48 protein-coding genes and 3 pseudogenes are annotated in these 53,336 nt (G+C 62.6%); 15 read left to right on the top strand and 36 right to left on the bottom strand.

Features of this window, described 5'->3' with window-relative positions; translation table 11 throughout:
- The 5 genes and pseudogenes from ACI3K3_RS17690 to istA (ACI3K3_RS17670) form a co-directional block, all read right to left on the bottom strand.
- On the bottom strand, positions 1 to 431 hold a 431-nt coding region (locus tag ACI3K3_RS17690; protein ID WP_404916016.1), incomplete at its 3' end, for an ATP-binding protein.
- A 10-nt stretch (positions 432 to 441) separates the two neighbouring features.
- Positions 442 to 789 (bottom strand): hypothetical protein, encoded by a 348-nt coding sequence (locus tag ACI3K3_RS17685; protein WP_404916014.1) that lies wholly within the window; start codon positions 787 to 789, stop codon positions 442 to 444.
- A gap of 24 nt (positions 790 to 813) precedes the next feature.
- Positions 814 to 996 (bottom strand): annotated as a pseudogene (locus ACI3K3_RS17680) (Mu transposase domain-containing protein); the annotation flags it as partial.
- Between the two features lie 98 nt (positions 997 to 1,094).
- A complete protein-coding gene (istB, locus tag ACI3K3_RS17675; RefSeq protein ID WP_404916012.1) occupies positions 1,095 to 1,874 on the bottom strand; it encodes an IS21-like element helper ATPase IstB in 780 nt (259 codons plus the stop codon).
- Positions 1,864 to 3,099: pseudogene (gene istA, locus ACI3K3_RS17670) on the bottom strand (IS21 family transposase); the annotation flags it as partial. The gene istB (ACI3K3_RS17675) and the pseudogene istA (ACI3K3_RS17670), both read right to left, overlap by 11 nt.
- A gap of 79 nt (positions 3,100 to 3,178) precedes the next feature.
- Between istA (ACI3K3_RS17670) and istA (ACI3K3_RS17665) the strand changes: the two are divergent.
- Complete coding sequence (istA, locus tag ACI3K3_RS17665) at positions 3,179 to 4,435, top strand: IS21 family transposase (RefSeq protein ID WP_404916010.1); 1,257 nt, start codon at positions 3,179 to 3,181, stop codon at positions 4,433 to 4,435.
- On the top strand, positions 4,432 to 5,289 hold the full coding sequence (gene istB / locus ACI3K3_RS17660; RefSeq protein ID WP_404916008.1) for an IS21-like element helper ATPase IstB: 858 nt from the start codon (positions 4,432 to 4,434) through the stop codon (positions 5,287 to 5,289). Before istA (ACI3K3_RS17665) ends, istB (ACI3K3_RS17660) begins: the two co-directional genes overlap by 4 nt.
- A 75-nt stretch (positions 5,290 to 5,364) precedes the next feature.
- On the opposite strand, the pseudogene ACI3K3_RS17655 reads toward istB (ACI3K3_RS17660), so the two are convergent.
- The 3 genes and pseudogenes from ACI3K3_RS17655 to ACI3K3_RS17645 form a co-directional block, all read right to left on the bottom strand.
- A pseudogene (locus ACI3K3_RS17655) lies at positions 5,365 to 5,721 on the bottom strand (IS21 family transposase); the annotation flags it as partial.
- A gap of 878 nt (positions 5,722 to 6,599) precedes the next feature.
- The gene (locus tag ACI3K3_RS17650; protein WP_404916006.1) at positions 6,600 to 6,875 is read right to left on the bottom strand and encodes an HU family DNA-binding protein; all 276 of its coding nucleotides are present in this window, start codon (positions 6,873 to 6,875) and stop codon (positions 6,600 to 6,602) included.
- Positions 6,876 to 6,918: 43 nt separating this feature from the next.
- The gene (locus ACI3K3_RS17645; RefSeq protein ID WP_404916004.1) at positions 6,919 to 7,839 is read right to left on the bottom strand and encodes a HEPN domain-containing protein; all 921 of its coding nucleotides are present in this window, start codon (positions 7,837 to 7,839) and stop codon (positions 6,919 to 6,921) included.
- Positions 7,840 to 8,095: 256 nt separating this feature from the next.
- Here ACI3K3_RS17645 and ACI3K3_RS17640 point away from each other — a divergent pair, with 256 nt between their 5' ends.
- On the top strand, positions 8,096 to 9,193 hold the full coding sequence (locus ACI3K3_RS17640) for a hypothetical protein (protein ID WP_404916002.1): 1,098 nt from the start codon (positions 8,096 to 8,098) through the stop codon (positions 9,191 to 9,193).
- Here ACI3K3_RS17640 and ACI3K3_RS17635 read toward each other — a convergent pair.
- Complete coding sequence (locus ACI3K3_RS17635) at positions 9,190 to 12,951, bottom strand: conjugal transfer protein TraG N-terminal domain-containing protein (protein ID WP_404916000.1); 3,762 nt, start codon at positions 12,949 to 12,951, stop codon at positions 9,190 to 9,192. The genes ACI3K3_RS17640 and ACI3K3_RS17635 overlap by 4 nt on opposite strands.
- 5 nt (positions 12,952 to 12,956) lie before the next feature.
- The gene (locus ACI3K3_RS17630; protein ID WP_404915998.1) at positions 12,957 to 14,372 is read right to left on the bottom strand and encodes a conjugal transfer protein TraH; all 1,416 of its coding nucleotides are present in this window, start codon (positions 14,370 to 14,372) and stop codon (positions 12,957 to 12,959) included.
- Between the two features lie 98 nt (positions 14,373 to 14,470).
- On the opposite strand from ACI3K3_RS17630, the gene ACI3K3_RS17625 reads away from it, so the two are divergent.
- The gene (locus ACI3K3_RS17625) at positions 14,471 to 15,637 is read left to right on the top strand and encodes an ATP-binding protein (protein ID WP_404915996.1); all 1,167 of its coding nucleotides are present in this window, start codon (positions 14,471 to 14,473) and stop codon (positions 15,635 to 15,637) included.
- Positions 15,638 to 15,660: 23 nt separating this feature from the next.
- Here ACI3K3_RS17625 and ACI3K3_RS17620 read toward each other — a convergent pair whose 3' ends face one another.
- The 19 genes from ACI3K3_RS17620 to ACI3K3_RS17530 all read right to left on the bottom strand — a co-directional run bounded on the left by ACI3K3_RS17620 (position 15,661) and on the right by ACI3K3_RS17530 (position 31,892).
- Positions 15,661 to 16,251 carry a hypothetical protein gene (locus ACI3K3_RS17620; RefSeq protein ID WP_404915994.1) on the bottom strand — a complete coding sequence of 197 codons (591 nt, stop codon included), beginning with the start codon at positions 16,249 to 16,251 and terminating at the stop codon, positions 15,661 to 15,663.
- Positions 16,248 to 17,138, bottom strand: coding sequence for a conjugal transfer protein TraF (locus tag ACI3K3_RS17615; RefSeq protein WP_404915992.1), 891 nt, complete (start codon positions 17,136 to 17,138; stop codon positions 16,248 to 16,250). Before ACI3K3_RS17615 ends, ACI3K3_RS17620 begins: the two co-directional genes overlap by 4 nt.
- A complete protein-coding gene (locus ACI3K3_RS17610) occupies positions 17,135 to 17,593 on the bottom strand; it encodes a S26 family signal peptidase (RefSeq protein WP_404915990.1) in 459 nt (152 codons plus the stop codon). Before ACI3K3_RS17610 ends, ACI3K3_RS17615 begins: the two co-directional genes overlap by 4 nt.
- Before the next feature lie 130 nt (positions 17,594 to 17,723).
- Positions 17,724 to 18,329, bottom strand: a complete 606-nt coding sequence (locus ACI3K3_RS17605; RefSeq protein WP_404915988.1) for a type-F conjugative transfer system pilin assembly protein TrbC — start codon at positions 18,327 to 18,329, stop codon at positions 17,724 to 17,726.
- A 232-nt stretch (positions 18,330 to 18,561) separates the two neighbouring features.
- Positions 18,562 to 19,632, bottom strand: a complete 1,071-nt coding sequence (gene traN, locus ACI3K3_RS17600; protein ID WP_404915986.1) for a conjugal transfer protein TraN — start codon at positions 19,630 to 19,632, stop codon at positions 18,562 to 18,564.
- Between the two features lie 53 nt (positions 19,633 to 19,685).
- Entirely contained in the window at positions 19,686 to 21,542 is a 1,857-nt protein-coding gene (locus tag ACI3K3_RS17595) for a hypothetical protein (RefSeq protein WP_404916022.1), read from the bottom strand.
- Between the two features lie 263 nt (positions 21,543 to 21,805).
- On the bottom strand, positions 21,806 to 22,822 hold the full coding sequence (locus ACI3K3_RS17590) for a TraU family protein (protein ID WP_404915984.1): 1,017 nt from the start codon (positions 22,820 to 22,822) through the stop codon (positions 21,806 to 21,808).
- On the bottom strand, positions 22,819 to 23,481 hold the full coding sequence (locus tag ACI3K3_RS17585; RefSeq protein WP_404915982.1) for a conjugal transfer protein TraW: 663 nt from the start codon (positions 23,479 to 23,481) through the stop codon (positions 22,819 to 22,821). Before ACI3K3_RS17585 ends, ACI3K3_RS17590 begins: the two co-directional genes overlap by 4 nt.
- Positions 23,471 to 23,725 carry a hypothetical protein gene (locus tag ACI3K3_RS17580; protein WP_404915980.1) on the bottom strand — a complete coding sequence of 85 codons (255 nt, stop codon included), beginning with the start codon at positions 23,723 to 23,725 and terminating at the stop codon, positions 23,471 to 23,473. Before ACI3K3_RS17580 ends, ACI3K3_RS17585 begins: the two co-directional genes overlap by 11 nt.
- Positions 23,722 to 24,057, bottom strand: a complete 336-nt coding sequence (locus ACI3K3_RS17575; RefSeq protein ID WP_404915978.1) for a hypothetical protein — start codon at positions 24,055 to 24,057, stop codon at positions 23,722 to 23,724. Before ACI3K3_RS17575 ends, ACI3K3_RS17580 begins: the two co-directional genes overlap by 4 nt.
- Positions 24,054 to 26,543: a TraC family protein gene (locus ACI3K3_RS17570; protein WP_404915976.1), complete on the bottom strand. Its 2,490-nt coding sequence runs from the start codon at positions 26,541 to 26,543 to the stop codon at positions 24,054 to 24,056. Before ACI3K3_RS17570 ends, ACI3K3_RS17575 begins: the two co-directional genes overlap by 4 nt.
- On the bottom strand, positions 26,540 to 27,139 hold the full coding sequence (locus ACI3K3_RS17565; RefSeq protein WP_404915974.1) for a TraV family lipoprotein: 600 nt from the start codon (positions 27,137 to 27,139) through the stop codon (positions 26,540 to 26,542). The genes ACI3K3_RS17570 and ACI3K3_RS17565 overlap by 4 nt, the downstream gene beginning before the upstream one ends.
- A 35-nt stretch (positions 27,140 to 27,174) precedes the next feature.
- Complete coding sequence (locus ACI3K3_RS17560) at positions 27,175 to 28,494, bottom strand: TraB/VirB10 family protein (protein ID WP_404915972.1); 1,320 nt, start codon at positions 28,492 to 28,494, stop codon at positions 27,175 to 27,177.
- Positions 28,491 to 29,306 carry a type-F conjugative transfer system secretin TraK gene (locus ACI3K3_RS17555; protein ID WP_404915970.1) on the bottom strand — a complete coding sequence of 272 codons (816 nt, stop codon included), beginning with the start codon at positions 29,304 to 29,306 and terminating at the stop codon, positions 28,491 to 28,493. The genes ACI3K3_RS17560 and ACI3K3_RS17555 overlap by 4 nt, the downstream gene beginning before the upstream one ends.
- Positions 29,290 to 29,889 carry a TraE/TraK family type IV conjugative transfer system protein gene (locus tag ACI3K3_RS17550; protein WP_404915968.1) on the bottom strand — a complete coding sequence of 200 codons (600 nt, stop codon included), beginning with the start codon at positions 29,887 to 29,889 and terminating at the stop codon, positions 29,290 to 29,292. The genes ACI3K3_RS17555 and ACI3K3_RS17550 overlap by 17 nt, the downstream gene beginning before the upstream one ends.
- Positions 29,890 to 29,931: 42 nt before the next feature.
- On the bottom strand, positions 29,932 to 30,198 hold the full coding sequence (locus ACI3K3_RS17545; RefSeq protein WP_404915966.1) for a type IV conjugative transfer system protein TraL: 267 nt from the start codon (positions 30,196 to 30,198) through the stop codon (positions 29,932 to 29,934).
- 113 nt (positions 30,199 to 30,311) lie between these two features.
- Positions 30,312 to 30,629, bottom strand: a complete 318-nt coding sequence (locus tag ACI3K3_RS17540) for a hypothetical protein (RefSeq protein WP_404915964.1) — start codon at positions 30,627 to 30,629, stop codon at positions 30,312 to 30,314.
- A 185-nt stretch (positions 30,630 to 30,814) separates the two neighbouring features.
- Positions 30,815 to 31,639 carry a DsbC family protein gene (locus ACI3K3_RS17535; protein ID WP_404915963.1) on the bottom strand — a complete coding sequence of 275 codons (825 nt, stop codon included), beginning with the start codon at positions 31,637 to 31,639 and terminating at the stop codon, positions 30,815 to 30,817.
- On the bottom strand, positions 31,623 to 31,892 hold the full coding sequence (locus ACI3K3_RS17530) for a hypothetical protein (protein ID WP_404915961.1): 270 nt from the start codon (positions 31,890 to 31,892) through the stop codon (positions 31,623 to 31,625). Before ACI3K3_RS17530 ends, ACI3K3_RS17535 begins: the two co-directional genes overlap by 17 nt.
- A gap of 331 nt (positions 31,893 to 32,223) precedes the next feature.
- Here ACI3K3_RS17530 and ACI3K3_RS17525 point away from each other — a divergent pair, with 331 nt between their 5' ends.
- The 6 genes from ACI3K3_RS17525 (at position 32,224) to ACI3K3_RS17500 (ending at position 36,689) form a co-directional block, all read left to right on the top strand.
- A complete protein-coding gene (locus ACI3K3_RS17525) occupies positions 32,224 to 32,631 on the top strand; it encodes a hypothetical protein (protein ID WP_404915959.1) in 408 nt (135 codons plus the stop codon).
- A gap of 158 nt (positions 32,632 to 32,789) precedes the next feature.
- Positions 32,790 to 33,221 carry a transcriptional regulator gene (locus tag ACI3K3_RS17520; protein ID WP_404915957.1) on the top strand — a complete coding sequence of 144 codons (432 nt, stop codon included), beginning with the start codon at positions 32,790 to 32,792 and terminating at the stop codon, positions 33,219 to 33,221.
- Positions 33,221 to 33,826, top strand: a complete 606-nt coding sequence (locus tag ACI3K3_RS17515) for a GntR family transcriptional regulator (RefSeq protein WP_404915955.1) — start codon at positions 33,221 to 33,223, stop codon at positions 33,824 to 33,826. The genes ACI3K3_RS17520 and ACI3K3_RS17515 overlap by 1 nt, the downstream gene beginning before the upstream one ends.
- A 209-nt stretch (positions 33,827 to 34,035) precedes the next feature.
- Positions 34,036 to 34,170 carry a benenodin family lasso peptide gene (locus ACI3K3_RS17510; RefSeq protein WP_404915953.1) on the top strand — a complete coding sequence of 45 codons (135 nt, stop codon included), beginning with the start codon at positions 34,036 to 34,038 and terminating at the stop codon, positions 34,168 to 34,170.
- Positions 34,171 to 34,236: 66 nt separating this feature from the next.
- The gene (locus ACI3K3_RS17505; RefSeq protein WP_404915951.1) at positions 34,237 to 34,902 is read left to right on the top strand and encodes a lasso peptide biosynthesis B2 protein; all 666 of its coding nucleotides are present in this window, start codon (positions 34,237 to 34,239) and stop codon (positions 34,900 to 34,902) included.
- Complete coding sequence (locus ACI3K3_RS17500) at positions 34,899 to 36,689, top strand: asparagine synthase-related protein (RefSeq protein WP_404915949.1); 1,791 nt, start codon at positions 34,899 to 34,901, stop codon at positions 36,687 to 36,689. The genes ACI3K3_RS17505 and ACI3K3_RS17500 overlap by 4 nt, the downstream gene beginning before the upstream one ends.
- Here the strand turns inward: ACI3K3_RS17500 and ACI3K3_RS17495 are convergent.
- The 7 genes from ACI3K3_RS17495 to ACI3K3_RS17465 form a co-directional block, all read right to left on the bottom strand.
- Complete coding sequence (locus ACI3K3_RS17495; protein WP_404915947.1) at positions 36,639 to 38,846, bottom strand: Atxe2 family lasso peptide isopeptidase; 2,208 nt, start codon at positions 38,844 to 38,846, stop codon at positions 36,639 to 36,641. The genes ACI3K3_RS17500 and ACI3K3_RS17495 overlap by 51 nt on opposite strands.
- Before the next feature lie 12 nt (positions 38,847 to 38,858).
- Entirely contained in the window at positions 38,859 to 41,456 is a 2,598-nt protein-coding gene (locus tag ACI3K3_RS17490) for a TonB-dependent receptor domain-containing protein (RefSeq protein ID WP_404916020.1), read from the bottom strand.
- A 105-nt stretch (positions 41,457 to 41,561) separates the two neighbouring features.
- The gene (locus ACI3K3_RS17485) at positions 41,562 to 42,623 is read right to left on the bottom strand and encodes a FecR family protein (protein ID WP_404915945.1); all 1,062 of its coding nucleotides are present in this window, start codon (positions 42,621 to 42,623) and stop codon (positions 41,562 to 41,564) included.
- A complete protein-coding gene (locus ACI3K3_RS17480) occupies positions 42,613 to 43,158 on the bottom strand; it encodes an RNA polymerase sigma factor (protein ID WP_404916018.1) in 546 nt (181 codons plus the stop codon). The genes ACI3K3_RS17485 and ACI3K3_RS17480 overlap by 11 nt, the downstream gene beginning before the upstream one ends.
- A 241-nt stretch (positions 43,159 to 43,399) precedes the next feature.
- Positions 43,400 to 43,834, bottom strand: a complete 435-nt coding sequence (locus ACI3K3_RS17475; RefSeq protein WP_404915943.1) for a MarR family winged helix-turn-helix transcriptional regulator — start codon at positions 43,832 to 43,834, stop codon at positions 43,400 to 43,402.
- A gap of 838 nt (positions 43,835 to 44,672) precedes the next feature.
- Positions 44,673 to 45,596 carry a nucleotidyl transferase AbiEii/AbiGii toxin family protein gene (locus ACI3K3_RS17470; RefSeq protein WP_404915941.1) on the bottom strand — a complete coding sequence of 308 codons (924 nt, stop codon included), beginning with the start codon at positions 45,594 to 45,596 and terminating at the stop codon, positions 44,673 to 44,675.
- Positions 45,589 to 46,359, bottom strand: a complete 771-nt coding sequence (locus ACI3K3_RS17465) for a type IV toxin-antitoxin system AbiEi family antitoxin domain-containing protein (protein ID WP_404915939.1) — start codon at positions 46,357 to 46,359, stop codon at positions 45,589 to 45,591. The genes ACI3K3_RS17470 and ACI3K3_RS17465 overlap by 8 nt, the downstream gene beginning before the upstream one ends.
- A gap of 1,202 nt (positions 46,360 to 47,561) precedes the next feature.
- Here ACI3K3_RS17465 and ACI3K3_RS17460 point away from each other — a divergent pair.
- The 5 genes from ACI3K3_RS17460 (at position 47,562) to ACI3K3_RS17440 (ending at position 53,208) form a co-directional block, all read left to right on the top strand.
- A complete protein-coding gene (locus ACI3K3_RS17460) occupies positions 47,562 to 47,894 on the top strand; it encodes a toprim domain-containing protein (RefSeq protein WP_404915937.1) in 333 nt (110 codons plus the stop codon).
- Between the two features lie 40 nt (positions 47,895 to 47,934).
- On the top strand, positions 47,935 to 49,980 hold the full coding sequence (locus ACI3K3_RS17455) for a ParB/RepB/Spo0J family partition protein (protein WP_404915935.1): 2,046 nt from the start codon (positions 47,935 to 47,937) through the stop codon (positions 49,978 to 49,980).
- Between the two features lie 207 nt (positions 49,981 to 50,187).
- On the top strand, positions 50,188 to 51,756 hold the full coding sequence (locus ACI3K3_RS17450; RefSeq protein WP_404915933.1) for a hypothetical protein: 1,569 nt from the start codon (positions 50,188 to 50,190) through the stop codon (positions 51,754 to 51,756).
- 120 nt (positions 51,757 to 51,876) lie between these two features.
- Complete coding sequence (locus tag ACI3K3_RS17445; RefSeq protein ID WP_404915931.1) at positions 51,877 to 52,665, top strand: M28 family peptidase; 789 nt, start codon at positions 51,877 to 51,879, stop codon at positions 52,663 to 52,665.
- Between the two features lie 228 nt (positions 52,666 to 52,893).
- Positions 52,894 to 53,208, top strand: a complete 315-nt coding sequence (locus ACI3K3_RS17440) for a hypothetical protein (protein ID WP_404915929.1) — start codon at positions 52,894 to 52,896, stop codon at positions 53,206 to 53,208.
- The last annotated feature ends 128 nt before the right edge of the window (positions 53,209 to 53,336 follow it).

The raw sequence follows: 53,336 nt of genomic DNA, 5'->3' as shown, positions 1-53,336 counted from the left end.
AGCGTGAGCTCGTCGATCAGCCGCGGCAACCGGGTGTAGAGGACGAAGCGGTTATCACGGCAGGCCTTGTGGCCGATTGCACAGGCCAACCAACTTTTGCCGATGCCGGTCGGGCCGATGATGGCCAGGTTCTCGTGTCTGGAGATCCATTCCCCGGCCAGCAGCGTTTCGAAGAGCCGGCGATCAAGGCTGCGGCGTGTTCGGTAATCAACATCCTCAGGTAGGGCGCGGTGCCGCAGTTTTGCGTGACGCAGGCGCAGAGCGAGGCGTCTGTCATTTCGGTAGGTGGCCTCATGGTCGAGCAGCAGCGCCAGCCATTCGGCGTGGCTGAGGCCGGCTGCATCGTCGTTGCTTTCCATCTCGGCGAAGGCCTTGGCCATGCCTGCGAGGCCGAGTTGGCCCAGAAGGTCCAGAGTGGGATGCTTCAGCATTCTTGCTCCTTCAGTTGTAGTAGCTTGAGCCGCGGATGTTGGAGTGGATGATCGGCTCTTGCTCGGGGGATTGGGGAACGGGCACCTGGTCGAGGCCCTTCTCGAGGATCGATTTGACCGACGGATAATTGCGCGCCTGGATTTCCAGCGCGCGCAGCGCCGCGGCCTCAAGCCGCTGGGCACCGAAGCGTCTCTCGAGCCCGATGATGCCCAAGCATGACCGGTAGCCCTGTTCCGGATGGGGTTTTGCCTCGATGACCTTCTCGACCAGCAAGGACAGCATCGGCCCGATCCGGCTTGCCTCTTCGCGGATCTTGGCCGGCGTCCATTCGCCGTAGCGCCGATGGCTGGAGGGCATGTGCTCGGGGACTGTGGTGTGTCTGCCATTCCCGCTGCCGCGCATGTGCACGGCGATACGCTCGCCTCCCAGGAAGATTTCAACTGTGCTGGCCGTGAACCGGGTTTCGACCTCCCGGCGCGCGAAGCGGTGCGGGACGGAGTAGTGATGCCGCTCGATCGCGATATGATAATCGAGCCCGACGCGGCAGCGGCGCCATTCGGCATGAACCCACGGTGTTGATTGCCATTGAGAAGTGACCCGGGGTTTCCATTGAGAACTGACCCGGGTGGGCGTGGTTTATGTGCTGCCGTTGAGCGGCAGGTTCAAGATGCTGGCTTCTCCTTTCTAGGTTTGGGTGCAGCGGTGCTGGCGCGGAAGCGGAAGCTGTCGTTCCCAGTTTCCAGGATGTGGCAGTGGTGGGTAAGCCGATCTAGCAGCGCGGTGGTCATCTTGGCATCGCCGAACACGCCGGACCATTCGCTGAAGCTCAGGTTGGTGGTGATGACGACGCTGGTGCGCTCGTACAGCTTGCTGAGCAGATGGAAGAGCATGGCGCCGCCCGATGAACTGAAGGGCAGGTAGCCCAGTTCATCCAGGATGAGCAGGTCGAGGCGTAGCAGGCGTTCTGTTAACTGGCCGGATTTGTTCGAGGTCTTTTCCTGCTCAAGCGCATTGACCAGATCGACCGTGGAGAAGAAGCGGACCTTCTTGCGGTGATGCTCGACAGCCTGCACACCCAAGGCGGTGGCGATATGGCTCTTGCCGGTTCCGGGTCCGCCAATCAGCACGACGTTGTCTGCGTTTTCCATGAAGTCGCCCTGGTGAAGCTGGCGCACGAGGGCTTCGTTGATCTCGCTGGCGGCAAAGTCGAAGCCAGCGAGATCCTTGTAGGCCGGGAAGCGGGCCGCCTTGATCTGATAGGCAATGGACCTGACCTCCCGTTCGGCCATCTCTGCCTTCAGGAGCCCAGCCAGCATCGGCAAGGCAGCATCGAAGGCAGGCGCACCCTGCTCGATCAGTTCGTCGGCGGCCTGAGCCATGCCAAACATCTTGAGGCTGCGCAGCATGACGACGACCGCAGCACTGGCGGGGTCATGACGCATGGCGGATCTCCCTGAGCATGTCATAGCGAACGACATTGGCCTCCGGCTCCTGCGTCAGGCGCAGGGCCTGGGGCGCATCGATCGGCGAAGCTGGGGGCGCCTTGCCGTCAACGAGGCGATGCAACACGTTGAGAACGTGGGTCTTGGTGGCGACACCGGCCTCCAGAGCCAACTCGGCCGCACTCAGCACCGCCTGCTCGTCATGATGCAGAACGAGAGACAGGATCTCGACCATCTCTCTGTCGCCGCCTGGGCGCTTGAGCAGATGACTTTGCAATTGCCGGAAGGCTTCAGGCATCTCGAGAAAGGGTGCGCCATTGCGCAAGGCACCGGGCTTGCGCTGGATTACCGCCAGATAATGCCGCCAGTCATAGATTGTCCGTCCCGGCTTGTGATGGGAGCGGTCGATGAGCCGGGCATGTTCGCACACGACCTGGCCTTCGGCCACAATGACAAGACGATCCGGGTAGATCCGCAGGCTGACCGGCCGGTTCGCGAACGAAGCAGGCACGGAATAGCGGTTGCGGTCGAAGGCGATGAGGCAGGTCGGCGACACGCGCTTGATCTGCTCGACAAAGCCATCGAAGGGCCGGCCCAGCGGCATCAGGCAGGAAACTTCCTCGGCATGCACATCAGCCACGGTGCCGGGCATGACACCATGCTGGATCTCGCCCCATTGCGCGATGCACTGTTCTTCTAGCCAAGCGTTCAACTCAGCCAGATCGCGGAAGCTGGGCATCGGTTGCCACAACCGGCGCCGAGCGTCCTGGACGTTCTTCTCGACTTGCCCTTTCTCCCAGCCTGAAGCCGGATTGCAGAAGTCGGTCTCGAACAGATAATGGCTGGCCATGGCGGCAAACCTCGCGTTGACCTGCCGTGCCTTCCCGGCCCCGATCTTGTCGACAGCGGTCCTCATATTGTCGAAGATCCCGCGCTGGGGCACGCCGCCCAGCACCCGGAACGCCTGCGTCAGCGCGTCGAACAGCATCTCATGGGTCTGGAGCAGATAGGCTCGTACGATGAAGGCGCGGCTATGTGCCAGCTTGGTATGGGCAACCTGCAGCTTCGTGGGCTTGCCGCCCAACACGGCGTAATCCTCGCTCCAGTCGAACTGGAACGCCTCGCCAGGCTGGAAAACCAGAGGCACGAATGTCCCGCGTGTCAGTGGGCGTGTAATTCTCCGCAAATGTGGGCTTTGAAAATTCCCTGATTGTTGGACCTGGTTGCCCAATGAGCCGGGGTTAACCCCGGCTCATTGGGCAACGCCAAAATCGGCACGATGATCTCCTGAGGGAGGCCCGCCGATGATCCGACTTGGAGAAGCCATGATGATATTGGAGTTGCACCGGCAGGGGCTGTCGGTAACCGCCATCGCCCGTCGAACGGGCCGCGATCCCAAGACCATTCGCAAATACATCGAGCGCGGCATCGAGGTGCCCGCTTACGGCCCTCGTAAATTGGGGCGACCATGCAAGATCGCTCCTTACATGGAATTCCTGCGTGAGCGGATTACCGCGTTTCCCGATCTGACGGCCTCGCGGCTCACCCGCGAGATCAGGGAGATGGGCTATGTCGGCGCCTATACCGCAGTTAAGCGCTACCTCGCAGCAATCCGGCCAGAACATGATCCCAAGCCCTACGAGGTTCGCTTTGAGACCAAGGCCGGCGTCCAGGCACAGGTCGACTTCGCCCGGTTCGTCGTCGAATTTACCGACGAACCGGGGGCGGCACGCATCGTCTGGCTATTCGGCCTCGTGCTCGGCTACTCACGGTTCCTGTTTGCCCGCTATGTGTTGCACCAGGATCTGCAAACGCTGCTGCGCTGTCATATGCAGGCGTTCGAGGCGCTGGACGGCGTACCGATCGAGATCCTTTACGACCGGATGAAGACTGCGGTGACCGGCGAGGATGACCAGGGTCACATCGTCTACAACACCTCGCTGCTGGCGTTGGCGAAGCATTATCGGTTCCAGCCCAGGGCCTGCCGCCCCTATCGCGCCAAAACGAAGGGCAAGGTTGAGCGGCCCTTCCGCTATATCCGCGAGGATTTTTTCCTGGGCCGCAGCTTCCGCAACATGGAGGACCTCAACGCCCAGCTCATCGACTGGCTCGACAACGTTGCGAATGTGCGGGTGCACGGGACGACCCAGCGCGTGGTGGCGGAGGCCTTCGCTGAGGAGCAAGAAGAGCTGCAACGCGTACCCGAACACCGCTTCAACGCCGTCTTGAAGCTCGAGCGGCGGGTCAGCCACGACGGCCTCGTGGCCGTCGGTGGTAACTATTACAGCGTTCCTGACCGAACTCGCCGCATCGTTGAGATCGAGCAGTTACCGGACCTGGTCCGCATCATCGACCGCGGCATCGTCGTTGCCGAGCACCCCATGCTCGAGGGGCGCCGGCAATATCGCATCGATCAACGCCATCGCACCGGACGGCCGCAGCCGCGAACGCAGGAACGGCCCACGACCATGATCGGCCGGGTCGGCGACCACGTGCCGCTGCGCTCACTGGCAGTCTATGAGGCCATCGGCGCGAGCCTGGCGATGGAGGGCCGGCCATGAACGGTGCGGCACCATCCTCGCGCGTCGACTCCATCCGACGGAATTTGGTCATGCTCAAGATGCCGCGCGCACTCGAGATTCTCGATGCCACTCTGCGGCGTATCGAGCAGGGTCAGATCGACGGCATCGAGGCGATCGATGAACTCCTGGGCGAAGAGCTCTCACTGCGCGAGAACCGGCGGATCAAGGCGGCCCTGCGCATGGCCCGGTTACCGGTCGTCAAGACCTTGGCTGGCTACGACTTCTCGTTCCAGCCCTCGCTCGACCGCAATCGCATCCTCGCGCTCGCTGGCCTCGACTTCATTGAACGGGCCGAGGTCGTCCACCTGCTCGGTCCGCCTGGTACTGGCAAGAGCCACATCGCGACCGCACTGGCGGTCGAGGCCGTGCGCGCCGGCAAGGCGGTCTACTTCATCCCTCTGGCAGATCTGATCGCCCAGCTTGCGAAGGCCGAGCGCGAAGGCACGCTTAGGGAGAAGATCCGCTTCTTGACCAGGGCATCGCTGTTGGTCGTCGACGAGATCGGATACCTGCCGGTCACGCCCGGTGGCGCCAACCTGTTCTTCCAGCTCGTCAATGCACGCTACGAAAAGGGTGCCATGATCCTCACCTCCAACCGCGGCTTCGCCGAATGGGGAGAGGTCTTCGGGGATCCCGTCGTCGCCACGGCCCTGCTCGACAGGCTGCTGCACCACGCCGTCGTCATCCAGATCGAGGGGGCCAGCTACCGTATGCGCGAGCACGCCGCGCTCGTGCCCGAAAACGTGCGCAACGGCGCCGCGTTCAATTCGCCACCGCCGAAACGCCGGGGCCGACCGCCGATGAAAGGAAAAGCAGATCTCGAATACGGCTGATCGCCGCTCCGCCCAAAGCAACAGCATAGGGAATTTTGGGCGCCCATATCCGGGGAAAGATCGGTGCCCGTTGACACCGCGCCCGCTGGTCTGTTGTTCATACTGAAGCTCGGTCCGCCAGCGCCGGGCAAAAGCTGCAACCCGGTTATAAGAGCCATCATATCCCAGCTTTACCAGATCGGCGTGCAACTGCTTGGCGGTCAGCTTCTGTTTGCGGGATTTCTTGGATTCCACCCGCAGCCAAGCGGTTAGCTTGTCCGCGAAGGGATCGAGTTTGCTGGGCCGCAACGGAACCTTGAAGCTGGGCTCCACCGCATCGGAACGCAGATATTTACGGATGGTGTTGCGGGATAGGCCGGTCCGGCGCTTGATCTCCCGAATGGGGATCTTCTGCCGGAAATGCCACCGGCGGATCACACTGAGTAAGTCCATGTCGATCACTCCACGACCCTCCGACTGGCAGCCGGAAGGGAGGAAAACATGGGTCAATTCTCAGCGGAAACTTATAGCCTTCCCGGGTCACTTCTCAGTGGCAATCAACAGAAAGGTATCGTGACGACGTAACCCATGTTCTAGAGCATCTCAGATCAGCGACAGCTAAGCTCGGACACTGAATGCTGAACCTGCCTGCAAAAAGCAGCTAATAGTCGGCCTAGGGAATACCGAAAAGATATTTGGCGCCCGCAATATCGGCGGCAGCGGTCATTATCACTTCCATCATGAATGTCCGCATTCCTTGGCTCACTATCCGAAACCGGACCGACCGGAATGTCCCACGCCAAGTCGTTCAGGTTCAGTTGCAATTCGGTGAACCTACGGAAACTATCAAGGTTCCGGTATGACTTGGTCTACGACCGCTATGTCGAAGGGTTTCGGGCGCCGGCAGGCGTACGAAAGTCTTCGGCGTTTACGACACCTCGCCTTTGCGCGTTGTTATACAGCTTCGATCAATATACGCCATTTCCGAAGCGAATGCGAAAATGGGAGGCACGCCGAACCCCGACGGTGGCGATCATGCTGCCGAACGGCCGAATATTCCACGCCATGTCGTTCAGGTTCACCAGCAACTCGGTGAACCGAGGGCAGCTAACAGAAAGCCGAGATCAGGTGGTTTTTGTCCGCTATGTCGGCGCACCACGATGTAGTACGCAAGGCACACACCGTCTCGTAGTCGCTCGCGGTAGTTTTTTGGGGTCGGTCGCGGAGCTGCAAACTTCGGCTCTGTCGATGAAGTAACCGTCGCGACGCCTAGTATTTCATAAAGCCCTGAAAGAACGAGCGCCGCGATCAGTGATCGCGGCGCCAATCTGTCAGCCGTTCAGCTTGTCCTTGATCGCCTTTGCGGGTGCGAAAGTGAGCTTCTTTGAAGCCCCGATCTGAATGGTTTCGCCCGTCGAAGGATTGCGGCCTTCGCGGGCCGGGGAGTCTTTCACTTTGAACTTACCGAAACCGTTCAGCGAAATCTCTTCACCTGCCGCGGCAGCATCGGCGATCGCACCGAACACGGCGTCGATGACCTTCTTTGCGTCGGACTTAGTCATACCAGTTTCGGCTGTAAGCTTGTCGGCAAGGTCGGCATTATTCACTGTCGCATTCTCCTAATACAATTATGTAATCTGCGGATATTAACTAAAGTTTGGCGCGTAGTTCGGCTATCTTATCCAGACAAACCCGGTGGACTGTTTGGCCCAACTCCTCTATGTGTGTCACTAACCAGTCGAGTTGCTCGAGGGTAATGGTATATTCATCGGAGTACCGACCCTTCACGTACGCCTCTTTCAACTTCTCGAAGCCAGCACGATCCCGCTTCGTCGCTCGGGGCCAAGGGTGGATCAGCGCTCCAGAAATTTTTTCAGCCTGAGTGCGAAGGAAGGCGATGTTATGCGACCGGGGTGTGTAAAATGTACACACGAGCAGAACACACTGATAGAGGCGCTCTACCGTTTGGTGCAGATCGTAGGCAGAATCGTTATAGAACTCAGCGCCGTTTTGTATTTCGTATCGTGCAACTTGAAACCGTCGCATTGCAGCGGGAAACCCCTTTTCGAAGTAGCGTTCGGCCGTGGAGAGAGCTGCTTCAGGGGTCTTCGGACGCGGTTTAGCAAGTTCGGATTCGTCAGCCTGATAAATGGCTATTCCGTCACGAGCGATATCCAAGAAAAAGTAACGGCCGTGAGAGAGACCATCATTCGTTTCCTGGAGTGTATGAACAATGAGGTTTGTCGGAGTGTTGAGGTAGCCGGATATTTCTCGTTCTCGGCTTAGGCGTTCGTCGGCTTTTTCCCAGTAATCGACCCAGTCGGTCAATTCGGGCTGATTGACGATCACTAAAATGTCGAAATCGGATTGATAGCCTTTGCCGGTCGTGGGCTCGTTCACCCAATCTCCACGTGCGAACGATCCAAAAAGAATGATCTTAAGAATCCGACCCATCTTTCGCTGCCCAGTCGGCCGGCCTAGGGCATCGTTTAACTCCTCAAAAATGATCCGGACGAGGCGCTCGAGTTCGCGCTGCTTTCTGGCTGGGAGGTGATCAAGGCTGGTCTTCATTGGCTACGCATCAAACTCAAGGATCAGGCAACAAGGCATGGCCGGGCTAGCCAGTATGTGCAAGGCCCCGCTGGCAAATTCAGCCTTCGAGTATCCGTGCGTCGCTCGAAATCTGTTCGGCATATATTTGCAATGTATCATGGATTTGGTTGCACGAAAAGAACAATGTGAGAACGGAAGGGGAGGTGTTGTCAGATTGAGTGGGTAGGGTACAATTCTCCTGTTTGATAGCGGGCTACCTAGCGGGAGCGCACTTATGGACGGGCAGACACACAGGGATGGAGCGTGGTCGGGCCACGTCAACCAGTTGCAGGTTGCTCGGGTCTATCTCGAACTTCGGGACGGTACCTCTCATCCAGGCCTGTTCGTTTATTCATTAAGCGAAGCTCTTCGGCTGATCGTTGAGTACGGTCTGGCAGCACCTCGCGCATTCATCACTCTAGATGACGAGATCGTCCTTGAGGTCTGCGATGGAGATCTTGAATTTCCAGATAGCGCGGAGCTCATTTTCAACGAGTATCGGGCTCGCTTTCCCTCATGGCTTGAATCATGGTGCGAGCCGGAAAATCTCGGAAATTGGCTTAGGTGCCGTTGTGCTAGACTGGCGGATGTTGCCAAAGCCCATGCTGAGGCGAGTGGTTTCGACGGATCAGTGCCTGATTCCTATGATCATCCGTTGAACAGACTCGAACGGGAGGTGCAGTCCGTGGCGGCGAAGCACGGGGTCAACCTCTTTGCTTTCGGCTTCCAAGTACCAAGTGTTGTGTGTGCCGAGCTGGAGCGGATTGCTTCTGACGTTTCAGCCGAGGAGGACAATGTCGTTTCTGGCGATTGTGAAACGAACCCGGTTTTGCAGGATCTGGCAAAATTTGCCACGGAAGTTTCATCCGATTCCGTCTCGGATCCTCAACTAGGAGGACGCTCTTCTGAGACCTTCGCCTTGCAACGAGTGATCAGCTCGAGGTCGGTCAGGTACATGCTGTGGTTTGCCCTGACCAAGCCCATTCGGTCGGTTCTAATTGCTTCGCTTTGCATTGCAGCTGCCGGTTTGATCTATGGTAACGACCTGCAGGACAGTCTCATGAAGCTGGCTACGGTCATAATGTATAGCGCGATGATTGTTTTCGCCATGGTTCTGTATCGGGTGTTAGACGCATTGGGGCGCGGACCATCGAACTCAGGCTTCGATCGAAACCAGGCGATTTCTCCTGACGATCTCGACCAGCACGTTCTCCGAGGTGACCGAATACCGAGGTCGATGGATGCGAGTGATCCAGCTTCTGGAAGTCTTTGGATCGGGAACCATGCCCGAGACGAACTAATCAACGACCATATGGACCATCGGCATCGTTAGTCTTTTCGGGTGCGATATGTAGGGTCAACGTCTCCCCACCCGTAATCTCGGTCGGTCGAGAGCCGACCGGAGTTCAAGATCTTACGCTGTTCGATAGAACTCATTGGAGCGTTCACGTCGACGATTGACCTGCCAAAAGCTGCCTCATCGAGATACCGATTTCGCAGGCCGTCTTTTCCTAGCATCTGCTCAGAAAGGATTTCGCTAAACGCTGCCGCTGGATTGTTCGTTTTTGAAGCGGCCATTTCTGCTTCTGCAATCACGGAGCGAACATCGTAGTTGACGATGTCCATAGTGCTACCAGCAACTGTGCTGCTGCCACCGCTTTCGCGGCTTTCCAAGCCGAGGCCGTAACGAGAGTGCCCGTCGTAGTCGCGCTTTGAACTCGATGACGGAGCCGAGCTTCCGTCAGCTTGTGCCGGTTTACCTTGGGAAACCGAAGACGCGCCTCCGCCGATGCTTCCGCTGGCGTAGGTGCTGAAAATGTTCTGTTTTTCGGCGCTCCGAGTTAAAGAACGTTGCCACCCCGTCTGCACCATTACGGCTTGCAGGTCGCGCTGCAGGGTGTCGGCGACCTGCGGTTTGAGGCGCCATTCGCCTTTCCGGTCCATTTCGAAGCCGCCGCGCAGCCAGTTGGCCAGCATTTCCTTTCCTTCTGCGCCGCCGCCCATGAAGTGCTCGATCGTGTCTGGGCCAGCCTGCTTACCGGCCTCGAAGCGCGTGCTGGTGTCGGAGCGGGCAGACTGCGCGAAGCTCGTGGCACTGGATACGAGCATATCGTTGTCGGCAAGGCTGAGCCGCGCTGTTCCGCCCTTGGTGATCGCGCCGAACTGGCTTTCGTTGATGAGCCCGGCATCGCGGAATGCGGCTGCATTTCTGGGCGTCAGGTTCATGCTGAAATCGCCGTTCTGGTCCATGGCGATCTGCCGCTTGGTGAGGCGGATGCCGTTTGCCGCGAGCAGGCCTTGCATACGCGACAGGCGTTCGTTCTCGACGATGTTCGTGAGACGGCGATTTCGGGCCCTGTCGGCGATGCCGGCTGCGCCGCCTTCATCCATGTCCACACGATTTCCAACCGTTTGGCCGAGCGCTGTAATGAAGCTGTCCAGCCGCGCCGCCTCGCGTACGGAGGCGTTTGCGGCATAGGCGCCCTGGGCAAAGCCCTCGTTGTCGGCCTGGCGGCGCTGTTCGCCGATGCGGGCCGAGCTACGGGTGCCGTCGTGGCCGACCTCGCGCTGTGCATCCAGCTTGCCGGCGCGTTCAGCAAAGTCGTATCCTGCGGCTTCCTTGGTGCGGCCATATACGCTCGTGCCTTGGCGCGCGGCCTCTGCGCTCGCCCCGTCGGCGGTTCCGAGCTGGACAGCAGCGTAGTAGCTTTCCAGCGCGTGGAGGACCTGCGCTTCACTTCGCCCGGTGGAATGACCGAGCTGGGTAATCGCGGTGCTCCGGGCTTCGCCGGAGAGCGCATTCATGAAGCCGATCCGGCGTGCCGTTTCCGTCACGCCGAGGCCGAGCATGCCGGCGGCCTGGCGCTGACCATGGTTCGATCCGGTGCGCCATGCCTGCTCCGTCGCGACATTGCCGCGCTCGGTTTCGGCGACGCGGTTACCGGCCTGATCTCGGCGACCCTCCATAGCACCGACCTGGATCTGCGCGCCCGTCAGATCGTTGGCGAGTATCTGATGCTGATCGTAGGCGTTGGCGATGAGCTTGGCGAACGTTGGGTCCGCATGGGCCTCGGCAATGACGCCGGTGGCTTTGAGCTGCGCGTCCTGCGGGGAATAACCGCTTCGCTCAAAATGCCGGGTCGCGGCCTGCACCATCATGCCGTAGGCGCGCTGATCGCCGAAAGCGCGCCACTGCACGAGGTTCTGGGAAAAGCCGGCGAAGGCCTGCTCACCGGCCTTGCCTTCGCCGAAATAGCCGGTGCCGATCGCGCGCAGCGCGTCCTTTTCGGCGAACTGATGAATGGCGCCTGTGGCTGCGTTGGCTTCGACCGCCCGGGCGGTGGCGGGATCGGAAAGGTCCTTGCCGGAGAGAGCAGGGGCCAGGCTGCCCAGTTGCCGCGCGCCGTCGATCCCGCCTAGCGCGAAAGCCGTCGAACCCCGCGCGCCCGGGCTCTCGCCGAGGACGTGACCCGCCTCACCGAAGGCGCGGTTGGTCTGGAAACTCGCTCGCTCGCCGAAGTCCCCGAAGCTCGAGGCGGCGCTGCGGCGCGCGCCGGTTCCCAGCGCCGAGGCCTGGGCTTCGAGCGCGGAAGCCTGCCCTTCCGCAGTGGCCATCGGTGCCGCGGCGGCCGTCCCCTGACCGGCGATGCCAAGCGAGCCCGAAGTGAAGGCCGAGAAAACATTGCCGCTGAAGCGGAAGACGGTGAAAATGAAGGCCCCTGCAAGGCCTGCAGCCGCCGTCCGAAACGTGCCGAAGATGGCCAGCGCCTTCATGGCTGCCGAGGGCGCCATTAGCCAGGCATTGGCGGCAAGATTGTTGGTGCGCAGTTCCGCGAGGCTCGCCATCGCCCGGCCGAGCGTCAGCTGGTAGATGCCCGCGTCGATCACGCCCCAGAGCGCGACGAAAACGAACATGCCGAGCGCGAAGCTCGCCACCCTGAGGTTGATAGGCGTCAGTACGAAGAGCAGGGCGACGGGGATCATGAACAGCACGATGCCGAACACGGCAGCCCTGATCGTCGGCATCCATTCGTTGGCGACCGACATCGTGGCGAGACCATTCGATCCGACCGCCCTGTTGGCCATGGCGCGTGCGGCGCCCGCCGGCGAGTCTTCGAACAGGACGTCGCCCACGCTGTGTGAGAGCAGCGTATGCGTGAACAGCGCCTGGGCAGTCAGCGGGCGATCGAGCATCATCTGGCCAAGATTGCCCAGCTGCTGCCTGCAGCGAGCGAGCTGCTGGGCATCGGCGGTGTCGTAGCCGGTCTGCGCGCAGACCTGCTTGCTGTAGGTGTCAAACAGTGCGGGATCGGAAAGCCTACCCGCGATGTGATCCCAGGCCTGCGTACAGCTGACTGTGCTGCCGCCCTTGTTGCTCTCGGTATAGATCGTCGAGAAGGTTGCGGGGCCGGCCATCGCCGCGAACGAGGCGGGCAGGTCGGTGCTGGTTCGCAGCAGCTGATCGTCATCGATCCCATAGGCCGGCGAGACCCGCGCCACAGGGTAACACTGCCGCACGTAGTCCTTGATCGTTGCATCGAGGAAAGTGTCGGTCATCGGTCCGCGCGGGCTGACGGCATTGAGGAACAGGTCGAAGCTGTGACCGCCCGATCCGAATTCCAGCTTGGCATTGGGATCGAGCGTATTGTCGTCGATCGTCTCCACGAGGGCGCGTTCCATCATGTTGCTGGCGCCGCCGACCAGGACCAGGAGGTTGGGCACCCCGCCTACAGCCTGGTAGGCGTTGCGTACCCGGTCATAGACGTGGACGGTTCCGGTCGAGGCGATGAGGCCGACGAAGACGCCGACCCCGAACAGGATCTGAAATCCGAAGGCCACCAGGCCCATTCCGGACCCGCGGACGCTGGCGATCACGGCGCCGAGCGCGATGCCGGCCGTCGCGATGATAAGGACCAGGGTTTCGTAGCGCGGATCGCCGAAGATCATCGAGACGAGGCGGAATGCATCCACCGTCTCGGCAAAGCCGTCATAGGTATGAAAGCTTGCGTTGATCGCTGCGGCAGGCGTGGCGGTCAGGCTCTGTACCAAGGCGGCGAGGGCGGCGGCGCGCTGGACGAAGGTTCGGTGCATCGCTGCTACTCGCGGCGGGCGGCAGCGCCCGCTGCATCGCGTGCATCGCGGTCACGCTCGCGCAGCAGACCCCCATAGTTCGCCGACAGGTTGGCAGCCGAGAGCGCAGCCATGTAGCTCTGGCGCATCTGAGCGCGCTGTCGGAGCGCCTCTTCCCGCAGATCGCGCAGCTGTTCGATGCCTTTGGCGAGAATGCGCGTCTGGCAGAAATTGGCGCTGGCGCTGTCCGCCGCGCCAGCTGCCGTTGCTCCGCGCTCGGCATTATTGACGGCGAAGTCGATCGTGCGCGTGAGATCGTTGAGCATCTGGTAGGCGAGCGAGAGCGCGACGAGCTCGTCGGTGTCGGCGATCACGGAACCGACGACGCCCTGGCGAACGCCCCATTCCAGCATCCGGTAGACCGGCAAAGTCCGCACGTTGGCGACGAACTGCTTTTCGTCGGGTGATAATGCGGACCGGGTGCGGACTTTCGTGGCAATGGCCTCCATGCGGCCGCGCGCCATCGCAAGAGCGCCGCGTCCGCGGCCGTCCGGACTGCAGTCAGCACTCGTCGGTGGCACATTGAGCGCCCGCTTCTGCACAGTCCCTGTCAGGAAATCCTGCGGGCTATCGGTATCCTGGCGTGGGCACTGCGGGATCGGTGTGAAGAGCGGCAATTTGTCGTTGGTGTCCCAGCGCATGTAAACGTCGCCGACACGCGCCCGCATGACGCTCGCCCAGTCACCGGCGCCGATGCGCGAAGCGGCATGGCCAAGGAGTGAGCCGGTGCGGAAGATTTCGGTAACCTCGGCAGGACAGTTGGCGAGCGCGTCCTTCAGATCCTCGGTCGGATTGTTGGCATTGGCCTCGATCTTCTCGCGGCTCTGCTGGTAGCTCTTAGCAAAGCCCTGCTTGACCGAGCGGTATCCGGTCATTTCCTCGATGATCCCGGACATGTTGTCATCGCCCTTGGCGATCTGCACCATCCGGTTGGCAAGCCGGCAATCGTTGACCTGGATCGAGTTCAGGAAGTTGGTCGCGGCTTCCATCTTGCTGATGATGTTTCCCATCTTCTCGTCGAGGGTCTCGAGCAGATACTGGAAAGCCACGGCGGGGGCGGCCTGGAGGATGCTCTCGAGCTTCTGCACCAGGTACTCCGGATCGAGGAACGACATACCGCCCAGGAACATGTCGATGCCGCCGCAGCCTGCGCGAACCTTGGGCAGGCTCATCGACATGAGGTAGTCGTTATGGACGTCTACGCGGCCCGACATGCCGCCGGCGGTCAGATAGCCCCGCGTCTGATCCTCGAAGCTGCCCGGCGAAGAATAAGTGACGTTGTCGAACCAGCTTTCTGCCCAACTCTGCGCCCGTGCCGGAGCAGCGACGGACAGACATTCAAGCAGGACAAATCCGGATCCGATCAGGCGCGGGATTGGCATGACAAACCTCGTGTGGGATAAGGCGGCAAGCGAAGTGACGCTAAATCTTCAGGAAATTTAACCTTGCAAATTTGGATCGATATTCCGAATATGCGAGGATGATAGAAAGGCAGGTTACAGCCGAACTCGTCGAGCGATTGGACAGTGCTCCAGCCGTCGCCCTCCTTGGCCCGCGCCAGGTCGGCAAGACCACGCTTGCTCAAACCATCGGCGAGGAGCGGGACGCGCTCTACCTGGATCTCGAGTCCGAGGCTGACCGCGCCAAGCTCGCGGAGCCCGAACTCTATCTCGCGCAGCACGAGGACAAGCTCGTCATTCTCGACGAGGTCCACAGGCTGCCGGAGATCTTCCAGCCGCTGCGCGGGCTGATCGACAAGGGACGCCGCAAGGGCCTGAGGACCGGCCGCTTCCTGCTGCTTGGATCCGCATCGATCGACCTCCTCGCCCAGTCGGGCGAAAGCCTCGCCGGGCGCATCAGCTACCTTGAGATGGGGCCCCTCGGCATTGTAGAGGCACCGAAGCAGGATGGCGACAAGCTCTGGCTGCGGGGTGGGTTTCCCGACAGCTTCCTGGCCCGCAGCGATCATCTGAGCATGCGGTGGCGGCGAGATTTCATTCGCACTTATCTCGAGCGTGACATCCCGATGTTCGGGCCGCGCATTCCCGCCGAGACGCTGCGCCGGTTCTGGACGATGCTGGCGCACCACCAATCCAGCCTCCTCAATGCCTCGGAATTCGCAAGGAGCCTTGGTGTCGATTCCAAGACGGTTGCGAGCTATCTCGATCTGATGGTCGACCTGCTCCTGGTCCGCCGTCTCGAGCCCTGGCACAGCAATGCCTCGAAGCGCCTCGTCAAATCCCCGCGCATCTATGTGCGGGACAGCGGTCTGGTTCACGCGCTGCTGGGGATCGTGACATCGGAGGACCTGCTCGGCCACCCGGTCGCCGGCGCGAGCTGGGAAGGGTTTGCGCTCGAAAGCCTGATCATGGCGGCGCCTGAAGGAACGGCTGCAAATTTCTATCGTAGCGCCGCAGGTGCCGAAATCGATCTTCTGCTCACACTGCCCGGCGGTGAACTCTGGGCCATCGAGTTCAAGCGCAGCCTCGCCCCCAAGGTCGAACGCGGGTTCCATCACGCGGCGGATGACCTTGCCCCTGCGCGCAAGATCATCGTCTATCCGGGGACTGAGGCATATCCTTCGGGTCACGGGCTCGAAGTGATGCCGCTGCGTGACGCCGCGCGCCTGCTTGCCGGCCAGGCATAAGGCTAACGCATGCGTTCCCGGCGTCATGGCCGCGGTTTCCGGTTCGGGGGTGGACCGGCGACAATGCCGGTAAACTTTGCCATCGCGCGTACAGCCACCGCGGGCCTGACCCCCGTCAGCATCTTCGAGGAGAGGTAGAGGTTGCGCGCAAGGTTCGCGGTGTGATCGGTACCGATCGCAATCGGGACCGTTCGGGCCTGATCTGCTCGGGGGCGCACCCAGGCCACCGGATATCCGACCCACGGCAGACCCATTCGGCCCGAGAGGACAGCAGCTTGCTCGGGACCGAGCGCGCGAACCTGCCAGCCGTACCTGCGCGCGAGACCACTCAATTTCGACCAGAGGTCGCCGCAGGGAACGCATCCGGGCGACGTCGTCATCTCAATCACGAAAGCGGGACCATGGCCGGCAAGGGTCGGGGCGAAGTCGTCCGGAAAGTCGCGCGTTACGGGAACCCTTGAAAGCCATGCCGCCATCGCCTGCTGATCGGAGACCGGGTGGATGGCCGCGCTGCGCGGATCGGCGGCGGCACTGGCCTGAGTTGCCGCCGAGATGTAGAGGGCGGTTGCGGCGCCGGATACGACAGCAGCAAGCCGCTGTGTTCCGCCTGTCATGGCACGTCCCCGCCCAGACTTGTCGAAGCGATGTTGGTAAGGCCGCGGCCGGAACTGCCCGCCGCGACGGGGCCGTTACCAAGGGCATCGAAGAACCCTGCATCCTCGCCGGGGCCGGTCATGAACTGCTCCGGCCGGATATCGCCTCGTAGCAGACGCACCGCCTGATAGGTCATCTGGGCAAGAGTGGGATAGGCTTCGACACCCGTCGCCACGATCATCCTCTGCTGGCTGCCGCGGCGGATCACCATGGTGGTCGGTGTCACTTCGACCCCAAAGCGTGACCCGGCCTCGGGGCGTTCGTCGAGATCGATCCGCGTGACCTGCCAGCCGGTCTCATCCTGGAAGCGCTGGATGATCGGCCACTGCACGCGGCAATATCCGCAAGAAACCCGCGAGAACATGACCAGCGCGAACTCGTTCGCCTTAGCGCGCAAATAGGCGTTTCGGATTGTGTCCTTCTGTGCGGCAAGCTGCGCGCGGGCATCGCCGACCATCGGGTTTGCCGATTTCGCATTGAGCTCCGGGTTCTGGAGCATGGCGATCTGCGTGAGCCCCGCAAAGGCGCGTGCCTTGCGCCGCGCGAAGTCCTCAAGACGCCAGAAGTCCGCGACCGCCTCAACGGTCAGCACTGTCGCTGCATAGTCGCGCTGATCCTCGATCAGCTTGCGAATCCGGGGCGGGGTCCAGGCCGCGAGTTCGGCCATCGGCGGGATGCGCGGTTTTGGGAGCGGCTCCTCCGCCGCTGGGCTTTCCGGTTCGGGAGCCTGGTACCACCAGTAGCCGCGCCGGCCTTCGGGCGGAGCGGTCTTGGCGCCTGGGGACGGCTGCGCGGCACTGGACAGCACTGCGGCCGCCGCAATGGCCTGGAGGAGGGTGCCGCTCACAGTAACCGCTCCATGCGCGTGAGGCGTTTGACGGGAAGCAGGCCGAAGTAGCGGCTGTCGAACCCGCGTGGATGCCGCGAGCCGACATAGGCCATCCCGGGCGGAATGATCCCGCTCCACTGCATATGCTGAAGCGCCATGCCGTTATGGGCGCGCGGCAGGCTTACGCCGAGGAGGCGGCCGTTGCAGTAGTACCAGCCGTCGTGCTCATGCGCGGAAAGGGGAGAAGCTCGTTCGACCGTCGCCAGATTGTCGCCCGGCAGGCACAAGGCATGCTTCGTCACCGAAACCGGGATGGGCCCAGCGACAGGATGGCTGAGGGTGAAGCGAACGTAGTCGCCGCGCCCGATGGAGCCTGCTTGTTCGGTCAGCACCCAGGCTTCGATGGACGGAGACACGACGAGAGTGATGCGCGGCATCGTGATCCCGGCGGCGAACGCGGTGGGGCAGGCCACCAGGAGCGCAAGGCAGAGCCTGCGCCGGCTTACTGGTCCGTGGTGCGCTTGTGGCCTCAGGGCCTGGGCGGCCTGCCGCGGTAGATGCGTGATTGCACCTATCAGCTGCGACGTCAGGCGGCGCATACGGTCAGGGATTTCCGAGCAGGGCTTGTGCACCGCGTACCTCCTCCTTGCCGCCGAGGCGGGCATATTCCGCGAGTAAGCCGGACAGGGCGCTGTCGCCGTAGACGAGCGGAGCACTTCCGCGCGCGAGCGGCGCCTCATCATTACCGCGCTCACAGTAGGGGAGGGTGGGATCGCCCGGCACCATGGCGATTGCCGGCACACGGGTGACCGCGAACTGGCGAAACAGGATCGGGTCGACGACGATCTGGACCGAGCGCATACGGCAGGCCGGACCCTCGCACCCGGGATCGATGCGCAGGACCTCGGCGCTGAGCTTCGCCAGAGGGGTGATCTTCTTCATCCCGCCGGGAACGCCGCGAAAGGCGATCACCCCGTGGACCCGTTCGAGCTGCGCGGCATAGCTGCGCAATGTCGTAGAGGGCATCGAGGAGGAGGCGAACAGGACCGGGACCCACCCTTTCGGCGCAGCCGGGACGGCCTTGGCGAGCGCCTGTTCCTCTCCGGGCTCCAGCCCCAGTGCCTGGCGCAAGGCGCGGGCCTGCCTGGCACGCTCGGCAGCGAGACCGGCCTGGGCTGCGGCATTGGCGGCCCGGGCGCGCCCTTCCATAGCCGGACTCGCGGATCGATGCTTCAGGGCTTCGAATGCGCGGCGCCGTTCCGGCGGCGTGGACGCTCGCGGCAGCTGCGGAGAAGGCGCTCCCTCCGGAAGGCCCCTCGCATTTTCCAGGGCCCGCTCGAGCCGGTCCATGGCCGCCGCGCCCTCGGCGCCGATGGCGCGGCGTCCGGGCTCGGGCTTCGCTGCAGCGGATTGGAGGCCGATCAGGCCGGCGAGGAGAGCCTTACTGATTGACGGCCTTGAGGTAAGCATCGACCCGGTCCTCCATGTCTATCTGGATCTCCGATTGCGCGCGGGCCTCGATGTCCGCGTAATACTCGGAGAGGTCCATTCTGCTGAAATCGAGCGCCTGGAACTCCTCCGGCGTGAAGCCGCGGCACATCGGCTGTTTCGCCGTACCCCACAGATCTGCGTTGAAGGCTTTAAGCTGGGGGCGACCCTGCTCCTGGATGATCCGGCCGAGCTTGGTGTTGAAGCAGCAGGACCCGCGCGCCTTTTGCAGGCAGACGCCGAGTACGCTCGAGGTGCAATAGGTGCCGATCTCGTGGCACATGCCCGACGCCCGCAGCATGGCGGCTTCCATGTCCTGCTGGTCGCAGCCCGAGAGCAGGAACTCCATCATGAAGTTGATGGCAAGGCTCACGGCGATCGACGTCGGATCTAGCCCGACGATCAGGGCGTTGGCGCCCGCGCTGGCCGCCTGGCTCGCAGTCGCGCCTGCCTTGAAGGCGGTGTAGGCGGCTTTCATGCCGGTGAAGACGCCCTTGGCGACGGCGATCTTCGTGCCGATCGACGAGATCGACGAACCCATGCCGTCCTTGACGATCTTGCCCTTGTCCTTGCAGCAGTTGGCGAATGTCGTCGAGAGTCCGGGAGGGCGGCAGCGCATGCCGCGGCCTGAAAAGATCCGTACCTCGCCCATGCAATTGCCGTCAGCATCGATGCCGCCGTTGGCCTGCGGACCCGCATCGTCGATCGGCGGCTCTTCGATGATGGGATTGGCTAAGAGGTCGATGCAGGTGTTCGGCGAGCAGGCAGGTGTCCCGCCGCTTGAACGGGTGTGGCAGGCGAATTGCGCGCCGATGGGGCAGGTGTATCCGCCGGCGCCGTCGGCCACGCACTCTGCCGCCTGGATGGGGCAGAGTTGCTGGCCATCGGTCGCAGCGATACAGCCGGCCTGCTCGCCGGGGTCGGCAGCGTCGCCACTGCCGTTAAGGTCTACCGCGCAAATATGCTGCGCGTGCGCTGGCCCCGGCGCCATAAAGGCAAGGAAGAAGCCAGCGAGCAGGCCCATAACCGCTTGGCCGGTAACCGCTTGCGCAGTCCGAAGTGTAATGGGCTGCTCTCTCACGGCGCCACCTCGGTGCAAACGAGATCGGCTCCGGCGAGACGCACGGTCTGCATCATGGCGGCCGCTTCCGGAAAATCATCGAGGCATCCACATGCCGAGACGATGTCCTCGCCGGGGCCTGCCGGACACCGGTTATCGTCGGTGCAGGCGTGGAAGTGGATTTCTTCGCCGACCGGCAGATTCTGACGATCGGCGACGATGCCGTCTACTGCCACGCCGTCATTGGCGGCGGCTTTCCGGGTCTTGCAGATCGGTTCGCAGGCTGCGACCGATCCGCGGCCCGGAAGCGAGAAGGGACGTGTGCTCTCGGAGAAGCTTCCATTGCTCTGGCGAACCCGATCAGCGAGCAGGGTTTCGGTCGAATGGTCGATGATATAGGTGCCGCGGCTCGTATCCGGCATCGGCGCCTGTGCCGAAGTGCAGCGATAGGTTCGCTCCTTCTGAAAGTAGTCGCGGGTCAGCTCGGTGGGGCAGGCGGCGCCACCCAGCTGGCGGGTTTGAACCAGCGGCTTAAGACCCGTGGCCACCCCCTTAATAAAGGTCTGGACGCCGTCCACTGTCTCGCTGTCGAGCCGGCACTGCGTGTCGGCTGCCATGGCGGCGCAGCCGTCGGCGAGCTGCTCGACCGTCTTGCAGCTGTCGTCGACATCGACATGAATTTGCGCGAACGCCTCGCCCTCGTCAGCCACGGCAACGCGCAGCCAGACCTCATGAGGGCCGGCGGTCAGCCGCGAGGTGATATCGAGGTTCGGATTTTGCGTGTAGGTCTTCTTCTGCTCGCATTTTCCCGGCGGCAATCCTGAAGACGTCCATGTCTGCGGGCCTGAGGCCACCACATCGCCGTCGATCCGGATCTGTGCCCAGTCGTCTGCGAACCACCGCGCAAGGCGAGCATTCACGATGCGATCCGGATCGCGGACGTTCAGCGTCATGCGAAAGTCGATGAGCTTGCAGCCGTTTGCCGACAGGCTGTTGTCGGAAGGCGAGCCCATCAGGAAGTCGAGCGAGGTGCCGCTACTGGCCGCCGAATAACCGCCGGAAGTCCGGCTGATGATGTTCGCAGGCTCGGCGCTGAGCACGCTGACCGTGCGCTCGGCCGAACACCTGCGATACTGAAGCGAAGTGCCAGCGGCGACTTGCGAACCGGCAAGTGCCTGGAAGACCGAATTGCCCGACGAAGCTGCATAGGCATCGGAGGCCATCGCGGCGGGATTTGCCCGGTAGGCAGGCTGCGCAAGGCGGGGGCCGGCGCTGCAGGCGGTGGACTGCGCTCCGACATACCGGATCGAGGGGCCGTCTATGACGGCCTCGGTCACGCCGTAGCGCGGATCGGACGTGGTCAGCGCGCCGATCATGCCGCCGCCGAGATCGCGCAGCACGCCGCTCATGTTGGACCAGGCAAGACCCGCCCCGCAGCTCCCGTTGATGCAGTAGCACCCGGCAAGTTCGCCGAGCGCCGCCGATTGCAGCGTCAGGCTCCCCGCGGCGCCGGCGTGCCAGCGGTAGCTCTTGCAGGCATTCCAGCTCCCGGGATCGCAGGCGATCACGCCGTTGGCGCAGATGCCCGAGACCGGGACCGGCAGGTTCCGGCGGCTGTCGATGGTTCCGTCGAGGTCGGTATCGCGGGCGATGCTGACTGCCGTCAGGTCGCCGGTACTGCCTGGCTGAACCAGGACTTCGAGAAGGCTGGCAGTCTTTCGGCAGGCTAGGCTCGGAGTGAAAGAGCGGCTGCCATCTATCGTCGTGACCGGCTGACCGGCAAGGCCCGGCGCCAGGTAGTTGCCGGTAATCGCTTCACTGCCGCTTGTTTTTGCCCGGGAGGCTGCGGCGGCGGCACGGGCGCGTTCTTCCATGGTCTGCGCCTCGGCAGTGGGGATCGGCTCCGAAACCGAAAGGGAGGCCAGTGCGACCAGGACGATGGGGCAGGCGGAAAGGGAAAGCCCGCGTCGATCCAGGAGGGAGATGGCCGCATTGGCCAAGGATGGAGCCGTGCCGCCCGGGGGACAAAGCGGCACGGCTCCGGCACTGCACAGGGGCCGCGGGCCGAAAGGGCCTTGGCGGACAGACCTCCGGAAAATGCGGCCGATCCGTGCAGGGCGTGGGGGAAGCGATCTGCTCATGGCGCCGAGATCCCGGCACAGCAGATCACCTTTTCGAAGAGCATGAACTGGGCATTGTCCTTGCCGGGCGCGTGCTTGGCGGAACTCCACAGCGCACCGGGCCGGCCTATGTTGACGCATTTGCCGCCCTTGACGGGCTCCATGAGCTGAAGCTTGTAGCGGGACTTGGTCCAGATCGGCTGCGGGATGAACGAGCACCCGTCAGCAGAACTGATAGTGAGCGCGCCGAGGCGCCCCATCATGAACGTGCCGCGCGCGGCAAGGCCCGCCCACGCTTCGACACTGTCGCCAAAATGGATGTCGCCGGCGATGGGATAAGTCGCCCCCCAGGAGCCCATGCACCAGAACAGGGGGTCGATGACTTTGCCGGTGGCGGCCGCCGCGCTGTCGCCCATGCAGGCGAGACCTGCGGCCGGATTGCCGAACAGGATTCCTTCGGGCTGGATGATGGCGCCGAGCGTGGCCGACTGCCAGGTCGGCAGGACTTCGGTGATGAGCGCAACATCGAAGCCGTCGTTCTCCAGACAAGGCAGGTCGGTGAACATGTCGAGCATCGCCCAGACCGGCGAGATGTAATAGTGCATCTGCGCGAACATCTTGCGGGTTTGGGTGCCGTCCGCGATCGACGACTGGCTGCCTTGCAGCTTGCCGCCGGTCGGCATGATGTCGGCGCCGAGCGCCATCATGCAGCCCGGCTCAGTGACGACGTCGATCATCCGGTTCGGCGACCAGTACGAGACCTTGATGCCGAGCGTTACCTCGAGACCCTTGCGGCAGGCACAGAGCGGCTTCGAGGCCGACTGGGCGTCGAGTTCCTTGTCGAGCTTGTCGTAGCTGCCGACGCGTACACCGCCGATGGTGATCGGGAAGATGCATGTCCAGCGTACTTTGGTGATGGGATTGAAGACCGTGCCCGCCTCGCATTTTGAGGCGTGCGCCCGATCCGGCAGGGCTATTACCCCGATCCAGGCTAGGCCAAGCGCCGCGAGGAGGAGTGTGTTCCTGCGGCTCATCGCGCTGTCCCTTTCTGCGCCTTGAGTGCTTCGCGGCCATATTCTCTGAGAACGAGGTGCATGCCGGACTGCGCGACGATGACGGGCGCAACCGTAAGGCCAAGCCGGGCTTTCACCCGTTCCTCCAGGATGAAGATCGGCCGTTCGGCCTTTTCTCCGAGCTCGATCGGATCGCTTTGGTCGCTGCCGTGCGCCGCGAGGAGAATGAAATCGGCGGGCCTCGCGGTGCCGAGGGCCCAGGCAAGATCGCGTGGGTGCACGACGACTAGCCGCTGCGGCAGTTTCACGTAAGTGAGCGGATTGAAGGTGAAGCCTTTCGGGTAGAGCGTCTTTCCGCCCGGCAGCGCGATGTCGAAACCCAGCGTATGGAAGGGAACGACGTTTCGGATACGGCTTGCGGCGGCCACCGGTAGAGCGGCGGCTTTCATCGCGCTCCAGCTCGCGCGCGGGCCGAAGGCCTCGCCGAGGTTGGGGGGAAGGGCGGCCGCCTTGCCTTCGATTTCCGAGAGGGCGTCCGGTTCGGCGATGGGCCAGGTGCGCCCGATGGTGCTCGAAGGCGCTGCGCCAGCGGCGGAGGCCATGGCGGCGCTCGCCGCCATGATGGATGTGCCGCGCAGCAGGCCGCATAGGCCCAGCCGGATCCTCGTTTCAGCGATCATGGCACTTCCTTTCGAACGTGCTTTCTTTCGGGGATCCGGCCTCCCGGCCTCCCGGCCAGCCTGCCAGCGCCGCGGCAAAGCAGCTGACGCCCAAGGGGAAGAGCGTCCACACGAGCATGCGCGCGTGGGCATCGAGTTTGGCCGCGAGCAGCAGCAGGACGATCTGCAGCAGCATCAGCAGATAGCCTGCGACGATCAGCCGGATCGCCGGGGCGGATGGGGACGAAGAGAGCAGGCCCTTCATCGCCCAAGCCTCCTTCTGACGCGATCGGTAAGGCGCATGGTTCCTGCCGATAGACCGACGAGCAGGACCCCGGTAGCAAGGCAGGACCCTGAGACCATGAGGCTGGCGCGCAGCACGAGCATCGCCGGGTGCCCCAGCAGGCTTCCCGCAGCAAAGACGAGGACGCCCATCATGCAGGTCTCCGCGACCACCAGCCGAAGCCGCCAATGGACCGCTTCGGATTTCAGACGCTGGGCGACGCGCTGCTCGACGAGGTTGTCGATCTCGGGCATGACCTCTTCGGTGAGGTCGAGCACGTCTTTTTCGTCCCGGACGGTACCGGGCCTGGTCATGGCCGGACCTCTCCGAGAACTTCGGCCGGGTCGACGCCGGCAAGCCGGCAGACCGCTTCCAGCGGCGAGGCGCCCTGCCGCATGAGGCTTTCGAAGGCTGCGACATCCTCGGGCGCCGAGGTGTTGATCCAGTAGGAGAACGGATCGACCACGAGCCGCGCGATGCCGAGGCCCAGCGGCGAGTCGATGAAGACTTCCGAATAGTTCGGCTTGGAATTCCGAACCGATTTCAGGAGATCGAGAACGAAGCCCGAGTAGTCCAGGATCTTGTTCTCGACCGCCCGGTCATAGGTCGATCCCTGGAGCAGAAACCGTGTCGCGGCGTTCTCCAGAATGACCTGGCCGGTGCCGCCGAACAGCAGAAGGTCGTTCATCGACTGCAGGACGATCCCGAACGAGCCGCGGTACTTGCGTGCGCGCCGATACCCCTGGCCGAAGGCTTCGGCGAGACGGGAGAGGTCCTGCCCATCCGTACGGGTCATGAACTGGGCGGCCTCGTCGCAGAGCACGAAGCGGGGGCGGTCCCGCGCGGAAAGGTAGAGTTCCTGGGTGAGCGCGTTCACCACCACCATGACGATGACGTTGAACAGGTCCGGCATCGATTTCAGACGTTCCAGCTCGAGAACCACGAACTCGTCGGAGCGGATGTCGAGGGTGGAGCGGCCGTTGAAATAGTGGCCGTAGGCGCCATTCGATCCGAAATCGCGCAAGTTGAAAGCGAGTTCGCGGGCGACCGGCAGAAGGTGATCGACACTGTCGAGCCCGCTACCCACCAGCGTGGGATAAGTCCCGAGCCATTCCCTCACGGCGTCGATGCCGCGTTCGGCCCGGCCGGTATCGATCGTCCACTGGACGGCTGACTTCAGAAGATTCCACTCCGAGGTCGTCACGCCCTTGCGGGTCGAGGCATTGGCCATTTCGGCAACGATCGCCACCGCCATGGTGATGGCAGACTGCTTGTCGTCGCCGTCCACCGCGAGGCCCATGTCGAAAGGATTGAGGACGAGACGCTCTTCACCGATATCGATGTACCGGCCCGAGCACAGCGTGCAGAGCTTGCGGTAGCTTCCGCCGATGTCGATGATCCGGATCAGCGCGCCGCAGGCATAATATTGCTGGCAAAGATTATTGAGGAGGAAGCTCTTGCCTGCGCCACTCTCGGCCGAAACCACGAAGTTGTAGTTGTTGATCCCCGGGTCGAAGAGATCGAGCGTGATGAGCTGGCCCTTGCGGCCGGTGTAGAGGAGGGCGGGACGCCCGCCGCCGCGAAAGTCGGTCTGGACCGGCGCCATCAGTACCGCGGCTTTGGCGGGCATGCGGAAATCGCGTTCGAGGAGGCGCAAGGTCGTGCGGTCGGGATAGAGCCCAAACGGCAGGCTCATCACCAGCATGGTCGGATTGAGATAGCTTTCTTCCTGCATCGAGAAGGGCAGTGGCTCGCATTCCCAGAGGCGTTTTGCCCGCGCCGCGAGTTCACGGGCATGGGCGCGGTCACGGCCGAACACCCAGAGCGTCGGGATCACGCGGACGAAGCGCGAGTTGCTGGCCTCGTCGAGTATCCAGCCGATCTCCTCGATCTGCTTGCCGACCTCGATCGCGAAGCTTCCTGCCGCCTTCTGCGCCGAGAGAATCTGCGCGCGCTTGTGGATCTCGAACTGGGAGTGATCGAACAGGATATTGAGCGTGTAGAGAAAAGGTCCGCCGATCTGGTCGCTGTCCTCGGACGCGCCGCGCATGCCGCCCATCAGCCGGTTGGCCCGTTCAGCGGTAATGCGCCGGGCCGGTGCCTTGGGCGTCAGGCACCGCGCGACCTGGTTGCCGAGGAACACTTCTGGGCCTTCGAACACCAGGTCGGGACCGGCATCGATGATCTGGCGGGCGATCGGCGGCGCGCCGACTTCGCTGCCGCCGGCGAAGACCCCCGGCGCAGGCTTGCTGACGCCGTTGAATACGCGGCGGTAGAAGGACACCGTCTCTTCCGGTTCCAGGCGCCGGATGCCGAGTTTCGAAAGCTGTTCCTCGACCTGGCGGCGCAGGTCCTCGCCGAGCGGGCGCCGGGTCTTGATCGAAAGCAGGGTGCGGAAGTTGCGCACCGGGATGCCGTGGAGTGCCTTCAGGCCATGGCGACCTTCGCCGAGATAGGCATGCGTGCGCCGCGCGGAGGCCTGGATCAGCGGATCGTCCCGCAGCTTCAGATCGAGAAAGGCATCGAGCGCATCATCGATGAGCGGATCGGCAAAGGTGTGGAGCTGAAGGACCGTTCCGTCGGGAAAGTGGATGTTGAACAGACCCTGCAGCGCCGACTGCACGTGGGCGAACATGTAGGCCGCCGGCTCGATTTCCCAGGCGTGGCCCCAGGTATCGTCGATGCAGAGAAAGGCCTCGGTGTCCTGGTCCCATGCGAGCAGCGGCAGGAACTGCGAGAAGCTGTCGCGCCGAACCGCGCTGCGCAGCTTCGAGTATGTGAGATCGGAGGCGGCGGTCATCGATCCTGCTCCCCGTCCGAAGGCTGCGGTTCGCCCCCAGCCGGTGCGGCAGCGGCTTCTTTCACTTGTCCAAGCACCGGCGCATGGGCTGCGGCGCTGGGGCTGCGCACCAGCGTGCCGCCGACGACCCAGACGGGGCGGCCGAGCACGGAGTAGACATAGCGCGGCATGTAGAGCCGGTCCGGACGGGTCCGGTCGGCGTAGGGCAGGATCAGCGTGCGCACGGTTCGCGCGGGCTTCAGCATCGGCGTGACCGGCTCGTCGATAAGCCCCTTCAGCTCGCGGTAGACGCTGTTGCGGTAGCCTTCATAGCCCGCTGTCCCCGCGCCTTTTCGCCGCGCGGCGGTGTTCGCGGCTTTTGCTCCGCCAGTGGTTACGCGGGGATCGGATTTCGAGACGGCGCCTGCGAGAGCATCTTCATAGGCGCGCTCGGGATGGATGCACTGCCCGTGATCCTCGTTCTTGCACGAGAACTTTTCCGAATAGGGCGACATCATCGAGCCCACTGCGGCGCAGCCCTGTAGCAGGGGGACGGTGAGCGAGAGGGCGAGAAGCGGCGCGCGGCTGCGCGCTCGGGCAGACCAGATCGGTACCATGAACCTGTCTCCTGATGCGTGGGAATTGGGCCGCGTCACAGCTTGGCGCCGACAGACGGTTTGATCTCGAGGGTGAGACCTTCCTGGATGACCACGACGACATCCTTCGCGGCGCCTACCTCGACAACGGGGCCGGCTTGCCGGGCGAGATCGAGGTAGAAGTCGGTGAGCTTGTCGGAAGAGCGTGAGAGCCCTCCGGCAATTCCGGCCTTGGCCGCGTCTCCGGCATCGAGCGAGCGCACGCTGCCGAGCGCCGAGGTCGAGAGGTTGCCGAAGGTCCCTTCGACAGATTGCGAAATCCCCGCGATGGTCCCGGCGATGAAGGAACGCGCGAGCGTGGCGCCGGCGCGCGTCACGACCCGGCCCGACAGTCCTTTCTTGCCGTCGGCATCGACGAAGAACCCCTTGATCGGCTGATCGACGACGGCGTGTTCCTCGAAGTCGACGCAGGAGAGCGAGACCAGCTGAACTTCGACCCGTTCCTTGGCGAGGCTGCCGGTGGCGTTGCCGATGACAAAGCAGCCGGAGAGATTGGCCTTGACGTCGTTGGGCAGAACCGCAGGCGCCTGGACGCGCGCGATGACGGGCTCAGGGTTGGTTGTCGCGTCCCGGCTCGCCAGCGCGTCGATACCGGTCAGCAGCCGCGCTTTCATGAAACCAGGCGGCAAATAGATCGTCCGGCTCGCTTTTTTTGGGCGAGCCGCGCCGGCCGTGCCTCCTTCCGCAGGGAGCGCGGTCGTTGCCGAGCCGATCGCGCCGACTTGTCGTTCGCTCGGCGGGACCGGCGGCGCGGCGGCGGTGCCACCTGGAACTGCCGGCGGTGCGGGCAGGTGCCCCATCTCTGCCTGCACTTCGGGCGGCGGAGGAGGAAAGTCGGGAATATCGACCGGGATCGCCGGAGGCAGATCATCGTCGGCGCCCGCGTGCCTATCCCCGTGCGGGCCGGAAAGGGAGCCCGGCACGACCTTGCCCTCCTCGATCGCGGAAACCCGGTCGCCGAGCAAGGTCTGGCCGTCGAGGATCTTTTGAAGATCGCCGCGCAGCTTGACCTCGAGGCTGTCCCCGCGAAGGCCCGCGCCCATGTCGAGCTTGGAGGCCTCGGGGGCCTTGGGCGCGATCTTTTCGCCGCTCGAGCTCGCGGCATAGAGGCCCATGCCGAGGAGGGCGATCCCGGAGAGGACACTGGCCTGCTTGATGCGGAGCCGCTGATCGGAGGTAAGGCCGGACCACTTGTCCCGGGTTTCGGAGACCAGGCGATCAGCGAGGCTCTGGTGATGATGGGTTGCGGCTGCCGGGGTGTGGGCCTGGCTGCGCCCCTGTGCTGTCGGGGGCCGATCTTCGGGTGAAGCGCTCATGGTTGCCGGCTCCTGCGAACAACGACGAGCCGCGCAGCGTCCCCGACACCGGGACCGGCATCTGCACCTGCCCCGAGCGTGAGACGATCAAGGGTCACCGAGAAGATGTCGGCGCCGAGCGCGACATCGAGGAAATCCCGCTCATCGAGGGTTATCGGGGTTGGGCTCGGCGCAGCGGCTGTTACGAGATACTCGCTGATCGACAGGCCAGTCCCCTCGATCTCGAGGCGGCGGCGCTCGGCAAGCGAGAGTTGCGGGAGGTTCTCGAGCAGGATCGGCTGCCGCGCGGGCGCGGCCTCGCTGAACGAGGCGGGAATGCGGTCCTGCAAGACGGCCAGTGCGATACCGACCGCGCGCTCTTCCTCGACAAGAGGGGCGAGCAGGGCTTCGTTGCTGCGCGCACGCTGGGCCTGACCGGGGAGCAGGTTTACGGTCTGGGCAGGAATGTCGGAAGGCTCGGCGTAGAGCGGGTATACCGCGCCGTTGCAGGTAACGAAGAACTCCGATGGTGCCGTCACGTAGGTCCGCGTCTTCAGGCCCATGTCCTCGGTCTCTAGAACCAGGAACTTGATCCAGGCGTCCGCGCCGCCGCGCTCAACGGCGAGACCCTTTTCGGCTGAGAAGCGCACGTCCTCGATCTCACCGCCTGTGCAAACGAGATGGTTCACATCGCGGTTCGACAAGCGGATATGGCTGGTCTGCTCCGGGAAGGCCGAGATTGCCGCGGATTGGGCCTGTGCTTCGGCCGAAAACACCGGAGTGAGCGGGGCGAGCAGGATCGCGAGCAAACGCGCTTTAGCGGATGTCGGCATCGAAGTTCTCCTCCTGGAGGGCGATGAGCCAGAAGCGACCGCTGTCGATCGCGTAGCGAATGCGCAGGTTTCCGCGGAACTTGCGGATGACGCCGCCGATGACGCGGACCTTCTCGACGGGCACGAGTATTTCGCTTTTCGTCCAGGTGACCGGTTGATCCGAACGGATGTAGGTCGAGATCGAAAGCGTCGGGTTCGTCGCGAGCTCGTCGAGCAGGCGGCTGAGACTGTCGCGCACCGCGTTGTAGGTGCTGGGATGGACAAGGCTCAGTAGTTCCTGGAACTGGCGATCGGCGGAATAGGCAGAATAGGTGCCGGCCAGCGAGACGATGTTGAAGGTCATCGTCCGCAGGTAAGCCGCCGAGGGCATGTTTCCGGTAACGTAGAGATCGCCACCGGCGCCGAACGGAACCACGACAGTGCGCTGGTTCTGGTTCGACGTGTAGATCGCGCCGCCCAGGACCGTTGTGATCCCGAAGAGGCCGACGACCGCGACTTTGAGCAGCCGGTTTTCCTCGAAGAGGTTGGCCGAGCCCTTGAGATAGCGATGAAGGTGCCAGCTCGGGCGCGTGTCGCCGATCATTTCGGGCTCGCGGCGGCGGCGGAAGGGAAAGACCACCGCGCGCTACTCGAAGAAGCGGGTCTGGGTAGGGCCGGGATAGCGGCGCAGGCGTGCCAGTCCCCAGCGCCAGGCGAGATGCGGTATGAACCCGCGCGGCTTCGAGCGCTTCCACGGGAGGAAGAAGAGAAGAGCGCCGGCGAACATCCAGCCGATGATCCCGCCGACTATGGCCGCAACGAAGATCGTGGCCATGACGACGATGAACTCCTGGCTGTCGAACCAGAGGATCTGGACCGGACGGTGCAGGTATTGAGGCAGACGTTCGTCCAACGCTCTTCTCCCTTGCTTCACCACGCCTGTGCCGGCGTGATTAACGCGAGGCGGGGTTGCCTCACGTGGGTTTGGCCGACCAGCGCGCTATCCGCGGCCGGGCGGCGCATGCTTCAGATCACCATTCCGAAAGTCTGGAGGATCGAGTCCGCCTTGATGAGGCAGACCGCCGCCACGATCGTGGGGATACCAATCATGATATTCGAGAACAGGCGCGAAACGCCGAACAGGAACGCCGCGACACCGCCCACAAAGCCAAGCGGGCCCTTCACGCCCTGGTTCACGACGATATCGTAGATGTCGTAACCGAGGTCGCCCGCGGCGGGGGCAGAGAAGGCATGGGCCGCTCCGGCACCGATGGCAGCCGCGAGGAGAAAAAGAACGGCGCCGGCGTGGGCGCGGCGGCCGTTTCCCAGGACAAGTTTCTTCATTTCAGGTCTCCTTGAAAGGGAGCCATCCTCGTGGGGATGCCTTGCCGGCAGCGATTGGTGTCGTGTCCGGCCGCCGGCTGCGCTGGACGGCTCCATGGCGGGACGCAGTCGTCGGCATTCTGGGTCTTGCCGGCGCGATAACCGCGGCCGGCGTCAGTCGGGCGTCCGGGCGCCGGACACCCCGGTCATGGATCCTTGGCGGGCTTGGAATAGGCCGTATCGAGGAAGGCCTGCAGTTCGCCTTGCTGAAATCCGGAAATGAGCTTGCCGTCTGCGACCAGCGTCGGCGTTCCGGTTATTCCCATCTTGCCGATGGCCTGCGCCATGCGCGCCACGCGATCGGCGCCTTCCTTGCATTTACGCAAGGGGGAGGGATCGGCACCGGCATAGATCGCACGGAACTCGCGTTCGGGATCGGGCGAACACAGGATGTGCTCTGCCTTTGCGGCCGCGCCGGGATGGATGCCGCTGACGAAGTAGACCTGGCGCTGTACCGGCTGACCCTCGGCCGTCCTCGCGAGCCAGAAGCGTTCGAGCGCCTGGCAGTAGGGGCAATCGGGATCGGTGAACTCGATTACCTTGGGGGCGCCTTCGGGACCGATCCGCAAGGCGTCGGCAGGTGCGATTGCGCCCATGCGCTTCCTTGCGGAAGCATCCTGCGCGAAGGCCGTCAGATTCGCGCCGCTGCGGTCGTATAACACACCGAAGATCAGGTGTTCGCTGTCGGGAGCGAAGTAGATCATTCGGCCCCCTGCTAGCGCCTGATAGACAGGACCGCGCAGCGGAGACAGAGCGAAATCCTCGAAGGCGAGGTTGGTGAAGCTCTGCCGCAGCTGCGTTTCGGCCCGAGCGGCAGCAGCGCTCAGCACTGCGCCGTCGCCTCCGCTGGCTTTTTCGCCGCCGCGATTGCCGTTGTTGCCCCCGAGATTTGAGGTGACTTCAGCTCCGGCGCCGGCGCACAGGAGCGCCGCCAACGCCGCGCCGCCGATGAGCCTAGCGAAGCGCAGCACGTCCGGCCTCCTGACGCCGCGTGAACAGCCTGGGATCGAGCTGCAAGCCGTTCCCGAGTTCGATGGCATGGCGCTCGGACGCTATGACCGGAACGACGGCAGGCCGGATCACGAAAGCGCCGCCGTGCTGGACGATTTCGAGAGTGTCTGCAGGCGGCGCCTTGCGCTCGAAGGCCGGCGGTTGGGCAGCCGGGCTGAGCGGATGCGGTACCGCGATGCCGGCAAGCATGATAAGAGGGTGCAAGAGTGACATCAGGCCTATCTCCTCGCAGCGCTGATCTCGCGCGGAACGGATGATGATCGATGATCCCGGGCTCGCTTCCCGCGGAGCGGGGGCTTTGCGATGTCCGTGAAGGCATAGCACCACGGCGCCGGCGAGTGCGCAAGGCGCAGGGCACCAAGGTGCCGGAGCGGTGAAACAAAGCCGGAAGAAACCGTTTCTATCTCAGATAGGTCTGAAACAGGCGGCGCTGTGACGGATTTCGACAGAAACGGCATTTCAGTGCCGGTTCCGCCCTGCGATCATGTGTTTTTACCGGCGAGAAGCTGTGAAGAGGCGAGGAAATCCTCATCCAGGAGTGGTCATGGCCCGAGCAACTCGAACGTTCAAACTCAGTCTGTCACCGGCAGGTCTCGAAGTGCTGATCGCTTCGCATTGCCGGCTGATACAGCAGACCCGTGCGCTTTTGGCCTGGGGAACGACGTTGCATGTGGCCGTCGAGCACCTCGCCGCCTGTCCGTTCGAACAGGTATCGGACAGCCTGAGATCCGTCATCGACCATGGGCTGGCCGGCGCCGAGGAGCATCATCTCGGTGCGCCGCACCGTTTGGGTATTATGGCCGCCGGCATTATCGAGCACTATCGCCGGAGCGACGTCGGCTCTCCAGCACCGACGCTGGGCGCTATCTATTTAGCCGCGCTGACCCAGCTCGTCAGCGCGCAGCGCGGCGATGTCCTGGCTGCCTACGACCGCGTGATCACCTCTTCGTGAGATGCGATCGCCGGTAATCGGATCACTTTACTGACCAGGTTGCTGTACTTCAGACAAGTTGTCTGAGGTTCCATTTGACAGTGGTGGTATGCACACCCTAGCTAACTTCGATGAATTGGCCTTGGCGGGCGGTTTCTCCCCGTAAAGGAGACACGGATATGTCGCAATCGAACGCGGCTGCCGTTGCCGAAAGTCCGCTCGATTACGTCAAGGTGCAGTCGGGACGGCAGATCGAAGAGGCACGGAAGCGAAAGCGCATAACGCAAGCTGATCTTGCCCGCGATCTTGGCATGGGCGTTCGGTGGTTACGCGAAATAGAGGGAGGAAATCCGAGGGCGCGGCTAGATGACCATCTGCTTTGCACCTTCAAGCTTGGGCTTTCCACCGGCCCCATCCTGTTTCCACTCCTCTTTGCCGGGCAGCAGATGTCCTTTCCCCGGCAACTTGCGACCGGCGATCTCAGCGACCTCGAGCGTATCTGCATCGAAGTCATTGCGCACAAGCATCTCGAGCATCTCACGCGTGCTTTGACCCCGGCATGGCGCACGGTGGAACTACAAACGCATCTTCAAAGGAAGGTAGCCGGGTAATGGCAGCGCTTGATCCCCAGCTTCAGGAACGCATCTACGCCTTGCTCAAGGCTGACTACCTCGCAGGTGTAATGCCGCCCGGCGAGAAACTTGATCTACAGATGCTCTCCGATCGCTTCAAGACCAGCAAGACCCCGGTGCGGGAGGCTGCCTGCCGCCTGATGGGAGAGGGACTGCTGGATCGGCACGGCGAGGGGGGCTTTATGGTAACCCTCTACAGCGCGCGCGAGCAGGCGCAGCTCTATGCCTGGAGCGCACATCTGCTGAGCGGACTTGTCCAGGTTCTGAAGACAGATGCCATAAGCCGGATTCTCGGCGGGTTTCCGCCGGATCCGCAGCCGGCGGATAAAGTGGAAGTCGCACAGCTTACCGGTCTGTTTTTCGAGCGCCTTGCAGGTGCTACGGGCAACAACCGCGCAAGTGAGACCATCGCCGCGATCAATGCGCAGACGCACTACTTGCGGATCATGAATCCGATGAGCCTCGCCGATGCGACTCGCGAGCTCCAAGGGCTCTTCAATCCCGCCGTCTCGGACCTCCAGAAAGCGCTGCGCAGGCGTATTGCTGCCTATCATACGCGGCGAATTGCCGCTTGCAGCGCCTGACTTAGGCGCGCGGGCCGTGATTTTCGGTCCCCGCGAGGCTCGCGAGAAAAACGGAGCAACGGGGACAGCGTCGCGGTTTCCAGCAGATGGGAAGAGGTCTCCCAGTATTCTACGCCAACCTGGCGTAGAATATCTGCGTCTTCGTGGCCGACTTGAGAGGTACTGTAGGGGCTGCCGCAATCCTGCGGTCAATACGAGAGGAAACTACCATGAACCGCAATGAACAGCCCGCTGAAGAACTGGCCGATCTCGGCGCGATCGTCGAGGAAACCAAGGGCGGATCCGTCCTTCTGAACGATACCAACGGCCCGCAGCAGCAGCCGGTCGGTCTTTCCGACGACTGATGGCGTCATGAGTGCACTCCCCTCGCGCGAGGGGAGTGCACGCTCGGTAAGGTCGAAGGGAATGCCATGTACTACCGCCTGCGCTCTGGCTTGCATCTCTGCCTCCTTGATGGCCGGGCCCTGTTCCTCGACATCGAGAGCGGCCGCTATTTCGCAGCAGCCGGGCAGTCGGCCGCCACCCTGGCACGCCTCGCGGCCGCCGGAGGGTCAGATGAGGACGAACGCCTCGATATCGGAAAGCTGCTCGCCTGCGCCTTGATCGTCCCCGCCGGGAAAGGCGACGTGTTTGCTCCGACAGCGACCGTCGATCCCCTCCAGGCAGCGTTCAGCGCCGCGGGCGACGCGGTAGGATGGCGGGGAACCGCGAGGTCGGCCGTCCGGCAACTCGCGGCAAGAAGGATGACGGCGCGGATGACATTTGCCCAAATTCTCCGTGAGATCTTGAGACGCAGGCGCCGCGAAAACCGGAGGGACGACCGATCCGGCCACAGTCTGGAAGCTCTTGCCGCCTTTCATGAAAGGGCCGGGCTGTTTCTGGGGCACGCCGATCGCTGCCTGCCACGCTCACTGGCACTTCTCCTCGATGCCTACGCGAACGGGCACCGGCCGCAGTTCGTGATTGGGGTCAGAAGCCATCCCTTCGCGGCACATTGCTGGGTGCAGTCGGGAGGAACAGTGCTCAATGACAACATCGATCACGCCCGTCTGTTTACGCCGATACTCGTCCGATGACAGGGCATCGCTACCTTATTCTGGTGCCGCGGGGCGAATGCCCCAGCGAAGCGCATATCGAGAGAATCGCTCGTCTTACCGGGCTTCCCTACCGCGCCGAACAGGACCGGCTCGTCATACTGACCGATCGCAGCGAGGCGCTGTATCGTGTGGGGTGCGGACTTGTCAGCGGTACTCTGTTCCACCGCTTCGGCAGCGCCCGGCCGATAGGCTATGAGGAGGAGCTCGACCTCGGGCCGCAGCCGGCCAAGCGGCTCCTCCAGCGGTACTGGGGCAGCTATGTCGCGGTGCTCCTATCGGCTGATGCTGTCATGGTCATACGCGATCCGTCCGGCGCCACGCCTGCGCACTACGCTGAGGCAGACGGGCTCGTCCTCGTCGCTTCCGATGCGGCGCTGCTTCAAGATGCCGGGGCGATTTCCGGTGAGATCGATGACGAGGCGCTGGCGCGCCACATCTATCTGGCGGACCTGCCGCTGCCCGACGCGCCGCTTGCCGGAGCTCGGCGCCTTTCTCCAGGCTCTGCCCTGAAAGTGACAGCAGGCGATATTCTCTGCGAGACGCTTTGGAATCCGTGGAATTTTGTAGAGCCGGCCTCCGTCCCCCGCAGCCTGGACGAGGTCGCCGCTGCTCTTTCGCGCACGACCGGGAACTGCATTCAAGCCTGGGCTAACTGCTTTTCCTCGATTCTGGTCGGCGTGTCGGGCGGTCTCGATTCCTCGATCGTCACAGCCTGCCTTGCCGGGCGAGAGCAGGCAGTGACGGGACTTACGCTGGTGGCGCCTGATCCGGCCGGCGACGAAAGAGGCTATGCGAGCGCGCTTTGCGAGCATCTTGGCGTGACGCTGCGCGAGGAATACTATGCCCTCGAAGACGTAGACCCGGTCAAATCCTGCGTCTCCCACCTGGCGTTTCCGTCCGGGCGCACGCAATCCCAGGCCTACAACGCGGCGGTAAGCCGGGCGATGCAGGGATGCGGCGCGGAGGCATTCTTCACCGGCAACGGCGGCGACAATGTCTTCTTCCTCAGCCAGTCGACGCGGGGGTTGATCGACTTGCGGCGTTCGGGAGCATCGATAGGCGAGGCATGGCAGGCTCTGCGCGACATCTGCGCGCTTACCGGCTGCAGTTTTGCAGCGGCGATCCGTCAGGCCCGGAAGATTGCACGTGGCCCATCGCGCTACGAGTGGCGTCCGGATCTGCGGTTCCTTTCGGATGCGACCATCCGGAAATGTGCAGAGGCGTCGCCCGAGCACCCCTGGCTCGATGCCCCGCCCGGCGCGCTTCCGGGAAAGGCTGCACATATCGCGATGATTCTGCGCATTCAGAACCACGTGGAAGGGTTCGATCCGATAACCGGCCCTCTCGTCGTCAACCCGCTACTTTCCCAGCCCATCCTTGAGGAATGCCTGGCTATCCCGACCTGGCTTTGTTTTTCAGGCGGGCGGGACCGAGCGGTGGCGCGCCGCGCCTATCGCGACCGGCTACCGGCAATGGTGGCCGATCGGCGGGTCAAGGGCGGTCCGGATGGCTTCGCCTCTGCGGTGCTGGAAGCCAACCTTCCGCAGATACGCGATCGGCTCCTCGGCGGACGCCTGGCGGAGCGGGGCATCATTGACCTCGCTGCAGTCGAGCAAGCCTTGCGGCCCGGTGCGGCAGATCGTGGCCCTTCGTTCGTGCCGCTGCTGTTTTTCCTCGATATGGAAGGTTGGATCGAGCACTGGATGGTCCGATCGTCACAGACAAACTCTCCGACCTGCGGGGAGCGCAGTGGCGCCGAATTCTAGGGCAGGGGGCGGGAAGGGGCAGCATCGGTCACATGCCGGTTGATCGGGCTCGAAGGCAACTCCGCGCGCAGTACTTCGAGGTTTCGATTTCCAGTCTCGCTTCATGCGGAGCCAACTCTCTCGCTCGGTGCGGCCGGGCGGAGCCACGTCCTTGAGCCAGAAATCGAACCAGGCCAGGTTTCGCTCATAGACGGCTAGCTTATGTGCCGGTTGCCACTTGATATGGTGTTCATCGCGGAAGACATACATGTCCACCGGATGGCCGGCTTCGCGCAGCGCGGTGAAGCTTTCCAGAGCGCCGAGGTATTCCGTGTCCGCCATCTGCAGAAGCAGGGGGAAGCGAATGTCCCGCGCGTTCTGTGCGAGGGAAATCTTCTTCCAGAAATCCTTTCGCTTATCGAGAAGGCGCGGCCAACCGCTTCGCGCGAAATGATCGGCCACGCCCTTGTTTAGCAGAAAATCCTGGCTGCGTTCCCAGCAGCAGCCGCTCGCCGAGCCGGCTGCAAACATGGTGCCGTTGACGGCTGCGAACTGTACCGTCGACGAGCCGTCGCTGAGACCGGTGATGCCAATTCGTGCCGGATCGACCAGACCTTGCGCGATCAGCGGTCTGAGCAGGCTTTCGATCGAGGAAAGGACAGTGCGGCGATCGCGAAAGCCGTTCAGGAGCTGCTTTTCGGCTTCCTCGCTTGTCCTGGCATTGCTGGTCAGAGCAAGGGCATCGGGTCGCTGCAGGCTGAGCACGAAGTAGTCTCGCGCGGCAAAGGCCTGGATCGGAAACTCGTCTCCGGTTCCGCCGCGAAGGAAGCCGCGAGACGTGTACTGCACCACGATGAGCGGATAGGTTTTGCCGGCGCGATACCCCAGCGGATAGACCAGATCTCCGAACGTCTCGATCCCGAAGCTGTTGCAGGTAAAGAGACGTTTCACTCGGCTCTTACGCAAGGCGGCAAACGAGGCATTGGGATCGAAAAGCACCGATCTGCGCTGTGCCGACGGATCGAAGCGGACCAGCCGCCGAGGTTCGAGTGATCTCTCTTCGAGGCAGTAAAGGTCGTTTCCGTGCGGTTGGCAATCCGTGAGCAGCGCGGTCGTCGCCATCAAGCGCCTCGCGTGTCTCGCGCCGGGCCGCCACTCGTAGACCGTGGTTACGTTGTTTACCCGGCCTTCGCGGCGCAGGATGCGGACATGGCGGCCGTCGCCCGCCCACCAGGCGACAAGACCGGCTCCGGTGCAGGCGATGTCAGCGCAAGGCCTGATGCGGCCTTTTGCATCCTGCACTTGCAGCCGCACGTCCGGTCGCAGGGGGAATCCGCTCGTCGGTGCCAGCGCAATTCTGCTGCCGTGTTCCGACAACAAGGGAGGTGTTCCTCCATGGCTGCCAAGCCGAGCGATCTGCCCCGGTGTCGCGGGGACCATGCGCTTGTCCTCACCGACGGCGACATAGGCGTGCTCGCTGCCCGGACGGGGAAACGGGACGGCACCTGCTCCGGGCGAAATCCGGGCATCGAACCGGTAGCCTGATCGCTCTTCGCGCTTGATGGCCTCCCGCTGTGCAGTGAGGTCGGGACGAAGCGCAAGGATCATGGTGCGCCCGTCGGCATCGAAAGCGAAACGATCCACCTCAACCTTGCCGCTCGTTGCCGTGCGGCTGCCACTGCCATCGGTCTCGGCGATCCAGACCTGTATGGTCCCCTGGGTTTGCTTGAGATAGGCGATGCGCCGGCCGTCCGGCGACCAGACCGGTTCGATCGTCCGGACAAGGCCTGTCGCGACGCCCGCTCGGCCCAGCATATCGCTTCTTGAAAGAATGAGCTCTCCGCCCCTGTCCAGGATACGAACCGGACCCGGGCCATCCGCTGGCAGAACCACCAGCGCCTGGCAAAAGCCATTGGCGTCCGGATCGGCCTTTCGGACCTGAAGCGCGATCCACCGCCCGTCGGGCGAGATTGAGAAGATGTGTCCTTCGCCGGGATCAGGGGCGTCGGGCCCTACGTCGGCGAGGGTCACGAGATCGCGGGCGGTGACGGGGCCGCTTGAAACGCGCTTGCCCTGCACGAGGTCGGAACAGTCCGGGAGGACCGTCGCGGCTTTCGCGCTGGGATGAAGAAGGATAGCGGAAACCGCCGCCGCCAGAGCAGCGCATAGCACTCGCATGACCATGGGAGTTTACCAGCGCTTGCTGATCGTGAGGCTGACCATCCTGCCGACCGCCGAGTAGTTGGTGGAATCGTAGGGGTAGGCCGCGGCACTGCTGACGAGGATCAGATCCGGCTTTTCGTTGAGGACATTGAGCGCGGCCAGCGTGAACTCGAGGTTGGCAAACGTGCCACGCTCATCCTTTGAGGTGATGTGGGTGGTTACATCCAGCGTCGTAAAACTGCCGACCTTGCGGAAAACCTGTCTCCGATCGTCGGTCGTTCCTCCGATATAGCTGGCAACACCGCCGATCCGTAAATTGTCGCGTGTCCAGGCCAGGGATCCTCGGGCGCGCCAGTGCGGAGGATTGAAAATTCGGCCGGCTCGCTCGATTTTTGCCGCGCCCTCGCCGAGGTCCTGGCGGCTTTCCAGATAGCTGGCCGACCCTTCGAAATCGATTTTGTCTCTGCTGCTGATGTCAGCTGTGTAGGCAAGGGAGAGATCGATGCCGCGGACGCGCTGGCGCGCCGCATTGCGCAGACTGTCATCGACGATCGCCGTCACCGAGGCCGGATCAAAAGGCGCGCCGGTCTGGTTGATGAGACCGTCGGGAAGCCGCGCGATGACTTCGGCTATCGCCGCCTGGCTAGGATAAAGCTCCGAGAGACTTGCGTACTGGGCGGAAAATGCGCTGAGGAGGTTGGCAATCGGGGTGACGACCCGGTCGCGGTAGCGGATGTCGAACACGCTGGCCTGCGCCCTGAGGCCTGGTACTGCGCGTGGGGTTATCGCCAGGGTCGCCGTCCAGGTTTTCGCTTTTTCGGGCCTGAGATCTGCACGCCCCCCGCTCAGAATGATGGCGGGTGCGCCGTCAGGCCCGCTCGGTGTGAACAGGGAGCCCGGCACCAGAAACCCCTGGAGCGGCTGTCCGGTCTGATAGAGCGTCGGCGCTTTGAACGAACGTCCCCATGTCGCACTGAGCGTCACGTCCTCGATCGGCGCGTAGATAAGACCCAGCTTGGGGGTCAGAAGTTCGCCAAAACCCTGGTTATGTTCATAGCGCACAGCGCCCGATAGCGAGAGGCGCTGTATCCCTGCGATGGGGTTGCCGGCGCCCACCAGCGGCAGCAGCATCTCGCCGTAACCGAAGTACGTGTCGCGCGATTCACTGAACAGGTAGGTTTGCCTCGTCACACCGCCGGAGATCTGACTGGAATCTACGTCGAGCGTTACGCGGCGGAAACCGCCCCCGAGCGCGAGCCGTGCCTCGCCCCCCGGGGCTTCAAACAGCGGGCCTTCGAAACCCAGTTCCACCGCATCGAGGCTGTTTTCGTAATCGGGAAAGTACCGGGCGGTAAGGTTGCCGCCGCTGAAGGCCCGGGTGTCCACCTTGGTGGAGCTTTCACCGTGGCTTGCTGCAAGGCGTACATCCCAGTTGTTCGAGACCTCGAGTCGAAGCGACGGACTTACAGAGAACGCAAGCACCCGCCGGTCTATGGAGTTGCCGCTGACGAGGCAGCTCGCGGTGGCGAGGAAGGGGTTGCAGGCATGTGATTTGCGTTCGTTGAACTGGGCATCGATCTCGAATTCGAGATCGGCGGCGAGTTGCTGGTGACCGGCAAGCACTGCGCTGTACTGTTTCTGCCCCGGCAGAAGCGTGGCAGATCCGTCCATCTGGCGCGTGTAGCTGCGCTGGCTGGCGAGTATCGCCGAACTATGCAGGTAGTCGCCGGCGAGCATGAACCCGCCTGAACTCCAGCGCTTTCCGGCGACAGCGCTGACCTGTCTTTCGACATCGCCGCCGTCGGTTGCGGCGCTCAGCCGCGCGGATGTGAGCAGGCCGTCGTAGTCTCGCCGGAGAATCACGTTGGCAACGCCGCCCACAGCATCGGAACCATAGAGGGCGGATGCGCCGTCGGTGACAACGTCGACGCGCTCGATGGCCACCAACGGGATTGCCGCGATGTCGACGCCCTGAGACACGGCGTCATAAGCCATTCTGTGCCCGTTGATCAGCGTAAGCGTTGCGTCCGGCCCAAGTCCGCGCAGGTTCATGGCCGACGACGAATTTGTGTTCTCCGATTGTCCGGGATTCCCGACGACGCCGGGATTTTGTCCACCGGCGAAGTTCTGCGGAAGCGTGCGCGCAAAGGTCCCGAGATCGGTCACGCCGGAATTTGCGATATCTTCGCGCGATTTGATGACCGTTGGTGAGGGACTCGGCGCTCCCTTGATGCGCGACGCCGTGACAAGAATATCCGCATTCATTGCCGGGGCTTCGGGCGCGTCGGCCGCGCCCTTGGCTCGCCCCCCGACAAGGATGACGTCCTTTCGATATTCTACCTTCAGCCCGGAACCGGATAGCAGTCGACGCACCGCCTCGTCCGCGCTGTAGGCCCCTTTGAGTGAGGGAGCTTGCCGGCCGATCACCGCTTCCGAACTGAAGATAATTTCGCGACCCGAAAGGCGGCTGACGGCTTGGAGTGCGTCGCCAAGTTCGCCGGCTTCGAGATTGTAGTGCTGACTGTTGTTCTGATCGTCGTGCACCTGAGCCCGGGCAGGAGATGAGAGGTAAAGGGATGCCAGTATCGCGGTGCTCAGAAACAAAGGATTTGCCCGGATCTTCATGTAACCCACTTCATCCCCTCCCGTAGGGATCCCGTCATTTTGACTGGATGCTACAGGAGGCATCGCTGCCGCTGGGGTGACTACGGGGTGCCGGACGAAATTTTTTCAAAGCGCGGACCGCAATGTCACTTCGCCCGAGGGATCCCTTTCGATTTCCAGTCCGAACAAGGCCGAAAGCCTGTCGGCGACCAGTTCACTGTCGTCTATCCGAAATCGGCCGCTGACGCGCAATTGACCAATCGAAGGATTGGAAAGATGGATCGTGCGCCCGGACGATGCGCGGGTCTCGGCAATGACCGCATAGAGCGGTGTGCGGTCGAATACCCGCGGCAAGGCTTGCCTGTCACGACTGGCGGAAGAGACCATCGTGCCGTTCTTCAGCTGGCTAGGGGAGGGGCCGCTTGCGGCGGTGAACGCGAGACTTTCGCCTGGCTCGAGGCGGGAGAAGGCGGCAAGCGAACCGTCCGTCAGGCGCGGTCGCTCGACATCGATAGCGCCTCGCACGAGATTTACGGTTACCTGCCGGTTCGCACCGACCTGTACCTCAAAAATCGTCCCGCGTGCCGTTACGCTTCCGCCGCCGGCCGTCACGACAAATGGCCGTGCTTCATGCGCTACATCGAAGCGGGCCTGACCGCTCTCGAGTCCGAGTTCCCGGCGATCTGGCCGGAAGGCCACAGTGAGAATGCTTCCCGGCTCCAGGGTCACCGCAGAGCCGTCGGCAAGCTTTATGGATCGGCCCGTTTCCTCGCCAGCGGCATAGCGAGCCCTATGTTCACCGTCCCTCTGCTGCCCGTTCGCGGCAGTCCGCGGCGCGGGCGCGGCGCCTTCCAGTTGCGGCAGCCCTTTGATGACGAAGGCGCCCATGATCAGCGCGATTGCGAGGATGGCCGCCAAGGCAAACCACTTTGCCTTGCCGGCCCACGGGTTGTCGTTCGCAGGCGCTCTTTGTGCGCTGTGCTCGGCGGCTAGAAACCTACCGATGGCGAATACCTCGCCGGCGCGTTGGTAAGCAATCGGATGGAGCGGGTTTGCCTGCAGCCAGGCCTCGAAATCCTGTTCGAATTCGTCCCGGTCGGGGCCGCGCATGCGGGCAAACCAGACAGCCGCCTCATGATTGAGCTGGTCGGTAAGATGAAGGGGACCGCCGCCGCTTTCAGTCCTCACTGGATAGGCTCCTGCCGATGCGCTGAACCGCTTCCGCCACGTGCCATTCGACCGTGCGAACGCTGATACCCAGGTTCTGCGCTATCTCTTTGTAGGGTATGGATTCGGCCCTGTGCATCATAAAAACGGTTCTCGTTTTCGCAGGCAATGCCTCGACCGCGATACGATATTGCTCTCGCATCTGGGCCAATTCGAGCGCTGCATCGGGCAATTCCGGCGCGGGCGCGCAAGGCATGTCCTCGACCCTTGCAGCATTGGATCTTGCCCAGGCCCGCGCCCGGTCGGCGAGAAGATGCCGCAATATACCCTGGATGTAGGAACCCGGATTGTCCTGGGCGGCGTCTGACCTGGCTGCCAGGAGGCGCATGAAGGCTTCCTGGACGAGGTCCGCCCGTTCTTCCTCGATCCAGATCCGGCGCTTCAGAAAGTGAAGCAACTTTGGAGCCTCCCGACGATAGAAACTGTCGAATTCCTTCCGGTCTTCGAACAAGGTTCGCGAAGCGCGGCGGCGCTTGCTTTTCTCAAAGCCGAGCATCGCGATCACGATGCTGCAAACATGCCGACAGACCGTGGGTCGTCGGTAAAATCATAGAACAAGGTACGCACGACTAGGCCACCACCGGCGGCGGGCTAAATATCCAGTGCCTGCGCGCGACTCGTACGGTCCCGCCCCTGTTCATGCGTGGAAGGTATTACCTGCAGCCGGTACCCGCCTCTCAATGCCGGTCTGCGCTTGGTAAGCTGCCTCCGTTCGAAAAAAACTTCAAGTCTCTTGCTCAGTCGTCGCTGTTCAATGCCGAAGTGACGCGCCGGATCATCAATTGTTCGTCGACAAGTGCCTTGAATTCGGAGCTGGCCGCCCACTCGTCGAGAAAACGTTCTATCGCCCTGCGACCCAGCGGTGTGAGCGATACAATCGTCCGGCGTCCATCTTCGACATCCGGTCCCGTCTCGACCAGGCCGTGCTGTTCCATCCGGTGGACGATGCGCTGCGAGTTACGTTCCGATGTGCTCGATACACCGCATAGCGCAGTCAGATAACGAGGCTCCGCCTCCGGCTTGTTGTAGAGGTCGAAGAGCATCTCGAGCGCTGGCTGACGAAAGAGCGCGAGGCCGAGCTCTCTGACCAGCAGCTCAAGACCGCTTTGAGCAAGGCCCATCATCAGCCGGCGATCCGAACGCTGGGTCATCGTCGGAATATCGGGCTTCATGAACGGGACCTCCAAGCACGGGTATTATGTGGATCCACCCGCATTGAATGGGGAATAGGGTTCTCGGCCGGGTGATCGCGCCGCCCGACATGCCGGGCCGATTTGCCGCAAAGACCGGCACAGCGAAGTTTCGTGGTTTGTGCGCCATTCGGCAAATATCCCAGACGCAGGGGGCCGTGATTGCGGCCGGCTTTCTCATGCTGACCGACGCGGTCTGTTGCAGCGGCGTTTCTATGAACGTGCACCCACTCCATCGCTATCTCCCAAGCCTCATTTCCGGAGATAGAATGCCATGACTGTCGGCGTAATCTTGAACCATATTGTCCAAAAACTGTCACATTCTCGTCAGACCTACATGCGGCGGAAAAGTAAGGAGAGGGCGCGGGGGCTGCTTGGATACAGTGCTTCGGAGGCATCGATCCATGGCTTTACCCGCAAATCTTGCCAGGGCGGCGTAGCAACTCGTAACCGCTCTGGGCGGCCAAAGCTGGGAGATGTTTCGGTGGCATGGCCCGATCAGGACAAGCATCCTGACATGACACCGGCGAGCATGGAAATGGGGGCGGCCTGAGCGACAGCAGCGTTCTGCCCGACCTCGTAGGGTACGAAAGCGTAACCAATGAGCACGCCCGGAAAACGCCGATAAACAGCACTGCGCTGCGATCAGCGACAAGCCCTTTTAATCTCCCCCGGTGTTGCGATTACGTGTACCTAATTTCCTCCATCGAGGATTTTTCCGTCGCAATCGGATAACAATAAAATATATTGTTAGCTTGAGGAAGCATCTCCTTCTCGGAGCGGACGTGATCCAGGTTCGCATCCGCTCCCAGCAGCGAGCCTAGTTTGAAAGTGCTATCTGCAAGGCCGTTACGTTCGCATTGAACCGCTCTGGCCGAACCTCCCGATACTTGTGGATGTTTGCCAGTTTGAATTGCGGTGCCGGCAACTCGGCAAGCGTCGCGACAGGATAGAGCGCCCAATCCGGCTCGCCCTGCTCAAAAGACAGGAGAAATGTGCGATCACTGTCTGTCAGTGCCCCTCGAAGGCCCTGGACGAGGCGGTCGAGAGTCACTTTATGATCTTCGTAGCTGAACGCTTCGAACGGCATTCCTTCGAATTGTGACCGAAAAGTATCCTGCTGCTCACGACGCCGAGGGGCAATCAGTTCGGCAATTGGACGCCCGTGACTAACCATTGCGGCGATCACGCCGAGCCGAACTTCATTCGTGATACCCTTCCGATCGAGCAGGCGCTTGACGTCGAACATGTCGCGGGGATGCTGGCGATCCAGCGCGGCACAAATCTTGCCCCCGAACAATTCGCCATGGGAAACGCAGCGAGCCTCCACGAAGGCTTCAAACTGATCCTGCACACTATCCGAGCAAGGCAAGTTCCGCGTCGGGAAGAGATGGCCCCGCAGGGAGGGATTGACCTCGACCTTCACTTGCGTGCGTATCCGCTGGCAATGGAGCTTCACCTCCATGCCTTCTTCGCCTTGCCGTGTCCTCGTGACGCGTGTCGGCGCCAGCCTTTGCTCTATCTCCGTACCGATGCGTGCCAGAGCGTCTCTGATTCCGTCCAGAGAGGTCTTACGGTCCTGATTGGGCAGATATGTCAGGTCGATGTCTACCGAGAGCCGCGGCAGATCCCATTCGAACAGGTTGATGGCGGTCCCGCCCTTTAGTGCAAAGACCGGCTCCGCCAGCACCAACGGCAGGATGTCGAGCAGCAGTCGGACTTGGTCGCGGTAAGGATCAGCCATGGTCGACCAACTCCTTGGGGAGCAGCAGACGGTACTTAGCTACGTACCGTCCATTCGGCACCAGGCTGCGATCTCCGGATCCCAAATCGATCCTGCTAAGATCCAGATGCCGCATGATCGGCAAGTCGGCGCGCTCCGCTAGGTAGAGGAACAATCTGCGCACCTTTATCGAGGCGCATTGCTCCAGCAGGGTCTGCATGAGTTTTGGGCGGATCGACGTCATGCTTTCGACGATCATCGCTGCTTCGACGAGATCGAACTCCTTCGGTGCAAGATGAAGAAGTTCGAGAATTGCGCGTTCGGCTGATGCGCACTTCAATGCAAATCCTTCCCGTCCTTCCTGCTCTTTCAGCCCGAATTCCGGCGGCAGAAGTTTGGTCTGTACGTGACGGATCTCGTCTCCCCAATGCCTTTTAAACCATTGCGGCAGTGCCACATTGAGCGGGGAGAACAAATATGCCCTTGTCGTGGCAAAACGCAGATAGTGGCTGTTTCCGCTCATCTCCAGAGCGGTCAGCGCGCCTACATGAACCGGCAGTTTCAATTGGGATTGGATACCAAAGAGTGCCCCCTGCCAGGTCACCATCTCCATAGGGCGCTTGAATGCTCCTCTGCCAAGCGGAGTCAACCACTGTGACGTGGTGTAGTTCTGCACGTCCTGCGGCGATATGCCTCGCTCGTTGAGATAAGCGCTGGTTGCGACACTGTTCGGTATCCAGCTATCGAGGAGGCCCTTTAACTTTTTCGTCTGTGATGAGCTCATGACATACTTTTGGCATAAAATTCGATGTAGGCCAATCCATCGCATCGGAATCTATCTCTTAAATATACTCCTGGCCTATCAATGCTAAGATATAGAATGACGCTGCCGCTATCGAACGCCCAGCCCCCGGTTTGAAAATGGCGACGGCCGGCTGCAGACCGCCCGAGGTAAAGGGCCGAGGCGGAGAAACTCACTCACAATACCGTCCTAAACAAGCCGGGTCGTCGTCGCGGGAGGGTCGCTGCGCAGTTTCTTGAGAAATGAACGGCCTCCCCAGTTATGCCGCCCCAAAATAGGATGTAACCCAAAGTCAAATAGATCGCCTTGCTCGCTCATTGCTATGCGGAGTGGGCTGATCGGCTGCGTCGCTGGCTAAGGACGCCCGAACTTCCGATGATGACCATTTCCCATATATTCGTTCTTCGCGCGGATCCTGGGCGGCGTTTCCCCAACTGAAAGGAGAAGGCATGCTGTCGCTGCGAGCAGGGCGGTTGTGTTGCTGATTGCCGTCATTGGGCCTTCTCATGAAATCTCGGACCATGTTGTCAAAAAATGTCACGATCTCCCAGGGCCTACACGCGGCGGAAAAGGGAGGGGGGGCGGAGTCTGCTTGGATACAGTGCTTCAAAGGGGAGAAACCCGTGGCATTACCCGCCAATCTTGCGGCGGCGGGACAGCAACTCGTAACCGCTCTGGGCGGCCGCTGGCACCTGGACCGAGGAACGTGCAGATGTCCCGCTCATGACGACAGGGTGGCAAGCCTGTCCGTTCGCATCGGTGAGCGGACGTTGCTCTTCAAGTGCTTCGCAGGATGCGAGACCTCGGCGGTACTGGCTGCGCTGCGCGCCGATCACTGGGTAGTTCCAAGACAGGAACGGCGGCAATTAGGTTTCGTTACGCCGCGCTCAGGGTCGCTGGTCCGAGCTCTCTGGGACGAGGCGTTTCCGCTCCAGCAAACGATAGGTGCCGACTACCTTCGCAGCCGAAACCTCGCCGTTCATCCACCGGCCTTGCGTTTCCATCCGCGAACACCGCTTGGGCGCGGGCGAGCCGTAGGGAAACGTCCTGCTATCCTTGCGGCAGTTGCCGGTGAAAGCGGCCTGACCGGATTACAGCGCATTTTTCTGCGCGCTGACGGCATCGGGCTAGCGCCAGACCTTCAAAACCCTCGGATGTGCCTTGGACGCCTCTACGGAGGGGCAGTGCGACTTTCCGCGGCGGAAGCTGAGCTGGGCCTCGCAGAGGGGATCGAGACGGCCCTCTCCGCGACTGCGCTGCTCGGAATTCCGGTCTGGGCCGTGCTCGGCAGCACTCGCTTTCACGTCCTCTCACTGCCGAGGCTGGTTCGAACGGTGGTACTTTTACCCGACAGCGACGTTGCAGGACGGGTCGCGGCCGAAAAGGCGAAGGCAGCCTACAGCCTCCGCGGCCTTGCGGTGCGGACCGAGTGGCCTTGGGGCGGCCACAACGATTGGAACGATGTCCTGAGGCGCCGCTGCCAGCAGGAGGAAAGGGAGAAGGGGTGGGGCGGATGACAGGCTGGTTTTCAGCCGATCCGCCAGAAGGATCTATCCTATGACAACGACAAATCTTCTCTATGTCCGAGCGCTCGATTGTGCCGTGTCGAAGCACAATGTCAGGACGCAGAGCGATGAGGCGGCCGATGCCGAGCTGGAAGCGAACATTGGCGAGACAGGCATCATTCTCCAGAACCTGATCGGTGTTCCCGTTCCGCGCAAGAAGGGGTGCTATGAAATCGTTGGGGGCGGCCGGCGCCTCGAATGCGTCCACCGGGCTATCGCCAGCGGCAAGCTGAACGAGGACTTCATGGTCCCCGTGCTGGTGGTGAAAAACACGTGCAGCGCCATCGAGATGAGCTTCGCTGAAAATTACTACAACCTGCCGATGAACCCGGCAGACGAATGCCGCGCTTTTCAAGGCATGATCGAGGGCGAGAAGAAGGCGCCGGCGGATCTGGCCAAACGGTTTGGGAAAACGGAACGTTTTGTCCTTGGGCGGCTGCGCCTGGCAAATCTCGCACAGCCCATCTTCGAGGCCTTGCGCGCAGGCGAGATCACGCTCGACGTCGCAAAGGCCTACGCCGCGACCGCCGATACCGACCGCCAGGCCAAAGTCTTCGGTGAGCTTGAGGGGCATTACTACCAATCCAATCTCAACGAGATCCGGCGCCAGCTTGCCACCGGCTCGTTCAAGGGGGCGGACCCCAAGGCGATCCTGGTCGGTCGGGACGCCTATCTCGCGGCCGGTGGGCGCGTCGAAACCGATCTTTTCAGCGATCAGGCCTCCGAAACCTGGTGCGACGGCGATCTGGTCGAACGTCTTGCCGCCGAAGCCATGGCGAAGGCCGCCGTTGCCCTGCGCGAGCGCGAAGGCTTTGCCGAGGTGCGAGCCATCACCGCCACATCGGTTCCGTACTCGCAAACATGCAGCCTTACTCGGATCGAGCCAGTCTCGATGCCCCTCGATCCCGAGGCCCAGGGGCGTCACGATGCGATCACGTCCCGCCTCGAGGCGATCGAAGCAGAAGCGCAGGGCGCTGAGTACTACACCGACGAGCAGAGCGATGAAATTGAGGCTCTCAACGAGGAGATTGAGACTCTTCTCGGCGCGTCTGTGGATCTCACGGAAGAGCAGAAGGCAGGCGCGGTCGCCTACCTGATCATCGGCAGTGATGGCTGCCCGCAGCTCCACCATGAATACTTCGCGATGCATTGCGGTGATGATGATGCCGGCGATGGCGATAGCGATGGCGGGGGCGCGGGCGACGGTACCGCGGACGATGATGATCTTGGTACTGCCGAGGATGGCCCTGCCATTCCCGACACAAACGATACGGCGGACGAGACCTACAGCCAGCGCCTGCTCGACGAGCTGGCCAGCATGAAGACCGAACTTCTCGCCGTGCATGTAGCCAATGATCCCCGGTTTGCACTGGACCTGGCCATATTCATCATGGCGGACCGGGCTTCCCTGGCGGGGTGGACCTGGATACCGAGCGAACTCAGCGCCGCGGCCGCCGGCCCCCGCACCCATGGATTCGAAAGCGAGACGAAGGCGGCAGCTGACTGGGCCGAGCTCACCGTTGGGCTGGATCGCAGCTGGCAAGCCCATGAAACCTTGCCTGAGCGCTATGACGCCTTCTGCGGCCTCAAGGAGAACGCGCGGATGGCCTGGCTGGGCTGGGCGGTTGCGCGTACCTTACATGCCGTTCCTCACGGACAAAAGGGCGCGAGCTTCCTGGATCATCTTGGCGCCAAACTTGCGATCGACGTGGCCAGCTGGTGGCGGCCCACCGCGCGAAATTTCTTCGACCGACTGACCAGACCCCGGATCCTTGACCTCTTCGAGGCCATTGGAGGAACAGAACTGCGCAGTCGCCACATGGGAGCACGCAAGTTCGACCTCGCCGTTTCGGCAGAACGCCTGTTCGCGGGTGATGCGGTGACCGAGGTCGACATGAAAGAGCGTCTGCTCTCCTGGGTGCCGCGCCCGATGGCCTTCACCGACGATGTCCCACCGCGCAATGCGGCAGACCGCGGCCCTGAAGGGGGCGATCCTGCCGGTTGCGCAGAAGACCCGGACATGTCCGCCGCTGCATGACCTGCCGTTGAGACGTTAGTTTGATCCGGAGGTCCGCGCCTGCGGGCCTTCGGTGCCTTACGATTTCGTCCCGATTTTCCGCCCCCGCGTGCTGGCGATGCGGGGCTGCTTTCGAGCAGCCTCGCCCCGGCCTGTGCGCACCTCCCGGCGCGGCCGCGCCGATGTTCAGCCGCGCGCCTTAGCTGCGCGGCTCGTGGAGTCACGTCCATGGCCCAATTCCAGATCCTCTATTCGCCCTCGACCGACGAGTGGCGGCCTATAACCTCCCATTTCTGCCTGCTTCCGGGTGATCAGTCGAACCTGTGGCCCACGTTCGGCGATGCCGAGGCTGCCCGAAAGCGGATTGATCTCCACTTCCCCGGCATTCCTTTCCGCGTGGCGCTCGCCGACAACGAAAACGGCGATGTCGACTGGCAAACCCGGGAGCGGCTGCGGTTTGCCGACGGGACCTACACCCGCGTGCCGTGGCACGACGAAACCTGGTATCAGGCGCTGCACGAAGACCACTTTTGCCATGTCTCTACCGAGCAGGCGGGCAAGATCGCCTTCACCGAGAATTCCGCCAAGGGCATGGCCGACCGGCAGCTGGTCATGTCGCCTGGTCGGTACCTCCGCCGGTTCTTCTCCGACCACCTCGACAACAATGCGATCGAGGGCTGGTGCGCGCGGCTTTCCGTCCAGCTGCAGGAAGATACGCTCAAGATCACGCAGGACGCCGACGAGATCGAGGATGTCTATGTCGGAGGGCCATGCAGCTGCATGGCGCACCCAGCGGACGACTTCGAAAGCCTCTGTCATCCGGTTCGCGTCTATGCGGGGCCGGACACCGCGCTTGCCTACATCGGATCCCGCGAAGATGCGCGCGCGCGAAGCATCGTCTGGCCCGAGCGCAAGGTCTACACCACCATCTATGGCGACGTTTCTCGCCTGAAGCTCCTCCTGGAAAACGCCGGCTACGTCGAGGGAGGCCTGAACGGTGCCCGCCTGAAGCGTATCTGTGACGACGGCTGCTTCGTGGTCCCATACATCGATGGCGGCGGCGACCTGGCCGACAACGGGGAATATCTTGTCGTCGGACAGGGATCCATATCGGCTGAGAGCACGACGGGACTGGGGGTCGTTCCCTGGTATTGTCCCCGGTGCGAAAACCAGACCAGGGCCTACGAGACCGTCCATTTTGCCGATGGCTCGTCCGAACAATGGTGCGAGAACTGCTACAATAACAGCACGACGTTCTGCGAGCACAATGAGCGGCTCTATGCCGAGGACGAAGACTTCATTTTCGTGCACGGCCGATCGACCGGGCATACTGTGCTCGAGGACGCCGCCGAAGATTTCGGAGCCGTCTATCTCGAGGACCGATGCGAATGGTGGATGCGCAGTTGCTGCCGTGCGTGCGATGGGACTGGCGAAATATTCCACTCCGACGACCTTTATGAACACCAGGGCGAGTGGCTTTGTGCGGATTGTCTGCCCGGCGCCCTCGACGATGAGGATACCCTCCAAGCCAACGCGCATGTGCTGGCTTACCGTGGTTTCCTGGATAGTGATGCGACTTCGCGCTACGCTCTTGATCAGTTGAGCGGGGATGGTTTCAACGCCGCAGGTGCTGGCTTTCTGCCGCCATGCAGCGAGCAAGCTAACTCTGAAGGGCGGCACTTGTCCTCCTCGTCAGATCGCGCGGACGGGATACCGGGCGATGCTTGGCCCGGACCGACCGTAACCGCACAGGTCACGGCCCGAACCCCGCACCACTCTTCAAGCGCGGGGGCCTGAGCCATGGAGCATCATCTTTCAGGTCGGGGCGGCCTGCTCGAAATCCTGTCCTGGGCCCGGCCCCACGACAGCGAGACCGAACGTGCGTTCTGCCGTGAGTTCCTCGACAGGGTTCCGGGAATGACCGCCGATCGGTTTGGAAATCGTGTCATCGCTGTTGGCGACCGGCCCCGCGTCATGTGGAGCTGCCACATCGATACCGTTGCGGTGCGCGGCGGCTTGCAAGACGTCTTCATCGACGATCAAGGCCTTGCAAGACTGCGCAATGGAAAGCCGGGCATGTCGCTGGGCGCAGACGACGGCGCGGGCCTATGGATCATGCTCAACATGATCGCGGCAAGCCGTCCGGGGCTCTACGTCTTCCATCGCGGGGAAGAACTGGGCTGCCTCGGGTCCCGATGGATCGAGAGGCGGGCACCGGAGGTGTTCGAAGATATCGATTCCGCGATCGCGTTCGACAGGGCCGGGCTGGCCGACGTCATCACCCACCAGGCCTCGGGGCGCACTTGCTCCAACGCGTTTGCCGCCAGTCTGGCCGCGTTGCTCAACGAACTCGATCCGACATTCAGGTACCGGCCGGACGATACTGGTATTTTCACGGATACCAACGAGTACGCCGGCATCGTTCCAGAGTGCACTAACCTATCCGTCGGCTACTACGCCCAGCACGGACCGCGCGAAACCCTTGACGTCGCGCACTGTGAAAAGCTGCTGGCCGCCATGCTCAAGTTCGACGCTTCCAAGCTCGTCATCGCGCGAGATCCCTCGATCCGCGAGGCAGGGAATTGGGGCCGGGCGCAGCATGATCAGGCGAATCACGACGACCTTTCCTCGCTCGTAGCTGAGTACCCTGGTCTGGCTGCAGAGCTGCTCCTGGAGGCCGGGTTCACGGCCGATGACTTCTGGTAAGAGGCGTGGGAGCGCGGGCGCGGCGACGTGTTCGGCACTCCCAGCGGCGAAAGACCCTAGTCGCCCTCTCGCTGCGTCCTTTCTGACGGGCATACTCTTCCCCGGATTGGGGCTGGGCTTTGCCCAATCGTCCTGTCCGGGCACTGCCAGGGTCCCAGATGGCGGCGAAGCAATTTGGCAACCGGCCGCGAGGTGCCGTGCGGCTCATGATCTTGGGAAAGCAGTGACATGACCATCGAACCCGAAATCGGGGCGCTCTTTGCGGCGACCTACAATGCCGATCTCGCAGAGCTTGGGTCGCTTGCGCTCGTGGCATGGCCCGATCAGGACAAGCATCCCGACATGCTCGAACTCCGTAATGGCAGCGGTGACCTGCTTGGGTTCATTCCTGCGGACACCGAGCCGCAAATGGCGGCAATTGCCTGCCGGCTCTACGCTGCGGGCTACGTCGACGGACGCGAAGCGGGAAAGGCCTCCGCGTGGGCCTCGCTCCGCCGGTTGATTGGAGCGGCTGCCGAGCGACCTTCGAAAACCAACGGGTAAAGCCGGTCCTCGCTACCCAAACTTCACCGTGTGTGTTCGCATTGACCCGCATAGGTGCAGTCTGCCTTGCGCCTTCGGGGCCTGTCCGAAGGCCTGACCGGATGCATTCTCATGATCTGCGGGAAGGG

This window comes from Novosphingobium sp. ZW T3_23, from assembly GCF_044987305.1.
In the GTDB taxonomy this organism is placed as follows: domain Bacteria; phylum Pseudomonadota; class Alphaproteobacteria; order Sphingomonadales; family Sphingomonadaceae; genus Novosphingobium.
The sequence above is the reverse complement of the archived record's forward strand: the minus strand, read 5'-3'. Positions and strand labels throughout refer to the sequence as shown.

Bases quoted from the DNA above. Each gene is read 5' to 3' on its own strand.
- ACI3K3_RS17685 (WP_404916014.1), bottom strand. From the start codon at position 789: ATGCCCTCCAGCCATCGGCGCTACGGCGAATGGACGCCGGCCAAGATC.
- istB (WP_404916012.1), bottom strand. From the start codon at position 1,874: ATGCGTCATGACCCCGCCAGTGCTGCGGTCGTCGTCATGCTGCGCAGC.
- istA (WP_404916010.1), top strand. From the start codon at position 3,179: ATGATCCGACTTGGAGAAGCCATGATGATATTGGAGTTGCACCGGCAG.
- istB (WP_404916008.1), top strand. From the start codon at position 4,432: ATGAACGGTGCGGCACCATCCTCGCGCGTCGACTCCATCCGACGGAAT.
- ACI3K3_RS17645 (WP_404916004.1), bottom strand. From the start codon at position 7,839: ATGAAGACCAGCCTTGATCACCTCCCAGCCAGAAAGCAGCGCGAACTC.
- ACI3K3_RS17640 (WP_404916002.1), top strand. From the start codon at position 8,096: ATGGACGGGCAGACACACAGGGATGGAGCGTGGTCGGGCCACGTCAAC.
- ACI3K3_RS17635 (WP_404916000.1), bottom strand. From the start codon at position 12,951: ATGCACCGAACCTTCGTCCAGCGCGCCGCCGCCCTCGCCGCCTTGGTA.
- ACI3K3_RS17630 (WP_404915998.1), bottom strand. From the start codon at position 14,372: ATGCCAATCCCGCGCCTGATCGGATCCGGATTTGTCCTGCTTGAATGT.
- ACI3K3_RS17625 (WP_404915996.1), top strand. From the start codon at position 14,471: ATGATAGAAAGGCAGGTTACAGCCGAACTCGTCGAGCGATTGGACAGT.
- ACI3K3_RS17620 (WP_404915994.1), bottom strand. From the start codon at position 16,251: ATGACAGGCGGAACACAGCGGCTTGCTGCTGTCGTATCCGGCGCCGCA.
- ACI3K3_RS17605 (WP_404915988.1), bottom strand. From the start codon at position 18,329: ATGGAAGGGCGCGCCCGGGCCGCCAATGCCGCAGCCCAGGCCGGTCTC.
- traN (WP_404915986.1), bottom strand. From the start codon at position 19,632: ATGGGCCTGCTCGCTGGCTTCTTCCTTGCCTTTATGGCGCCGGGGCCA.
- ACI3K3_RS17595 (WP_404916022.1), bottom strand. From the start codon at position 21,542: ATGGAAGAACGCGCCCGTGCCGCCGCCGCAGCCTCCCGGGCAAAAACA.
- ACI3K3_RS17590 (WP_404915984.1), bottom strand. From the start codon at position 22,822: ATGAGCCGCAGGAACACACTCCTCCTCGCGGCGCTTGGCCTAGCCTGG.
- ACI3K3_RS17585 (WP_404915982.1), bottom strand. From the start codon at position 23,481: ATGATCGCTGAAACGAGGATCCGGCTGGGCCTATGCGGCCTGCTGCGC.
- ACI3K3_RS17580 (WP_404915980.1), bottom strand. From the start codon at position 23,725: ATGAAGGGCCTGCTCTCTTCGTCCCCATCCGCCCCGGCGATCCGGCTG.
- ACI3K3_RS17575 (WP_404915978.1), bottom strand. From the start codon at position 24,057: ATGACCAGGCCCGGTACCGTCCGGGACGAAAAAGACGTGCTCGACCTC.
- ACI3K3_RS17570 (WP_404915976.1), bottom strand. From the start codon at position 26,543: ATGACCGCCGCCTCCGATCTCACATACTCGAAGCTGCGCAGCGCGGTT.
- ACI3K3_RS17565 (WP_404915974.1), bottom strand. From the start codon at position 27,139: ATGGTACCGATCTGGTCTGCCCGAGCGCGCAGCCGCGCGCCGCTTCTC.
- ACI3K3_RS17560 (WP_404915972.1), bottom strand. From the start codon at position 28,494: ATGAGCGCTTCACCCGAAGATCGGCCCCCGACAGCACAGGGGCGCAGC.
- ACI3K3_RS17555 (WP_404915970.1), bottom strand. From the start codon at position 29,306: ATGCCGACATCCGCTAAAGCGCGTTTGCTCGCGATCCTGCTCGCCCCG.
- ACI3K3_RS17550 (WP_404915968.1), bottom strand. From the start codon at position 29,889: ATGATCGGCGACACGCGCCCGAGCTGGCACCTTCATCGCTATCTCAAG.
- ACI3K3_RS17540 (WP_404915964.1), bottom strand. From the start codon at position 30,629: ATGAAGAAACTTGTCCTGGGAAACGGCCGCCGCGCCCACGCCGGCGCC.
- ACI3K3_RS17530 (WP_404915961.1), bottom strand. From the start codon at position 31,892: ATGTCACTCTTGCACCCTCTTATCATGCTTGCCGGCATCGCGGTACCG.
- ACI3K3_RS17525 (WP_404915959.1), top strand. From the start codon at position 32,224: ATGGCCCGAGCAACTCGAACGTTCAAACTCAGTCTGTCACCGGCAGGT.
- ACI3K3_RS17520 (WP_404915957.1), top strand. From the start codon at position 32,790: ATGTCGCAATCGAACGCGGCTGCCGTTGCCGAAAGTCCGCTCGATTAC.
- ACI3K3_RS17515 (WP_404915955.1), top strand. From the start codon at position 33,221: ATGGCAGCGCTTGATCCCCAGCTTCAGGAACGCATCTACGCCTTGCTC.
- ACI3K3_RS17510 (WP_404915953.1), top strand. From the start codon at position 34,036: ATGAACCGCAATGAACAGCCCGCTGAAGAACTGGCCGATCTCGGCGCG.
- ACI3K3_RS17505 (WP_404915951.1), top strand. From the start codon at position 34,237: ATGTACTACCGCCTGCGCTCTGGCTTGCATCTCTGCCTCCTTGATGGC.
- ACI3K3_RS17500 (WP_404915949.1), top strand. From the start codon at position 34,899: ATGACAGGGCATCGCTACCTTATTCTGGTGCCGCGGGGCGAATGCCCC.
- ACI3K3_RS17495 (WP_404915947.1), bottom strand. From the start codon at position 38,846: ATGCGAGTGCTATGCGCTGCTCTGGCGGCGGCGGTTTCCGCTATCCTT.
- ACI3K3_RS17490 (WP_404916020.1), bottom strand. From the start codon at position 41,456: ATGAAGATCCGGGCAAATCCTTTGTTTCTGAGCACCGCGATACTGGCA.
- ACI3K3_RS17480 (WP_404916018.1), bottom strand. From the start codon at position 43,158: ATGCTCGGCTTTGAGAAAAGCAAGCGCCGCCGCGCTTCGCGAACCTTG.
- ACI3K3_RS17475 (WP_404915943.1), bottom strand. From the start codon at position 43,834: ATGAAGCCCGATATTCCGACGATGACCCAGCGTTCGGATCGCCGGCTG.
- ACI3K3_RS17470 (WP_404915941.1), bottom strand. From the start codon at position 45,596: ATGGCTGATCCTTACCGCGACCAAGTCCGACTGCTGCTCGACATCCTG.
- ACI3K3_RS17465 (WP_404915939.1), bottom strand. From the start codon at position 46,359: ATGAGCTCATCACAGACGAAAAAGTTAAAGGGCCTCCTCGATAGCTGG.
- ACI3K3_RS17455 (WP_404915935.1), top strand. From the start codon at position 47,935: ATGACAACGACAAATCTTCTCTATGTCCGAGCGCTCGATTGTGCCGTG.
- ACI3K3_RS17450 (WP_404915933.1), top strand. From the start codon at position 50,188: ATGGCCCAATTCCAGATCCTCTATTCGCCCTCGACCGACGAGTGGCGG.
- ACI3K3_RS17445 (WP_404915931.1), top strand. From the start codon at position 51,877: ATGACCGCCGATCGGTTTGGAAATCGTGTCATCGCTGTTGGCGACCGG.
- ACI3K3_RS17440 (WP_404915929.1), top strand. From the start codon at position 52,894: ATGACCATCGAACCCGAAATCGGGGCGCTCTTTGCGGCGACCTACAAT.